Annotated in this window: 56 protein-coding genes (2 of these 56 only partly in view); 26 read left to right on the forward strand and 30 right to left on the reverse strand. The window is 61.9% G+C overall.

Annotated elements, in window-relative coordinates; all coding sequences use genetic code 11:
* Positions 1–287, reverse strand: partial view of a molybdopterin synthase catalytic subunit MoaE gene (gene moaE / locus AAIL67_RS13615; RefSeq protein WP_343484230.1) — the 5' portion only. Its footprint begins 172 nt before the window's first position; the window shows 287 of its 459 coding nt (coding positions 1–287); its start codon is at positions 285–287; its stop codon lies beyond the left edge, outside the window.
* A 53-nt stretch (positions 288–340) separates the two neighbouring features.
* Here moaE and AAIL67_RS13620 point away from each other — a divergent pair, with 53 nt between their 5' ends.
* Both AAIL67_RS13620 and AAIL67_RS13625 read left to right on the forward strand, forming a co-directional pair.
* Entirely contained in the window at positions 341–595 is a 255-nt protein-coding gene (locus tag AAIL67_RS13620) for a hypothetical protein (protein WP_003057869.1), read from the forward strand.
* A 3-nt stretch (positions 596–598) separates the two neighbouring features.
* Positions 599–925 (forward strand): hypothetical protein, encoded by a 327-nt coding sequence (locus AAIL67_RS13625; protein ID WP_343484231.1) that lies wholly within the window; start codon positions 599–601, stop codon positions 923–925.
* A gap of 84 nt (positions 926–1,009) precedes the next feature.
* Here AAIL67_RS13625 and AAIL67_RS13630 read toward each other — a convergent pair whose 3' ends face one another.
* The 3 genes from AAIL67_RS13630 to AAIL67_RS13640 form a co-directional block, all read right to left on the reverse strand.
* Entirely contained in the window at positions 1,010–1,597 is a 588-nt protein-coding gene (locus AAIL67_RS13630; protein WP_343484232.1) for a hypothetical protein, read from the reverse strand.
* Positions 1,594–1,944 carry a GIY-YIG nuclease family protein gene (locus AAIL67_RS13635; protein WP_034389381.1) on the reverse strand — a complete coding sequence of 117 codons (351 nt, stop codon included), beginning with the start codon at positions 1,942–1,944 and terminating at the stop codon, positions 1,594–1,596. Before AAIL67_RS13635 ends, AAIL67_RS13630 begins: the two co-directional genes overlap by 4 nt.
* Positions 1,945–2,115: 171 nt before the next feature.
* Positions 2,116–2,682 (reverse strand): TetR/AcrR family transcriptional regulator C-terminal ligand-binding domain-containing protein, encoded by a 567-nt coding sequence (locus tag AAIL67_RS13640; RefSeq protein ID WP_343484233.1) that lies wholly within the window; start codon positions 2,680–2,682, stop codon positions 2,116–2,118.
* Positions 2,683–2,777: 95 nt separating this feature from the next.
* On the opposite strand from AAIL67_RS13640, the gene AAIL67_RS13645 reads away from it, so the two are divergent.
* Positions 2,778–3,971: an MFS transporter gene (locus AAIL67_RS13645; protein WP_052088925.1), complete on the forward strand. Its 1,194-nt coding sequence runs from the start codon at positions 2,778–2,780 to the stop codon at positions 3,969–3,971.
* A gap of 108 nt (positions 3,972–4,079) precedes the next feature.
* On the opposite strand, the gene AAIL67_RS13650 is transcribed toward AAIL67_RS13645, so the two are convergent.
* The 9 genes from AAIL67_RS13650 to AAIL67_RS13690 form a co-directional block, all read right to left on the reverse strand.
* Complete coding sequence (locus tag AAIL67_RS13650; protein WP_343484234.1) at positions 4,080–4,433, reverse strand: recombinase family protein; 354 nt, start codon at positions 4,431–4,433, stop codon at positions 4,080–4,082.
* Positions 4,430–5,857, reverse strand: a complete 1,428-nt coding sequence (locus tag AAIL67_RS13655) for a TIGR00366 family protein (protein WP_343484235.1) — start codon at positions 5,855–5,857, stop codon at positions 4,430–4,432. The genes AAIL67_RS13650 and AAIL67_RS13655 overlap by 4 nt, the downstream gene beginning before the upstream one ends.
* Positions 5,858–6,091: 234 nt before the next feature.
* Positions 6,092–6,346 carry a molybdopterin converting factor subunit 1 gene (gene moaD / locus AAIL67_RS13660; RefSeq protein WP_003064318.1) on the reverse strand — a complete coding sequence of 85 codons (255 nt, stop codon included), beginning with the start codon at positions 6,344–6,346 and terminating at the stop codon, positions 6,092–6,094.
* A gap of 11 nt (positions 6,347–6,357) precedes the next feature.
* Positions 6,358–7,614, reverse strand: coding sequence for a gephyrin-like molybdotransferase Glp (gene glp, locus AAIL67_RS13665; RefSeq protein WP_343484236.1), 1,257 nt, complete (start codon positions 7,612–7,614; stop codon positions 6,358–6,360).
* A gap of 14 nt (positions 7,615–7,628) precedes the next feature.
* Positions 7,629–8,171, reverse strand: a complete 543-nt coding sequence (mobB, locus tag AAIL67_RS13670; RefSeq protein ID WP_343484237.1) for a molybdopterin-guanine dinucleotide biosynthesis protein B — start codon at positions 8,169–8,171, stop codon at positions 7,629–7,631.
* A 129-nt stretch (positions 8,172–8,300) separates the two neighbouring features.
* Entirely contained in the window at positions 8,301–9,725 is a 1,425-nt protein-coding gene (gene thrC, locus AAIL67_RS13675) for a threonine synthase (protein ID WP_343484238.1), read from the reverse strand.
* A 155-nt stretch (positions 9,726–9,880) separates the two neighbouring features.
* Positions 9,881–11,077, reverse strand: a complete 1,197-nt coding sequence (locus tag AAIL67_RS13680) for a hypothetical protein (RefSeq protein WP_343484239.1) — start codon at positions 11,075–11,077, stop codon at positions 9,881–9,883.
* A gap of 91 nt (positions 11,078–11,168) precedes the next feature.
* Positions 11,169–12,503: a homoserine dehydrogenase gene (locus tag AAIL67_RS13685; RefSeq protein WP_003064309.1), complete on the reverse strand. Its 1,335-nt coding sequence runs from the start codon at positions 12,501–12,503 to the stop codon at positions 11,169–11,171.
* 68 nt (positions 12,504–12,571) lie between these two features.
* Positions 12,572–13,861 (reverse strand): pyridoxal phosphate-dependent aminotransferase, encoded by a 1,290-nt coding sequence (locus tag AAIL67_RS13690; protein WP_034389376.1) that lies wholly within the window; start codon positions 13,859–13,861, stop codon positions 12,572–12,574.
* A 166-nt stretch (positions 13,862–14,027) separates the two neighbouring features.
* Here AAIL67_RS13690 and AAIL67_RS13695 point away from each other — a divergent pair, with 166 nt between their 5' ends.
* From AAIL67_RS13695 to AAIL67_RS13710, 4 genes are all read left to right on the forward strand, one after another.
* On the forward strand, positions 14,028–14,396 hold the full coding sequence (locus AAIL67_RS13695; protein WP_003064306.1) for an Mth938-like domain-containing protein: 369 nt from the start codon (positions 14,028–14,030) through the stop codon (positions 14,394–14,396).
* A gap of 139 nt (positions 14,397–14,535) precedes the next feature.
* On the forward strand, positions 14,536–15,024 hold the full coding sequence (locus AAIL67_RS13700; RefSeq protein WP_003057908.1) for a peroxiredoxin: 489 nt from the start codon (positions 14,536–14,538) through the stop codon (positions 15,022–15,024).
* 220 nt (positions 15,025–15,244) lie between these two features.
* Complete coding sequence (locus AAIL67_RS13705; RefSeq protein WP_343484240.1) at positions 15,245–16,957, forward strand: PhoH family protein; 1,713 nt, start codon at positions 15,245–15,247, stop codon at positions 16,955–16,957.
* The gene (locus AAIL67_RS13710; protein ID WP_003064300.1) at positions 16,958–17,362 is read left to right on the forward strand and encodes a hypothetical protein; all 405 of its coding nucleotides are present in this window, start codon (positions 16,958–16,960) and stop codon (positions 17,360–17,362) included.
* A gap of 156 nt (positions 17,363–17,518) precedes the next feature.
* Here AAIL67_RS13710 and dnaB read toward each other — a convergent pair whose 3' ends face one another.
* The 5 genes from dnaB to rpsF all read right to left on the reverse strand — a co-directional run bounded on the left by dnaB (position 17,519) and on the right by rpsF (position 20,540).
* Positions 17,519–18,952 (reverse strand): replicative DNA helicase, encoded by a 1,434-nt coding sequence (gene dnaB / locus AAIL67_RS13715; protein ID WP_034359740.1) that lies wholly within the window; start codon positions 18,950–18,952, stop codon positions 17,519–17,521.
* Between the two features lie 150 nt (positions 18,953–19,102).
* Entirely contained in the window at positions 19,103–19,555 is a 453-nt protein-coding gene (gene rplI / locus AAIL67_RS13720; protein ID WP_003064296.1) for a 50S ribosomal protein L9, read from the reverse strand.
* An 11-nt stretch (positions 19,556–19,566) separates the two neighbouring features.
* Positions 19,567–19,848, reverse strand: a complete 282-nt coding sequence (gene rpsR / locus AAIL67_RS13725) for a 30S ribosomal protein S18 (RefSeq protein WP_003057920.1) — start codon at positions 19,846–19,848, stop codon at positions 19,567–19,569.
* A gap of 18 nt (positions 19,849–19,866) precedes the next feature.
* The gene (gene priB / locus AAIL67_RS13730; protein ID WP_003064293.1) at positions 19,867–20,157 is read right to left on the reverse strand and encodes a primosomal replication protein N; all 291 of its coding nucleotides are present in this window, start codon (positions 20,155–20,157) and stop codon (positions 19,867–19,869) included.
* A 20-nt stretch (positions 20,158–20,177) separates the two neighbouring features.
* The gene (gene rpsF / locus AAIL67_RS13735; RefSeq protein WP_003064289.1) at positions 20,178–20,540 is read right to left on the reverse strand and encodes a 30S ribosomal protein S6; all 363 of its coding nucleotides are present in this window, start codon (positions 20,538–20,540) and stop codon (positions 20,178–20,180) included.
* A gap of 314 nt (positions 20,541–20,854) precedes the next feature.
* Here rpsF and grpE point away from each other — a divergent pair, with 314 nt between their 5' ends.
* The 3 genes from grpE (at position 20,855) to dnaJ (ending at position 24,700) form a co-directional block, all read left to right on the forward strand.
* Complete coding sequence (gene grpE / locus AAIL67_RS13740) at positions 20,855–21,400, forward strand: nucleotide exchange factor GrpE (RefSeq protein WP_045838327.1); 546 nt, start codon at positions 20,855–20,857, stop codon at positions 21,398–21,400.
* A 125-nt stretch (positions 21,401–21,525) separates the two neighbouring features.
* Positions 21,526–23,469: a molecular chaperone DnaK gene (gene dnaK, locus AAIL67_RS13745; protein ID WP_343484241.1), complete on the forward strand. Its 1,944-nt coding sequence runs from the start codon at positions 21,526–21,528 to the stop codon at positions 23,467–23,469.
* 100 nt (positions 23,470–23,569) lie between these two features.
* A complete protein-coding gene (gene dnaJ / locus AAIL67_RS13750) occupies positions 23,570–24,700 on the forward strand; it encodes a molecular chaperone DnaJ (RefSeq protein WP_003064279.1) in 1,131 nt (376 codons plus the stop codon).
* Between the two features lie 65 nt (positions 24,701–24,765).
* On the opposite strand, the gene AAIL67_RS13755 is transcribed toward dnaJ, so the two are convergent.
* A complete protein-coding gene (locus AAIL67_RS13755) occupies positions 24,766–26,049 on the reverse strand; it encodes a tetratricopeptide repeat protein (RefSeq protein WP_343484257.1) in 1,284 nt (427 codons plus the stop codon).
* Positions 26,050–26,420: 371 nt separating this feature from the next.
* Between AAIL67_RS13755 and AAIL67_RS13760 the strand changes: the two genes are divergently transcribed.
* The 11 genes from AAIL67_RS13760 to accD all read left to right on the forward strand — a co-directional run bounded on the left by AAIL67_RS13760 (position 26,421) and on the right by accD (position 40,570).
* Positions 26,421–27,389, forward strand: coding sequence for a LysR family transcriptional regulator (locus tag AAIL67_RS13760; RefSeq protein WP_063661587.1), 969 nt, complete (start codon positions 26,421–26,423; stop codon positions 27,387–27,389).
* Positions 27,390–27,446: 57 nt separating this feature from the next.
* Complete coding sequence (gene leuC, locus AAIL67_RS13765; RefSeq protein WP_343484242.1) at positions 27,447–28,868, forward strand: 3-isopropylmalate dehydratase large subunit; 1,422 nt, start codon at positions 27,447–27,449, stop codon at positions 28,866–28,868.
* Between the two features lie 124 nt (positions 28,869–28,992).
* Positions 28,993–29,649 carry a 3-isopropylmalate dehydratase small subunit gene (gene leuD, locus AAIL67_RS13770; protein WP_003057935.1) on the forward strand — a complete coding sequence of 219 codons (657 nt, stop codon included), beginning with the start codon at positions 28,993–28,995 and terminating at the stop codon, positions 29,647–29,649.
* Positions 29,650–29,939: 290 nt separating this feature from the next.
* Positions 29,940–31,016 (forward strand): 3-isopropylmalate dehydrogenase, encoded by a 1,077-nt coding sequence (gene leuB / locus AAIL67_RS13775; RefSeq protein WP_063661591.1) that lies wholly within the window; start codon positions 29,940–29,942, stop codon positions 31,014–31,016.
* A 375-nt stretch (positions 31,017–31,391) separates the two neighbouring features.
* A complete protein-coding gene (gene asd, locus AAIL67_RS13780) occupies positions 31,392–32,504 on the forward strand; it encodes an aspartate-semialdehyde dehydrogenase (RefSeq protein ID WP_034378706.1) in 1,113 nt (370 codons plus the stop codon).
* Positions 32,505–32,875: 371 nt separating this feature from the next.
* Positions 32,876–35,785, forward strand: coding sequence for a FimV/HubP family polar landmark protein (locus AAIL67_RS13785; protein WP_343484243.1), 2,910 nt, complete (start codon positions 32,876–32,878; stop codon positions 35,783–35,785).
* A 40-nt stretch (positions 35,786–35,825) separates the two neighbouring features.
* Positions 35,826–36,656, forward strand: coding sequence for a tRNA pseudouridine(38-40) synthase TruA (gene truA, locus AAIL67_RS13790; RefSeq protein ID WP_003064254.1), 831 nt, complete (start codon positions 35,826–35,828; stop codon positions 36,654–36,656).
* Positions 36,657–36,698: 42 nt separating this feature from the next.
* Positions 36,699–37,484, forward strand: a complete 786-nt coding sequence (locus AAIL67_RS13795) for a phosphoribosylanthranilate isomerase (protein WP_343484244.1) — start codon at positions 36,699–36,701, stop codon at positions 37,482–37,484.
* Positions 37,409–38,701 (forward strand): tryptophan synthase subunit beta, encoded by a 1,293-nt coding sequence (gene trpB, locus AAIL67_RS13800; protein ID WP_003064250.1) that lies wholly within the window; start codon positions 37,409–37,411, stop codon positions 38,699–38,701. The genes AAIL67_RS13795 and trpB overlap by 76 nt, the downstream gene beginning before the upstream one ends.
* Entirely contained in the window at positions 38,698–39,507 is an 810-nt protein-coding gene (gene trpA, locus AAIL67_RS13805) for a tryptophan synthase subunit alpha (RefSeq protein ID WP_003064247.1), read from the forward strand. The genes trpB and trpA overlap by 4 nt, the downstream gene beginning before the upstream one ends.
* 187 nt (positions 39,508–39,694) lie before the next feature.
* Positions 39,695–40,570, forward strand: coding sequence for an acetyl-CoA carboxylase, carboxyltransferase subunit beta (gene accD / locus AAIL67_RS13810; RefSeq protein ID WP_343484245.1), 876 nt, complete (start codon positions 39,695–39,697; stop codon positions 40,568–40,570).
* Positions 40,571–40,730: 160 nt separating this feature from the next.
* Here accD and AAIL67_RS13815 read toward each other — a convergent pair whose 3' ends face one another.
* Positions 40,731–41,297, reverse strand: coding sequence for a YggT family protein (locus AAIL67_RS13815; protein WP_063661599.1), 567 nt, complete (start codon positions 41,295–41,297; stop codon positions 40,731–40,733).
* 60 nt (positions 41,298–41,357) lie between these two features.
* On the opposite strand from AAIL67_RS13815, the gene AAIL67_RS13820 reads away from it, so the two are divergent.
* From AAIL67_RS13820 to AAIL67_RS13840, 5 genes are all read left to right on the forward strand, one after another.
* Positions 41,358–42,008, forward strand: coding sequence for an LON peptidase substrate-binding domain-containing protein (locus tag AAIL67_RS13820; protein ID WP_034353402.1), 651 nt, complete (start codon positions 41,358–41,360; stop codon positions 42,006–42,008).
* Positions 42,009–42,250: 242 nt separating this feature from the next.
* A complete protein-coding gene (lysS, locus tag AAIL67_RS13825; RefSeq protein ID WP_059439922.1) occupies positions 42,251–43,795 on the forward strand; it encodes a lysine--tRNA ligase in 1,545 nt (514 codons plus the stop codon).
* Between the two features lie 162 nt (positions 43,796–43,957).
* On the forward strand, positions 43,958–44,986 hold the full coding sequence (locus tag AAIL67_RS13830; protein WP_343484246.1) for a hypothetical protein: 1,029 nt from the start codon (positions 43,958–43,960) through the stop codon (positions 44,984–44,986).
* Between the two features lie 113 nt (positions 44,987–45,099).
* Positions 45,100–46,158 carry a diguanylate cyclase gene (locus AAIL67_RS13835; protein WP_012837272.1) on the forward strand — a complete coding sequence of 353 codons (1,059 nt, stop codon included), beginning with the start codon at positions 45,100–45,102 and terminating at the stop codon, positions 46,156–46,158.
* Between the two features lie 138 nt (positions 46,159–46,296).
* Positions 46,297–46,953 (forward strand): mechanosensitive ion channel family protein, encoded by a 657-nt coding sequence (locus tag AAIL67_RS13840; protein ID WP_003064226.1) that lies wholly within the window; start codon positions 46,297–46,299, stop codon positions 46,951–46,953.
* Between the two features lie 61 nt (positions 46,954–47,014).
* On the opposite strand, the gene purT is transcribed toward AAIL67_RS13840, so the two are convergent.
* The 10 genes from purT to era all read right to left on the reverse strand — a co-directional run.
* Entirely contained in the window at positions 47,015–48,232 is a 1,218-nt protein-coding gene (purT, locus tag AAIL67_RS13845; RefSeq protein ID WP_343484247.1) for a formate-dependent phosphoribosylglycinamide formyltransferase, read from the reverse strand.
* Positions 48,233–48,364: 132 nt separating this feature from the next.
* The gene (locus AAIL67_RS13850; protein WP_343484248.1) at positions 48,365–48,718 is read right to left on the reverse strand and encodes a hypothetical protein; all 354 of its coding nucleotides are present in this window, start codon (positions 48,716–48,718) and stop codon (positions 48,365–48,367) included.
* Positions 48,719–48,833: 115 nt separating this feature from the next.
* Positions 48,834–49,304, reverse strand: coding sequence for a hypothetical protein (locus AAIL67_RS13855; RefSeq protein ID WP_343484249.1), 471 nt, complete (start codon positions 49,302–49,304; stop codon positions 48,834–48,836).
* A gap of 54 nt (positions 49,305–49,358) precedes the next feature.
* A complete protein-coding gene (locus tag AAIL67_RS13860) occupies positions 49,359–50,414 on the reverse strand; it encodes an ATP-dependent 6-phosphofructokinase (protein ID WP_059439919.1) in 1,056 nt (351 codons plus the stop codon).
* 112 nt (positions 50,415–50,526) lie between these two features.
* Positions 50,527–52,308 (reverse strand): ABC transporter ATP-binding protein/permease, encoded by a 1,782-nt coding sequence (locus AAIL67_RS13865; protein WP_343484250.1) that lies wholly within the window; start codon positions 52,306–52,308, stop codon positions 50,527–50,529.
* Between the two features lie 193 nt (positions 52,309–52,501).
* A complete protein-coding gene (gene nagZ / locus AAIL67_RS13870) occupies positions 52,502–53,596 on the reverse strand; it encodes a beta-N-acetylhexosaminidase (protein ID WP_059439917.1) in 1,095 nt (364 codons plus the stop codon).
* Positions 53,597–53,652: 56 nt separating this feature from the next.
* Positions 53,653–54,048, reverse strand: a complete 396-nt coding sequence (gene acpS, locus AAIL67_RS13875; RefSeq protein ID WP_034378694.1) for a holo-ACP synthase — start codon at positions 54,046–54,048, stop codon at positions 53,653–53,655.
* Positions 54,049–54,112: 64 nt separating this feature from the next.
* Positions 54,113–54,886: a pyridoxine 5'-phosphate synthase gene (locus AAIL67_RS13880; protein ID WP_063661608.1), complete on the reverse strand. Its 774-nt coding sequence runs from the start codon at positions 54,884–54,886 to the stop codon at positions 54,113–54,115.
* Complete coding sequence (gene recO / locus AAIL67_RS13885; RefSeq protein WP_003064206.1) at positions 54,883–55,662, reverse strand: DNA repair protein RecO; 780 nt, start codon at positions 55,660–55,662, stop codon at positions 54,883–54,885. Before recO ends, AAIL67_RS13880 begins: the two co-directional genes overlap by 4 nt.
* 145 nt (positions 55,663–55,807) lie before the next feature.
* Positions 55,808–55,884, reverse strand: partial view of a GTPase Era gene (era, locus tag AAIL67_RS13890; protein WP_122974417.1) — the final stretch only. The gene runs 1,027 nt beyond the window's last position; the window shows 77 of its 1,104 coding nt (coding positions 1,028–1,104); its start codon lies off the right edge, out of view; the stop codon is at positions 55,808–55,810.

The raw sequence follows: 55,884 nt of genomic DNA on the forward strand, positions 1-55,884 counted from the left end.
ACGATCTGGTCCATGGGCTGCAGCAGGCCGATACGGTGAATCACGCGCGCGCCATAGATACCAAAGCGCGCCACGGCCTTGTCGATGATGGCCTCGATCGACTTCTCGGTCATACCGGGGTAATGCTCGAGCTCCATGCTGGAGACGGCATCGCCCTCGTTGCGGTCGCGCACCGTGCCGACAAAGCTGCAGACCGCGCCCACACGTGCATCGCCGGCGCGCAGAGCGGCAATCTCGGCCGAGAGGTCAAAGTCCTGGGTCTGAATGGATACACGTGCTTCAGTCATGCCTGCATTGTCGCAGGCCAGCATGGGCATGTCTGCCGCATTAGCATTGGGCCATGGCCACACAAACCATCAATCTGCCGGAGTACACGCTGTACCCCTCTCCGCGCAATGAGCACCGGATGATTTTCGAGTTCCAGCTCTTTGTGCCCTATCCCTATGAGCTGATCCACCTGCCCGACTACAACTTCAAGGGCAAGGCCACGCTGTTTGCCGCCCACCGCAAGCGCGACAACAAATCGGGCCAGCTCATTACCTGCGAGCTGGCCGTGGACATCGAGCGCTTCGAGCGCCTGTTCGAACCAAGCTAAGCCATGGACGACACCAGCCAGATTCAGCCGCCGACCAGCTTTGCCGAGCTGTTTCGCACGCGCAGCGGCAAGCTGTCCGTACCGATTGCCGAGGTCGTCGCACGCTATGAGCTATGCGAAGACCTGGCAAGCCATCTGACCGAGCAGGCACAGACGCTCTATCACTCGGGCAACTCCTCCGAAGAACAAGTGCTGCTGGGCATGCACGCGGGCCTGGCCGCGGAGGGCTCGGTCGTCACGGCGCCTGAGGCGGGCTGGATCGTGCAGCGCCTGGCCGAGCTGCTGGAATGGCGTGCACCGCAGTTCCCCGCTCCAGCAGACCCGGCCTGAAAACCCGGGCACAACGGATCTTCAGCGCTTTCAGACAGGCATTTTTCGCTCCAGTTTCAGGAGTTTCCTCCACGTCGAAGCAGATCAGAAGGCTCCGACAGGCGCACGCAGACGCTGCCAGGCCAAGGCCCGCCAGGCAGGCGTTCCATAGGCAGCGACCAGATCTCGCCCTATGGCAGCCCAGGCCGGATCGACCGGGTTCAAGCCCAAAGCCTCGATGAATGGCGCTTGCACGATGAAGCACTGGCGCCGATAAGGCAGCAAAAAACCATCCGCCAGTTGTGCGAGCACACTGCGCGCCTGCGCGTACTCGCTGAACCAGATGTGCAGAAGAATGCCGCTACGCGGCACATGCCAGAAGCTGCCCATGTCATCTCCCGGTGCCGCCAGCGCCCCCAGCACCCGACGCGCCTGCTCCCAGCCGGCAAAGCCGACCTCGCGCGCCGCCTGATGCAAATGGTCGCGCAATGAGGCCGAGCCCGCAGCACCCTTGCGCCGCGCACGGTTCAGGCGCACGCGGGCGCGTACCTTGAGTTCGTCGACCAGGGCCTGCGGCGAAACGAATCCGCAAACAGAACCTGCCCCCATGGCCGGACTCGACGGATCAATGGCTGCAGCACCACCGAGCAGCGCTTGGCCTGAACACATGGCATTCACGGTTTCACTGCTCATGGCTGTACCCCTTGCAGCTCTTGCTGCCACAGGGAAAGCAGGGCCTGAAGTTCGGCGTCATAGTCGAACAAGGGGTCGTCGCGCTCCTTGACTCGGTCCAGTACCTCAAAACGAAATGCCCGTGCGCCATGGCAAGCCCAGGCCTGGGCCAGTGCCGCATCGCGCCGGGAGCCATTGCTCAGCTCGAACCGCAGGCGGTTGAGCGTTGCGTCCACATTGCGGCTGGCACCCAGGCGCAACAAGTCAGCGGCATCGCAGCGCACCGCGTAGATGCCCATGGCGGGAAAAGCCTGTTTGTAGTCCCGCGTCAGCGCGCGCCGCGCCTGGGGGTGGAGAGATGAAGTCATGACAGTGCTCCAGGTTGCATCGGAGCCTCCCGCGCTGGGCCCCTAGAACAACCATGGTCTGACAGAACATCGAAATCGAGCGTGAACACGCTGTCGAAAGCAAGGGTGAGAGCCTCTTGTGCGGGCAGGCGTCCCTTGGCACCTGTGAGCCGCGATTCTAGGGCAAGAGCCTCAGACCTGCTCAGGCACCAGTTGTTCGACCAGCTTGCGTCCGAACGCCACATCGGGCTGCAAACCATAAAGAATGCGATAGACGATGGGTGCCACCAACTGGTCCAGCATGGCTTCCACATCGGGCGCCTCTTCGCCACGCGCACGGGCCCGGCCCAGCACGATGCCAAGCTGGTCGCGAATGATGTCCACGCAGGCGCAGGTCACCTGGTCTTCCTGGGTTGCCACCAAGGTATCGCGCAGCAAGGTGCGCCCCAGGGGAGAGCCCATTTCCTCGATGTATTGCTCGGTCCAGGCCTGCAGATCGCCATGCAGGCTGCCCGTGTCCACAGGCTCGGCAATGGGGCGGATGCGCTCCAGCGCCACATCGGCCAGCAACTGCGGCAGATCGCCCCAGCGGCGGTACAGCGTGGAAGGCGTCACGCCGGCTTCGGTGGCGATCAGGGGAAAGGTCAGTTCCTCGCGCGGCATGTGCTCCAGCAGTTTCCTCACCGCCTGATGCACGCTGGCCTGTACACGGGAGCTGCGCCCGCCCGGCCGGGATTGGACTGGGTCTTTTGCAATCATGGTCATTAAAGCTAAATATTCGCGTTAACAGCAAACTAACGCAGAATACGCAAACGCAAAAAATTTGCTTTTATGGTAGCGGAGCCTGCTTTTCCATGCCCACATCCTCTGTATCCCTGACTGCGGTGTCCAGCACTCGCAATATGGCTGCTGTCGCCCTGACCCTGGCCAGCTTTCTGGCGGCATCCAGCGCTCCCACGCCCTTGTATAGGCTCTACCAGCAGGCCTGGGGCTTTTCCTCGGGCATGCTGACCCTGATCTTCGCGGTCTATGCCTTCAGTCTGCTCGTCGCCCTGCTCACCATGGGCGCACTGTCCGATTACCTGGGCCGGCGCCCCGTCATTCTTGCCGCCCTGGGACTGGAGGCGGTCTCCATGCTGATGTTCGCCCATGCACAGGATGCGCAGGCTCTGCTCTGGTCGCGTGTGGTGCAGGGCTTTGCCACCGGTATGGCGAGTGCAGCCCTGGGCGCGGCCCTGCTCGATCTGGACCGTGAACGCGGTGCGCTGATCAATACGCTGTCCCCCATGCTGGGTATGGCAGCCGGCGTGTTCGGCGCCAACCAACTGGCCAGCCACGGTCATGACGGGCTGCACCAGGTCTACTGGTGGCTGCTGCTGGTATTTGCGGCATCGGCCTGGGCCATTGCCGTGATGCCTGAAACCGTCAGCCGCCGCAGCGGGGCTGTGGCCTCCATGCGCCCTCGCATCCGCCTTCCCGCGCATATCCGCCCGGCCTTCCTGCGCATGGCACCGCTGGACATCGCTGCCTGGGCGCTGGCGGGCTTTTATCTGTCGCTAGGCCCCACCCTGCTGCGCGTGATCACCGGCTCCACCCTGATGGCAGGCCTGGCCGTGTGCATCAACACCCTGAGCGCCGCAGCGGCCATCTGGCTGCTTCGCCACTGGACGGCCCAGCGCATGCTGCGCTTCGGTGGTTCGGTTCTGCCGCTGGGCATCGTGATTCTTCTGCTGGGCGTGGCCAGCCACAGCCTGACGCTGATGGTGGCAGCCTCCATCATTGCCGGTGCGGGCTTTGGCGTGGGCTTTCAAGGGGCGCTGCGCAGCGTGCTGCCGCTGGCCGAGCCGCATGAACGCGGCGGCCTGCTGTCCACCATCTATGTGCTGAGCTATCTGGCCTTCAGCCTGCCTGCCATCGCCGCAGGCCTGCTGACCCAGAGCCTGGGGCTGGTGCCCACCACCTATGGCTATGGTCTGATGCTGATTGTGCTTGGCTTGCTGGCACTGGCTGCCACAAGGCAGAAAGCGGTCACCCGGCATGGTGCATAAGCTGTGCGTTGCGGTCTTGCTCTACATTGCCTGACTCATTCGTCCCCGACCTCCATCAAAAAAGCCGTGCGGCAAACGCAGCACGGCTTTTTGATCGGCATGACGGCCTCAGGCCTGGATCGACTCGGCAGCCTTCCAGTCTGCGTAGCGGTTCAGAATGCGCTGCACTTGCCCATGGGTCCACTCACCGCCCTTGACGGCCGCAATGCCCCGCGCATTGAGTTCGGCCGCCATGGCGCGGTGGGTCAGACCTTGTTGCAGCAATTCGGCGAACAGCGCTTCGTGCTGCCTGGCAAAGGCATCGGCCGCCGATTTACGTTTTTCCACCGTGGCGCGGATATTGGCCGCGCCGGCCGTGCCCAGCTTGACTCCGCGCTCACGCGCTTCAGCCAGGGCCTTGCGGGTACGGGCGCTGATCTCTGGGTTCACTTCGGTAGATGGCAAATCGGCGGTTTCGGTCATGGCATTACAGGGGGGATATAGCTCAGGGTCTGACCCAGGAACCATAACAGGAACAGCACCACGGGCGCATGAACCAGCAACTGCACAAAGTTGAAGCCGATCAGATCACGCGCCTTGAGGCCCAGCACGCCCAAGAGCGGCAGCATGTAGAAGGGGTTGATCAGATTGGGCAGCGCCTCGGCCGCGTTGTAGATCTGCACGGCCCAACCCAGGTGGTACTGCAGATCATTGGCCACCTGCATCACATAGGGGGCCTCAACAATCCACTTGCCACCGCCAGAAGGCAGGAAGAAGCCCAGCACGGCCGAGTAGGTGCCCATCAGCAATGCATAGGTGTCATGCGTGGCAAAGCTGGTGAAGAAGGTGGAGATATGGTGGGCAATGCTGGCACCGCCGTCACCCTTGACGTCCGTCATGATGGCCGCAATCGCACCATACAGAGGGAACTGGATCAGCACGCCGGTCGTAGTGGGCACGGCACGTGCCACGGCATCGAGAAAGCTGCGGGGGCGCCAGTGCAACAGCGCACCAGCCATGAGAAACAGCAGGTTGTAGGTGTTCAGCCCAGAGATTGCCTGAATGAAAGGCTTGCTCGAGAACTCCTCCACCATCCAGCCCACGGTCAGCGCCACCAGCAAGATGATGAGGATGGGGCTGTATTCAAGCCATTCGCCGGGGCGGCTGGGCTTTTTGACTTCCTGCACGACTTCTATGCCCAGGTCGACCTGGCATTGGGCCGCATCACGCGCGGTCTTCTCACCGGGTGCCGTCATGTAAGCCACGACGATGGAGATCACCATCAGCACGCCCAGCATTACGCCGGACTGCCACAGAAAGATCGTCTGCGTGAACGGAATCACGCCGGTAATGGCCAGAATGCCGGGAGGCAGGCTTGCAGGGTTGGCCTGCAGCTGCGCCGCCGAAGACGAAATGCCCAGCGCCCACACGGCACCCAGACCCAGATAGACGGCGGCACCGGCGGCACGGTAGTCCATCTTGATGTCGGTGCGGCGTGCCAGTTCCTTGACCAGCAGACCGCCGAACACCAGGCTCAGCCCCCAGTTCAGCAGCGAGGCGCTCAGCGCCACAAACGCCACCCAGGCCACGGCGCCACGGCCGGTCTTGGGCACGCGGGCCAGCGCCTTGATGAGTGCAGATGCGGGCTTGGAGCTGGCCACCACATAACCGCCAATCACCACAAAAGCCATTTGCATGGTGAAGGGGATCAGACTCCAGAAGCCCTTGCCGAAGGCCTTGCTGGTTTCCTGCACCGGCGCACCAATGGCAAACGCTGCCAGCACCACGATGAAGATGCCGACCACGGCAAACACCCAGGAATCCGGGAACCACTTCTCCGCCCAGCTGGCGCAGCGCATGGCAAAGCGCGCAGAGCGGGTCTCCTCCATATTGACGTGAGTTGTCATGAGTAAGTGCTTTCTGTCTTTCTTGTAGAAAGCGCGGATTCTCCAAAATGAATCTCGTCAGATTCACGAAAATACGCCCAGGAAAACCCTAGTAAGCAATCTCACGATCAAGGCTGGCACCTGGAAACCGACAGACAGCAAAAAGGCCTGTGCAAGCGGTTTGCACAGGCCTTCTGTGGACTTCAGGCTTCTTCAGAAACCGTTTTTAGAGGCTCACAAGCGCTCAGAGACTCATCAGCCCCCCGTCACTGGCGGAAAAAATGCCACTTCGTCGCCATTGCTGAGCACGGCATCGGCATCGCAGATATCCTGGTTCAGCGCCATGCGCACAGCCTTGCTGGCAGCCAGCACCTGGGCAGCCGCATCGCTGCGGCTCATCAGTTGCTCGCGCAATGCTCCCACGGTGGCTGCCGGGGTCTGCAGGCTTTCGCTGCCCGTACCCAAGGCTTCCCGGATAGAGGCGAAATATCGAATCGTAACGGTCTTCATCTACAACTCCATCAGGCCATGAGCTCGGCAAACGGGATAAAGCGCACACTGTCGCCCATGGCAATCGTGGTGCCGGCAGGGTTGTCCACCACGCCGTCGCCCCAAGCCGTGGAAGTCAGCACGCCCGAGCTCTGGTTTCTGAACAGCTCCAGTCCGCCACGCTCGTTGTAGCGCACTCGCAAAAACTCTCTGCGCTTGTCGCCCTTTGGCCAGACGAAATCGGCGTGCGCCTCTATGGCTCGCGGCAGCACATGCTGCACGCCCTGCAGACGCAGCAGGAACGGGCGCACCAGCACCTGGAAGGTGACAAAGCTGGAGACCGGGTTGCCCGGCAGACCGATGAAATGCGCAAAGCCCGTGCCGGACTCGCGATTGACGCGGCCATAGGCAAAAGGCTTGCCAGGCTTGATGTTGATCTGCCAGAGGTCCAGCTGACCCAGCTCCTGCACGGCAGGCTTGATATGGTCTTCCTCGCCCACGGAGACGCCGCCGCTGGTGACGATCACGTCGTGGTCCATGGCGGCATCGGCCAGTGCGGCAATCGTGGCCTCGCGGTCATCGGGAACAATGCCCAGATCCGTCACCTCGCAGCCCATGCGCAGCAGCAATGCACGCAGGAAGAAGCGGTTGCTGTTGTAGATGCTGCCCGCTGGCATGTCCTGCGGTGCCACGGTACCGGGCATGACCAGTTCGTCGCCGGTGGAGAACAGGGCCACACGCGGCTTGCGTGCCACCTGCAGGCTGGCAAAGCCCATGCTGGCTGCAAGACCCAGATGGGCCGGAGTGAGGCGGGTACCGGCCTCGATCACGGTCGCTCCTTGCGTGATGTCCTCGCCCGCGCGGCGAATCCACTGCCCAGCCCTGGGCTGGGCCTTGATGCGCACGCGGCCGTCCTCAAGCAGTTCGCAGTCCTCCTGCATGACGATGGCATCGGCCCCGGCCGGCACGGGCGCACCCGTGAAGATCCGGGCGATGGAGCCAGCGGCCAGCGCCTCGGGCGAGGTGCCGGCAGGGACGCGCTGCGACACCGGCAGCACCGCAGCGCCGTCAGCACATTCGGCGATGCGCACCGCATAGCCGTCCATGGCCGAGTTGTCCTGAGGCGGCACTTGCAGCGGCGAGACGGCGGCCTGCAGCAGCACGCGGCCATCGGCATCAAAGGTGTCCACCATCTGTGCGCCGGCCTGGGGCTGGGCATGGGCCAGCAGCTCCTGCAGGGCTTCATCCAGAGGCTTGAGCGGCTTGCGAGGCGTCTGTGGTGCTTGCATTGCTGTGTCTTTCCTTAGTTCTTGTATTGCAGAGAGTCCGAATGAGCCAGCAGCCATTGCAGCACAAGCTGGGGCTGGTTCAGATCCAGCACGGGCTGGACGGGCGCTTGCGGCAGGTCATGGGCAGCGTCGGTAGCCACTGCCAGCACCCGAGGGTCATGCGCAAACAGCGGCTCCAGACTTTTGCCTTTATCCAGCCTGTCCCGCTGCCGCCGCCAGACCTCTATCTTGGGCAGCTCGCCATGCTTGAAGCCTTCGACCAGCACCCAGTCCACGCTGGGATCCAGCTGCGCCAGCATATGGTGCACGCTCAGCTGAGCAGGCTGCTCGTATTCGCGCATCAGCGCCATGCGTCTATCGGATGCGAGCAGCACTTCATAAGCGCCAGCCTTGCGGTGACGCCAGCTGTCCTTGCCCTCGCGATCCACATCAAAGTCATGGTGGGCATGCTTGATGACCGAGACCCTGAGTCCGCGCTGCTTCATCAGCATCACCAGCGCCTCGACCAGGGCGGTCTTGCCCGCGCCCGAATATCCGGCAAAGCCTATGACCTTCATCTTGATTTCAATATATTTTTGATAGCTACCAACACTCTATGGGTAAGCGAAAAATACCAATTTTATCCAAAGAAAAAAAGCACCTGTCGCCAAGCCACAGATGCTTTTCAAGCTTAACGCCGCAGGACTTTATCTGCAGTTTTCGGCGATAAAGGCCTTGACCTTGTCCACGTCGGAGGACATGACGACCACACGCTTGGGCAGGTCTTCGATGCCGTTGAACTTGGCGGGACGGTCGGGCTGGCGGCCCAACGCTTCTTCGATAGTCGCCGCAAACTTGATGGGCAGAGCGGTTTCCAGCACCAGCATGGGCTCGGCGCCCAGATGCTCTCGCGCCACCTTCACGCCGTCGGCGGTATGGGTGTCGATCATCTGATCAAAGCGCTCGAAGGTGTCCTTGATGGTGGCCAGACGGTCGGCGTGCGTGCTCTTGCCGCTCACAAAACCGTACTTGCCGGCCGCATCCTTGAAGGCGGGATCTGTGCTCAGATCGAACTTGCCGGCCTTGGCCACGCCTTCGGCGAACAGCTGCCTGGTGCGCACGCCGTCGCGTCCCACCAGGTCGAACACAAAGCGCTCGAAATTGCTGGCCTTGGAGATGTCCATCGAGGGGCTCGATGTCTCGTAGGTATTGGCCGAGCCTCGCACCTGGTAGACGCCGGTGCGGAAGAACTCGTCCAGCACATCGTTTTCGTTGGTGGCCACCACCAGCTTGGCAATGGGCAGACCCATCTGGCGCGCCACATGGCCTGCGCAAATATTGCCGAAGTTGCCCGAAGGCACGGTGAAGCTCACCTTCTGGTCATTGGAGCGGGTGGCCTGCAGATAGCCGGCAAAGTAGTAGACCACCTGGGCCAGCAGACGTGCCCAGTTGATGGAGTTGACAGTACCGATCTTGTACTGGGCCTTGAAGGCGTGGTCGCTGGAGACGGCCTTGACGATATCCTGGCAGTCGTCGAACACGCCTTCGATGGCGATGTTGTGGATGTTCTCGTCCTGCAGGCTGAACATCTGCGCCTGCTGGAAGGGGCTCATACGACCGTGGGGGCTGGTCATGAAGACGCGCACGCCCTTCTTGCCGCGCATGGCGTATTCGGCCGCGCTGCCGGTGTCCCCGCTGGTGGCGCCAAGGATATTCAACTCCTCGTTGCGGCGGGCCAGTTCGTACTCGAACAGATTGCCCAGCAGCTGCATGGCCATGTCCTTGAAGGCCAGCGTGGGGCCGTTGGACAGGGCTTCGATGTGCAGCACGCCGTCCAGTTGACGCACGGGCACGATGGCGTCGCTGCCAAAGGCTTCCCTGGTATAGGTCTTGGCACACAGGGCGCGCAGATCCTCGGCTGGAATGTCGTCGATATAGAGCGACAGAATCTCGAAGGCCAGGGCCGCATAGCCCTTGTTGGCCAGCGTCTCGCGCAGCTGGCTCAGCTTGGCATCGTCGATCTGGGGGTACTCGACGGGCAGGTACAGGCCGCCATCGGGAGCCAGGCCTTCGAGCAAAATGTCGCAAAAACGCTTGCGGTCAGCATGGCCGCGGGTGGACAGATACAGCATCTCAAACTCGCCAAAAACTAAAATTCGGAACGGACAGCCAAACGGACAGAAGTCATGCCGCCAAGTCGACCATTATCGGTCAGCAAGCCCGATTTGACTGTGCGCGAATGCAGAGACCGGCCAACGCCATTGCCTCATATCGCGCCGGGCGGGGCTCAGGGCTGGAAATAGCGTTGCGCCCCCGGCTTGATATAGGGCTTCAGCTCTTGGAACGGAACGCTGACGCCGCTGCCAAGGCACACACCCATGGCATGGCCTATGCCTGAAATCACAAAACTCATCTTGTCGGGCTTGTCGAACATCAGCGCCATGTACTGGGGCAGCAGTTCGGTGCACTCCTTGTCATCCTCGGAATACCGGTTCACGGCCCTGTTCAGAAAACGCGACAGCCGATCACCATACTCCAGCTTGTACTCGCCATATTTCACGTCCTTGAGCAGGCGGGTGAAGTCCATATAGCCGCCCCGCAGCAAGTCCAGCACAAAGGGGTCGTAATGATTGTTGGGGTGCGCGCCACCGCAACCGGTTGAACCGGACTCCACCACACTCATCAAGGCACTTGAGAGGTACGTCACCTTGATCGACTCGTTATTAAAGTCCCCCAGTGAGCCTGCCGCCGGGCCAGCGTTCTGGTAGATCGAGCCCACACAGGCCAGCGCCTCCAGACTCATGCCCCAGTGGCGCTGCTCCAGAACGGTATTGGTCTGCGCCAAAATTTTGCTATCCGGGTGACGCGTGAGACGCGGATACCAGAACTGGGTACGCGCATCGCGCACCGGCCTCCAGGCCAGCGTGGAGCTGACCACCACTTCCTTGCCCTGCTCCAGCTTTTGCTCGGCCACTTTCAGATAGTCGTAGGGCGTGGCCTGTGCCGAGATGGCAACGCCCGATGCAATACCGCTGCCCGCACCTTGCACAATCGCCAACGTCACGGCCTCCACACCGAATGGTGCTATCTTTTCAGGGTCGTACTGCGCAATATGGGTAAGGGCTAGGGGCAGTTTTTTGCCGTGAATATCATCCACCCACTCACCTGCCAAAGCACTGCCTTGCTGGCGCAGTTGCCAAACGATGCGGCGCTGTTGGGAGTCGGTCAACACGGGAGGCTCGCCACCGCTTTCACGCGCCCAGTCGTTATTCAAAGGACGTGCCTCAGACAGCGCATTCAGCGAGCCCCGGAGTGGAATATCCACTCCATGCCGCAGATAGAAATAGCGCCCCTGGCGTTCACCATCCTCACCCGGCTTGCCCAGCTCCATCACCACCGCCGAGCCGCCCAGCGTGCCACGATAGACATCGACGGGCGCCGCTTGCGCACCCGCTGCCACCAAAAACAAAAAGGCTGGCGCCATAGGGCGCCAGCCTTTGAAGGAGTTTGCAATACCGACACCGCACTGAACAGGGAATAAACCGGTTTGAGTGCGACGGTACATGCTCAAGTCCTTAGTTCAGCTCTTCCTTGCGGATGCGGGTGATGGGAGCCAGCACCGTGGGCAAGCCCTGGATTTCGGCCAGGGCCTTGTCCATATCCCCTTCGCGCGTGTCGTGCGTGAGAATGATCAGATCGGTCTGGGTCGAGCCTTCGCCGCCCACTTCGTCGGCCTCGCGCTGCAGCACGGCGTCGATGCTGATGCCGGCACCCGCCAGCAGGCCGGTGATCTTGGCCAGCACTCCGGCTTCGTCGGCCACGCGGATGCGCAGGTAGTAGCTGGTCACGACCTCGGCCATGGGCAGCACGGGCAGCTCGCTGCCAGCGGCAGCCAGGCTGCTGCTCTGGAAGGCCAGGGCTGGCACGCGGTGAGCAGGATCGGAGCCGTCCATGCGGGCGATATCCACCAGGTCGGCCACCACGGCGGAAGCGGTGGGCTCGGACCCGGCGCCCTTGCCGTAGTACAGCGTGGTGCCCACGGCATCGCCGTTCACCACCACGGCGTTCATCGCGCCTTCCACATTGGCGATCAGACGCTTGGAAGGCACCAGCGAGGGGTGCACGCGCAGCTCGATGCCCTTGTCCGTGCGCTTGGTGATGCCCAGCAGCTTGATGCGGTAGCCCAGTTGCTCGGCGTAGCGGATATCGGCACCGGCCAGCTTGGTGATGCCTTCCACATAGGCCTTGTCGAACTGCACGGGGATGCCGAAGGCAATCGCGCTCATCAGCGTGGCCTTGTGGGCAGCGTCCACACCCTCGATATCGAAGGTGGGGTCGGCTTCGGCGTAGCCCAGACGCTGCGCTTCCTTGAGCACCACGTCGAAGTCCAGGCCCTTGTCGCGCATTTCGGACAGGATGAAGTTGGTCGTGCCGTTGATGATGCCGGCCACCCACTGGATGGAGTTGGCGGTCAGGCCTTCGCGCAAGGCCTTGATGATGGGAATGCCACCGGCCACGGCAGCTTCATAGGCCACCATCACGCCCTTCTCGGCTGCGGCCTTGAAGATTTCCGTACCGTGCACGGCCAGCAGAGCCTTGTTGGCGGTCACCACATGCTTGCCGGCCGCGATGGCTTCCAGCACCAGGGCCTTGGCAATGCCGTAGCCGCCGATCAGCTCGACCACCACATCAATATCGGGGTTGGCGATGACTTCACGTGCATCGCCGACCACCTTGACCTTGTCACCCACCACGCTCTTGGCGCGTTCGGTATCCAAGTCGGCGACCATGGTAATTTCAATGCCACGACCCGCACGACGGCGAATCTCGTCTTGGTTGCGTTCCAGCACATTGAAAGTACCGCTGCCTACGGTGCCAATGCCCAACAGGCCTACTTGGATGGGTTTCATAAGTTCTAAGGTCAAAAAAGCGCTGAAGCGCTCGAAAATCAAGCGCCACCAGCTATCAAAAAGATGTGTTACGCGGCTTTCTCAGCCTTGGCAGGCTTGAGTGCCTTTTCTGCCGGCACTGCCTTGGGCTTGTCCGTGCCATGGCGCTTGCGGTACTTCTCGAGGAAGGCTGCCAGCCGGTTGATGGCCTCGCGCAGATCTGCCTCATGCGGCAGGAACACGATGCGGAAGTGATCAGGCTCGGGCCAGTTGAAACCCGTGCCCTGCACCAGCATGACCTTGGTTTCCTGCAGCACTTCGAGGAAGAATTCCTGGTCGTCCTGGATAGGGTAGACGGCGGGATCGAGGCGCGGGAACATGTATAGCGCGCCCTGAGGCTTGACGCAGCTCACGCCGGGAATGGCGTTGATCAGCTCCCAGGCCAGATCGCGCTGCACACGCAGGCGACCGCCCTCCTGCACCAGGGCGTCGATGCTCTGGTGGCCGCCAAGCGCCGTCTGCACGGCCCACTGGCCGGGCACATTGGCGCACAGGCGCATGTTGGAGAGCATGTTCAGGCCCTCGATGTAATCCTTGGCGGGCTTTTTGTCGCCCGAAATCACCATCCAGCCGGCACGGTAGCCGCAGGAGCGGTAGGCCTTGGAGAGGGAATTGAAGGTGATGGTCAGCACATCGATGGACAGGCTGCCCAGCGGCGTGTGCTTGGCATCCTCGTACAGCACCTTGTCGTAGACCTCGTCCGCGAAGATGACCAGGCCATGCTCGCGCGCCAGCTCCACAATCTGCAGCAGCAGCTCCTTGGAGTACAGCGCACCCGTGGGATTGTTGGGGTTGATGACGACGATGCCCTTGGTGCGCGGCGTGATCTTGGCGCGGATGTCGTCCATATTGGGCATCCAGCCATTGGACTCATCGCACATGTAATGCACGGGCGTGCCGCCGGACAGGCTGGTGGCAGCCGTCCACAACGGATAGTCGGGCGCAGGCAGCAGCATCTCGTCGCCATTGTCCAGCAGCGCGTTGGTGGCCAGGCTGATCAGTTCCGAAGCACCGTTGCCCAGATAGATGTCGTCCAGCGTCACGCCCTTGATGCCCTGGCGCTGGGTTTCATGCATCACGGCCTTGCGCGCCGCGAAGATGCCCTTGCTGTCGGAGTAGCCTGCCGAGTTGGGCAGGTTGCGGATCATGTCCTGCTGCACTTCCTCGGGAGCATCGAAGCCAAACACGGCCAGATTGCCGATATTGAGCTTGATGATCTTCTGGCCGTCGTCCTCCATCTTCTTCGCCGCGTCCATGATCGGCCCGCGGATGTCGTAACAGACGTTTGCTAACTTGGCGGATTTTTGAACGGTTTTCATGCGAATCAATGCAAAAGGATTTCAGGCACGCCAGGGCGCATTAAACGCCATGGTGAAACCTATAATTTAAGCACAGTTCCGCGCTGCAGCAATGTCCCCACCCTCTCTGTATGGAGACAGCAGCCATCGCACCCGTCCAGCGCGCCGATTGCGCACACTCTCCATCATGAAATTTCAGGCAGACAAATCCGATGCGCAAACCATCACCGGCTATGGCCCGGGCTGGATCGCGGTTGACAAGCAAAACCACGAAACCAGTCTGCTGGTCGGGGCCCGCGGCCTGCTGACCGAGTGGAACTGCGCCCGTTTCGAAGACCTGACGGCCGAGCATTTCGAGGAACTCGCCAAGCTGGATGCGGAAGTCGTCCTCTTTGGCAGCGGCAGCAAGAACCGCTTTCCACCCGTGGCCTGGCTCAAGCCGCTGATCGCCAAACGCATTGGCCTGGAGAGCATGGACACCGCCTCGGCCTGCCGTACCTATAACGTTCTGGCCAGCGAAGGCCGCAACGTAGTCGCAGCCCTGCTGCTAGCATAGACTTCTGAGCTTACATTGAGAGAAATACGTATTTCAGGGTAAAATCGCAGGTTGCGGTTGGGGGCGATCGATTGATAAAAACAAAAATACCACCGACGCCCTCGGCATTTCAACGAACACACCCGAGAGATACAAGCGCATGGCGATCGTTGTCAACAAACCACTCCCAGAATTTGAAGCCAACGCCACCGGCGGCGTCAAGGTGTCCAACACCTCGCACAACGGCCAGATTCTGATCCTGTATTTCTACCCCAAGGACAACACGCCGGGTTGTACCACGGAAGCAATGCAATTCCGCGATAAGTACAAGGATTTCGTGAAGGCTGGCGCCACCGTGTTCGGCGTGTCGCGCGACAACATGAACTCGCACAACGACTTCAAGGAAAAGCTGGAACTGCCGTTCGAGCTGATTGCCGACACCGAAGAAAAGATGTGCCACATGTTTGGCGTGGTCAAGAACAAGATCATGTACGGCAAGAAGGTCAAGGGCATCGAGCGCTCCACCTTCCTGATCGGCGCCGACGGCATCCTGATGCAGGAATGGCGCGGCCTGAAGGTCCCCGGCCACGTGGACGAAGTACTCAAGGCCGTCAAAAGCCTGAAGACTCAAGACAAGAAGGTGGCCTGAGCCTCGCCCGAGACTGAAACCTTGCAATCATCTACACGCAAAGTATTTCAAAGTCTTTAAACAAGGCAAAACAGGAAATACTGCTTCAGGCCCTCGGAGCCTATGCATAATGGGGCATGCCTCAGTGCTACGCAGTATTCTCTGTTCACCCCACCAAAGCCGCCTCGGTTTCCAGGCGGCTTTGTGCTTTTTGAATCTTGTTGAGAACGGTTCGTCCACTATGCCCCTGCCCCCCGCACCCGGCCACCGCGCCGCAAAGCTCTCCGCAGAAGCCTTTTCGTCCATCCGCAAGACTGCCAGGCAGACTGCAGAACTTGACGAGGATCTGAACCCCTCCAACGGAGCCGCCCTGAGTGCGGCTTCTGAGCCCGTCCCTGCGGTCACCAAGTCCCGTCGCAGCGCCAGCAAGCCCACTGTCGCTGCAACTGCTGCAGCCAAGGCACCGCGCAAGACCGCTGCCACAACCGCCGCTGCAGCACCTGCCAAACCCGCCGACGCGGCTGCCAAGCCTGCTCGCCGCGCCCGCAATACGCGCACCGGCCCGACCACGCTGTTCGTGCTGGACACCAATGTGCTGCTGCATGACCCCAGCAGCCTGTTCCGCTTTGAAGAGCACGACATCTTCCTGCCCATGGTGGTGCTGGAAGAACTGGACAACCACAAAAAGGGCATGACCGAAGTGGCGCGCAACGGCCGCCAGGTCAGCCGCACCCTGGACTCCCTGGTTGCCTCCCAGCCCGCCGACGGTCTGGAAAAAGGCCTGCCGCTCAATGCCACGGGTCAGCGCAGCGCCACCGGCACGCTGTACTTCCAGACCAACCCTCTGGATGCATCCCTGCCCGAGAGCCTGCCACAGGGCAAGGCCGACAACCAGATTCTGGGCGTGGTCGCAGCCCTGCGCGAGCAGCACAAGGATCGCGAAGTCGTGCTGGTGTCCAAGGACATCAATATGCGCGTCAAGGCGCGCGCCCTGGGCCTGGCCGCCGAGGACTACCAGAACGACAAGGTGCTGGAAGACGGCGATCTGCTGTATTCGGGCGCACTGGCCCTGCCCCACGACTTCTGGGCCAAGGCCGGCAAGAATGTGGAGAGCTGGCAGGAAGGTGCCATCACCTACTACCGCGTCAGCGGCGCCATCGTCGACCAGTTGATGATCAACCAGTTCGTCTACTACGAAGCACCGGGCGAGCCCAGCCTCTATATGCGCGTGACCGAAATCCGCGACAAGACGGCCGTGCTCAAGACGCTGCGCGACTTCGGCAATCCCAAGAATGCCGTCTGGGGCGTGTCCACACGCAATCGCGAGCAGAACTTCGCCATGAACCTGCTGGTCAACCCCGAAGTGGACTTTGTCACACTGACAGGCACGGCAGGTACCGGCAAGACCCTGCTGGCCCTGGCCGCCGGCCTGGCCCAGGTGCTGGACGAGCGCCGCTACACCGAGATCATCATGACCCGCGCCACGGTGAGCGTGGGCGAGGACATCGGCTTCCTGCCCGGCACGGAAGAGGAAAAAATGGGCCCCTGGATGGGCGCCCTGGATGACAACCTGGAGTTCCTGGCCAAGGGCGACGGCGGCAATGCCGGCGAGTGGGGGCGCGCCGCCACCAACGAGCTGATCCGCAGCCGCATCAAGATCAAGAGCATGAACTTCATGCGCGGTCGCACGTTTCTGAACAAATACGTCATCATCGACGAGGCCCAGAACCTGACCCCCAAGCAGATGAAGACCTTGATCACACGTGCCGGCCCCGGCACCAAGATCATCTGCATGGGCAATCTGGCCCAGATCGACACGCCCTACCTGACAGAAGGCAGCTCGGGCCTGACCTATGTGGTGGACCGTTTCAAGGGCTGGCCCCATAGCGGCCATATCACGCTGGCGCGCGGCGAACGCTCGCGCCTGGCAGACTTCGCCAGCGAGGTGCTGTAAGTGGCGAGCTGGATCGCGGCACTCAAGCTCGTGCCCTGGGGCGAGGTCATCAAGGCCACGCCTCAGGTGGTGAAGGCCGCCCAGGGCATGCTCAAGAAGAAAGAAGCCCAGGCCGAGGCGCGCGAGCAGGACGCCAGCGCACAAAGTGCTGCGCAGCGCATTTCGCCACCGGCTTCCGCCGGCGAGCAGGCGCTGCTGCTGATCCAGCAGCAGGAGGAGCGCATCGCCCAGCTCGAGCAATCGCAGCGCCAGTCGCTGGAGATCATCGAGAAGCTGGCCCAGCAAAATGCCCAGATCGTCGCAACCGTGGGCGCGCTGCGCATAGGTGCACAGCGCCTGGCCTGGGCCTGCGGAGTGCTGGGACTGTGCGTGATCGGTCTTGGCGTCTACCTGTTCAGCCGCTAGCGCCGCAATCACTCAAAAACAAAGCCCGCAAGGTCTGTGCCTTGCGGGCTTTTCTTATGTCCTTCAATTTGATAGCTGGTAGCGCTTGATATTCATAGCTTTCATATTCATAGAGTTATGAAATCCACACCCAACAATCGCTAACAGCTATGATTTTTAGTATTCGTCCGTACCGTAGCCCTGCGCCAGGTTCTCGAAACGCGTCTGGTTCTTCTGGAAAAAGAGCTTCACCGTCCCCGTCGGCCCGTTACGCTGCTTGCCGATGATGACCTCAGCAATATTGGGCTCCTTGCTCTCTTTGTTGTAGTAATCGTCGCGGTAGATGAACATGATGATGTCCGCGTCCTGCTCGATTGCGCCCGATTCACGCAGGTCGGACATCATGGGGCGCTTGTCGGTACGCTGCTCCACCGAGCGGTTGAGCTGGGACAGCGCGATCACCGGGCATTGCAGCTCCTTGGCCAGCATCTTCAAACCCCGCGAGATTTCGCCCAGCTCGGTCGCGCGGTTGTCGGAACTGGCGGCAGATCCCGATCCGCTCATCAGTTGCAGGTAGTCAACCACGATCAGGCCCAGCTTGCCGCACTGGCGCGCCAGACGACGCGCATTGGCACGCAGCTCGGTCGGGGACAGGCCCGGCGTTTCGTCGATATGCAGCGACACGGTGCGCAGGCGCTCGATGGCCTCGGTCAGACGCGGCCACTCGTCGTCGCTGAGCTTGCCGGTACGCAGATTGCCCTGATTGACGCGGCCGATGGAGCCGACGATACGAACCGCCAGCTGGGCCGCGCCCATTTCCATGGAGAAGATGGCGACCGGCAAGCCCTCATTAAGCGCCACATGCTCGGCAATATTCACGGCAAACGAGGTCTTGCCCATGGAGGGACGCGCCGCCAGCACCACCATGTCGCCGGCCTGCAGGCCCGAGGTCATGCGATCCAGATCGACAAAGCCCGTGGGCACGCCGGTCACATCCATGGGGTTGTCGGCCATCTCCTGGACCCGGTCCAGCAGGTCCACCACCAGCGAATCCAGCGACTGGAAACCCTGCTTGTTGCGCGCACCCTCCTCGCCGATCGCCATGATCTTCTGCTCGGCTTCGTCGAGGATGCGCTCCACGGTCTTGCCCTGCGGATTGAAGGCATTGGTCGCGATGTCGTCGCTGGCCGTGACCAGCTTGCGCAAGATGGCGCGCTCGCGCACGATTTCCGCATAGCGGCGGATATTGCTGGCACTGGGCACATACTGCGCCAGCTGGTTCAGGTACATCAGGCCGCCGATTTCCTCGGCCTTGCCCATGCCCTGCAGATGCTCATAAACCGTGATCACGTCGGCCGGCTTGCTTGCATTGATCAGCTTGCCGATGGCTTCGTAGATCAGCTTGTGCTCGTGCCGGTAGAAGTCGCCGTCGCCAAGCAGATCACCAACGCGCTCCCAGGCATTGTTGTCCAGCAGCAGACCGCCGAGCACCGAAGATTCCGACTCCATGGAGTGCGGCGGCACACGCAGTTGCGCCACCTGCTGATCGGCAGTGGGAACCGGGGCGAATGCATCATCTTGCAGATCAAGCGGGGGCATTACTGACGACATGAGACTCCTAGAGACAAGTCCTCCATCGTAGCGGGAGGCGGTGGCGACGTCACGGCGGGTGACGATAAAAACGCTGGCGAGACAAACAATTACCAGAAAACAAAAAACCGCCCGAAGGCGGCTTTTTGCCAATTCAGAACAGAGCCTGAATTAGGAGTGGTCGCCGTACACGGAGACGGCCACTTCTGCAGCCACGTCGGTGTGCAGAGCCACCACCACAGTGGCATCGCCAACGGTCTTGATGGGGCCGTTGGGCATGCGCACTTGCGACTTGTTCACTGCGAAACCGGCCTTGACCAGTTCTTCAGCGATGTCGGCGTTGGTGATGGAACCAAACAGACGACCGTCAACGCCAGCCTTCTGAGTGATCTTCACGTTCACGCCGTTGAGCTTTTCGCTCAGTTCTTGAGCGGCAGCCAGCTTCTCGGCGGCAGCCTTTTCCAGCTCAGCGCGCTTGGCTTCGAATTCAGCCTTGGCAGCAGCTGTTGCACGACGTGCAGCGCCGGAGGGGATCAGGAAGTTACGAGCGTAACCGTCCTTGACCTTGACGATATCGCCCAGATTACCCAGGTTCACAACCTTTTCGAGCAGAATGATTTGCATAGTCGTGCTCCTTAGATCTTGTGCTGGTCAGAGTAGGGCAGCATAGCCAGGAAGCGAGCGCGCTTGATGGCTGTGTTCAGCTGACGCTGGTAGATGGCGCGCGTGCCGGTCAGGCGTGCGGGCACAATCTTGCCGTTTTCGGCGATGAAGTCACGCAGGGTGTCGACATCCTTGTAGTCGATTTCTTCGACGCCGGCGACTGTGAAGCGGCAGAAACGCTTGCGCTTGAACAGCAGCGACTGGGTGTTGCGCTTAGGACGCTTGTCCTTGTTGAATTTCTTGAACGTGGCCATTGCTGGACCTCTTGAAAATTAATTTTGTTGAATATCCTGAATGTGTAAAACCAGCATCTTGCTATTGCGCGGCGTGGCCAGAAAACCTTGAAAGGTCCATTGGCTACCGGGTGCTTGGCGGGCCAGCTTTTCAGCCAGGGCGCCAAAGGCAACAGCCTTGACAGATGCATTCACGTTGCGCGCACTGCCCAGCTCTTGTTGCTGCGAACTGTGTTCAATTCGCAAATCCAGGGCCGGCAATCCGGCGGGCGTGTAGCGCAAAGCAGCTTGCTCTACGAGAAGGCCCGTCAATACAACGCGGTTTTCCACTCCTTCAGTGTCTGATGCTATTAAGCGTGCTCAGCCTGGTTGGCCTTGCGGGCTTCTTCGCGCTCAACGCTCTTCATCATGGCGGAAGCAGCTGTTTCAGCCTTCTTCTTCTGCACAGTCAGGTGACGCAGCACGGCATCGTTGAACTTGAAGGCGTGTTCCAGTTCAGCCATCACAGCCTGGTCGGCTTCGATGTTCAGGCACAGGTAGTGAGCCTTAGCGAGCTTGTTGATCATGTAAGCCAGCTGACGACGGCCCCAATCTTCTTCGCGATGCACCTTGCCGCCACCAGCGGCAATCATGCCCTTGTAGCGCTCCAGCATCGCGGGAACTTGTTCGCTTTGATCCGGATGGATCAACAAAATGATTTCGTAATGACGCATAACGACTCCTTTTGGGTAAACGCCGCCCACTGCGTCTGTAGCGGTGCGGCAAGGCAAAACGTGAGATTCTAGCCGAGTGGCAGACTATCTGTACACTCTGGGGCCTATAAACCTGCGATTAGCATTGGTCAATCAAGGCGAGATGTCTTGAAATCACAAGTACTTACTCCCCTGGAATATCCCGCAAATGCTGCAGACTCACCCCAGCCGCTGCGCCCGCCGCCCTTTGTTGGGCGGCACGGGTCTTGAAATAGACCTGGCGGAGCGCATCTGGCAGACAGATTGTCTTAAGTTTTGAGAAACCTTCACCAACTATGACCGAGAACCACAACCCCAACACCATCAACGACGCCAGCCCCGAGGAACTGGAAGCGGCCCTGGCAGCCAATGCGTCGGACGAACTGGGACGTCTGCAGGCCGAGCTGGAAGAACTCAAGGCCAAGAGCGCCGATCTGGCCGACCAATACCTGCGTGCCAAGGCCGACGCCGAAAACATGCGCCGTCGCGCCGAAGAAGAGGTCGCCAAGGCACGCAAGTTCGGCATCGAGAGCTTTGCAGAAAGCCTGCTGCCCGTGATCGACAGCCTGGACGCGGCCCTGTCCATCCAGAACGCCACGCCCGAACAACTGCGCGAAGGCTCGGACGCCACGCTGCGCCAGCTGAATTCGGCCCTGGAGCGCAACAAGGTGCTCGCCATCAATCCCGCTGCGGGCGAGAAGTTCGACCCTCACCACCACCAGGCCATCTCCATGGTTCCCGCCGACCAGCCCGCCAACACCGTGGTTGCCGTGCTGCAAAAGGGCTATGTGATCGCCGACCGCATCCTGCGCCCCGCGCTGGTGACCGTGGCCCAGGGCTGAGCCAGCTAGACACCCCAAAAAAACAACCGTCAGGGCAAAAAATAGTAAGTGACGGCTCTTGAAGCCGGCCACTACGCCCACAAGTGACGAATCAAGCAAACATTCAACAGATTACGGAGAGAATTATGGGAAAAATCATCGGTATTGACCTGGGTACCACCAACAGCTGCGTTGCCATCATGGAGGGTAACAACACCCGCGTGATCGAGAACAGCGAAGGTGCCCGCACCACCCCCTCCATCGTTGCCTATCAAGAAGACGGCGAAATCCTGGTCGGTGCATCCGCCAAGCGCCAGGCCGTCACCAACCCCAAGAACACCATTTACGCTGCCAAGCGCCTGATCGGCCGCAAGTTCGCCGAAGCCGAGGTGCAAAAGGACATCGACCTGATGCCCTTCCAGATCGTCAAGGCCGACAACGGCGACGCCTGGGTGCAAGTGCGCGACCAGAAGCTGGCTCCTCCCCAGATCAGCGCCGAAGTGCTGCGCAAGATGAAGAAGACCGCCGAGGACTTCCTGGGCGAAGCCGTGACCGAAGCCGTCATCACCGTGCCCGCCTACTTCAACGACGCACAGCGCCAGGCCACCAAGGACGCCGGCCGCATCGCGGGTCTGGAAGTCAAGCGCATCATCAACGAACCTACCGCTGCTGCCCTGGCCTTCGGCCTGGACAAGGTGGGCAAGGGCGACCGCAAGGTGGCCGTGTATGACCTGGGCGGCGGCACGTTCGACGTCTCCATCATCGAAATCGCCGACGTGGACGGCGAAAAGCAGTTCGAAGTGCTGTCGACTAACGGCGACACCTTCCTGGGCGGCGAAGATTTCGACCAGCGCATCATCAACTACATCATCGACGAGTTCAAGAAGGAACAAGGCGTTGACCTGTCCAAGGACGTGCTGGCCCTGCAGCGCCTGAAGGAAGCTGCCGAAAAGGCCAAGATCGAGCTGTCGAACTCCGCACAGACCGACATCAACCTGCCCTACATCACCGCCGATGCCACAGGTCCCAAGCACCTGAACATCAAGCTGACCCGCGCCAAGCTGGAAAGCCTTGTGGACGATCTGATCGAGCGCACGATTGCGCCTTGCCGCACCGCCATCAAGGATGCCGGCATCTCGGTCTCCGACATCCACGACGTGATCCTGGTCGGCGGCATGAGCCGCATGCCCAAGGTGCAGGAAAAGGTCAAGGAATTCTTCGGCAAGGATCCCCGCAAGGATGTGAACCCCGACGAAGCCGTGGCCGTGGGCGCTGCCGTGCAGGGCCAGGTGCTGGGTGGCGAGCGTTCCGACGTGCTGCTGCTGGACGTGACTCCCCTGTCTCTGGGTATCGAAACCCTGGGCGGCGTCATGACCAAGATGATCAGCAAGAACACGACCATCCCCACCAAGTTCGCGCAGACTTTCTCCACGGCTGAAGACAACCAGCCTGCCGTGACCATCAAGGTGTTCCAGGGCGAACGCGAGATTGCCAGCGCCAACAAGATGCTGGGCGAGTTCAACCTGGAAGGCATTCCGCCCGCAGGTCGTGGCGTGCCCCAGATCGAAGTGACCTTCGACATCGACGCCAACGGCATCCTGAACGTGTCGGCCAAGGACAAGGCTTCCGGCAAGGAAAACAAGATCACCATCAAGGCGAACTCGGGCCTGTCGGAAGAAGAAATCCAGAACATGGTCAAGGATGCGGAACTGAACGCCGCCGACGACAAGAAAAAGCTGGAACTGGTGACTGCCAAGAACCAGGGCGAAGCCGCTGTTCACAGCGTCAACAAGAGCCTGGCCGAACATGGCGACAAGCTGGATGCTGCCGAAAAGGGCGCCATCGAAACCGCCGTCAAGGAACTGGAAGAAGCGCTCAAGGGCGAGGACAAGGACGCCATCGACGCCAAGACCACGGCCCTGATGACGGCCAGCCAGAAACTGGGCGAAAAGATGTACGCCGACGCACAGGCCGCTGGCGGTGCCGAAGCCACTGCTGCCGCAGCAGCAGCCTCCGCTGGCGCCAGCGCATCGGCTGCCGCTGACGACAACGTGGTTGACGCCGAAGTCAAGGAAGTCAAGAAGGACTAAGCGCGGGCAGGTCCTGGCCTCAAACCATTGACCGCTTGCCGCCGCGCCGGGCTCTCAGGAGCTGGCGCGGCGTTCCTGTTCCATCCGACCGAAAACTCACATGTCCAAACGTGACTACTATGAAGTTCTGGGCGTTGCCAAAAGCGCCTCGGACGATGACATCAAGAAGGCCTATCGCAAGCTGGCGATGAAGTTCCACCCTGACCGCAATCAGGGCGAGAAGGCCAAGGAAGCCGAGGAAAAGTTCAAGGAGGTCAAAGAGGCCTACGAGATGCTTTCCGACAGCCAGAAGCGCGCGGCCTACGACCAGTACGGCCATGCCGGCGTGGATCCCAATCGCGGCATGGGCGGCGGCGAGGGCTTTGGCGGCTTTGCCGAGGCCTTTGGCGACATCTTTGGCGATATGTTCAACGGTGGCGGCCGCGGCGGTCGCGGCGGCCGTCAGGTCTACCGTGGCAACGACCTCAGCTATTCCATGGAAATCACCCTGGAAGAGGCTGCCAAGGGCAAGGATGCCCAGATCCGCATTCCAAGCTGGGACAGCTGCGACACCTGCAGCGGCAGCGGCGCCAAGCCCGGCACCAGCACCAAGACCTGCACCACCTGCAACGGCATGGGCACGGTACAGATGCGCCAGGGCTTTTTCAGCGTGCAGCAGACCTGCCCGCACTGCCGCGGCACAGGCAAGATCATTCCCGAGCCCTGCACGTCCTGCGGCGGCCAGGGCAAGGTCAAGCGCCAGAAGACGCTGGAAGTGAAGATTCCCGCCGGCATCGACGACGGCATGCGCATCCGCTCGGCCGGCAACGGCGAGCCCGGCACCAATGGCGGCCCGGCAGGCGACCTCTATATCGAGATTCGCGTCAAGGACCACGACATCTTCGAGCGCGACGGTGACGATCTACACTGCAATGTGCCCGTGAGCTTCATCACCGCCGCTCTGGGCGGCGAGATCGAAGTGCCCACGCTGCAAGGCAAGGCGGCGATCGACATCCCTGAAGGTACGCAAGCCGGCAAGCAGTTCCGCCTGCGCGGCAAGGGCATCAAGGGCATTCGCTCCAGCTACCCCGGTGATCTGTACTGCCACATCGTGGTGGAGACTCCGGTCAAGCTCACCGAGTACCAGCGCAAGCTGCTCAAGGACCTGGACGAATCGCTCAAGAAGGGTGGCTCCAAGCATTCGCCCAGCGGCGAGAGCTGGACGGACCGCCTGAAGAGCTTCTTCAGCTAAACCCTGACGCTCACCCCCAAAGCCCATCGGCCATGCCTGATGGGCTTTTTTTCATGGGGTGGAAATCATTCCTTGCCCGGCTTCCAGTTACGCACCTCGCGCTGCACCTTCAGCCGCTCTGCGGGGCCCAATGCCTGCTCGGCTGTCTGCATGCGGCTTTGCAGCGAGGGATCCTTGGCATGAGCGATAGTCAGCCAGAAATAGGCCTTGCCCATGTCTTTCTGCACGCCCTGACCGCTGACATACATGGCTGCCAGATTCGACTGTGCCAGGGTGTAGCCCTGCTTGGCGGCGCGATCGAACCAACGCGCCGCCTGGCCTGCATCCTGCGGCACGCCCTGGCCGTTGGCATAGAGAAAACCCAGAGAGGACTGAGCCGCCGCATTGCCCTGACCGGCGGACTTCTCCAGCCACCGCGCCGCACGCGTCAGATCCTGCGGCACCAGCGCGCCTACGGCATAGATCATGCCGGTGTTGTACTGGGCGTCGGCATGGCCTTTCTCGGCAGCCTGTTCAAACCACTGCAGGGCGGCCCGGCCATCCTCCTTGACGCCCCGGCCGCTTGAGAGCATCACTCCCAGGCTGTACTGGCCTGCAGCCTCGCCACTTTTGGCCGAACGCTCGAACCATTGCACGGCCTGCGCATCATCGGCCGCCACGCCGCGGCCCTCGGCATACATCAGACCCAGATTGTTCTGCGCAATGCCGTCGCCCTGCTCTGCCGCCTTACGATACCAGCTCACGGCCTGCACTTCGTCCAGAGTCACACCCCGCCCGTTGGCGTAGAGCACTCCCAGGTCGGATTGCGCAGGTGCATAGCCCTGGTCGGCCGACTGGCGATACCAGTGCACGGCCTGTGCCAGGTCCTGATTCACACCTTTGCCAAAGCGGTAGCGCGAGCCCAGCAGATACTGGGCCTTGGCGTCGCCCGTCTGTGCTGCTGCACGCATGGCGGCCAGTTCCTTGGCATCTTCGGCCTGATTGTTCCTGGCCTCCGGCGTCCAATGCTCACGACCCAGCGGAGCTGCCGCTGCCGCACCTGCTGCCGCAGCACCAGCGACCGCTGCATTGCGGCCGGTGCGCCCTTTTTTACCGGCCTTGCCGGCGGACTTGGCCGATGAAGATTTGGCGGCACCTGCAGTCGTGCTCTTGGTGGACTTGGACGATTTGGCTGGCGCGGCCGCACTGGATTTGGCCGGGGTCTTGCCTTTGGCCACAGCTGGCAAGGCAGTGCCGCCCAGAGCCAGCGCAGCTGTCAGCAGGCAGACCTGACCCCAGCAACGGCTGCGGTGCAAGAGGAGCGACCCCGAAGCCATAGCTGGCAACTCGGAAGGCTCACTGTCGGACATCGGATGTTTGGGAACTCTCATAACTCACATTTTTGCAGCGAATAGCGTCGATTCCTGGCTGCTTTACTGACGATTTACTTTGTAAAAAGATGCCGGAACTCAGGCACCTGAAAAACTTCTGTTCCTCAGACCTGATCAGGCTTGAACGATTCTGGCATCTAGAGTCTTCGCTATGAAAATGCAAGTACACAAGACTGACAAATGCAACACAGCCTTCCCAGGTCTTGCCAAGTCATCGCAAAGCAAGAAATCACCCATCTCCAAAATTTACCCATCGCCAAGCAAGACATCTCATTCAAAGATGGATGCAGCTTAATTAATCGGTAAAAATGCTGAAAACTTCTCGAAACGAGAAGACTTGAGCCTACCCCATGAAGAATTCAGAGCGCAGTTTTGCGCGCCGCATCGATCTCACCTCGCTTCAGCTGTTCGTCGCCGTGTGCGAACTGGGCAGCATTGGCCGCGCCGCTGAACGCGAGTTCATTGCAGCCTCGGCCGTCAGCAAGCGGCTGTCCGACCTGGAAGCGACGGTGGACACCGCCCTGCTCTATCGCCACAGCCGCGGCGTGACGCTGACGCCGGCCGGCGAGAGCCTGCTGCACCATGCCCGCAATGTGCTCTACGGGCTGGAGCGCATGCAGGGCGAGCTCTCCGAATACGCCGACGGCGTGCGCGGCCATGTGCGCATGCACGCCAATATGTCGGCCATCGTGCAGTTTCTGCCCGAAGACCTGGGGGCCTTTGCACGCGAACACAGCCAGATCAAGATCGACCTGCAAGAGCACCTGAGCCCCGACGTGCTGAGCGCCGTGGCCGAGGGCACGGCCGATATCGGCATCTGCACACTGGGAAATATCAAGAGCAGCGAAGGCAATCAGGCCACCGTTCAGCTGACCCAGGGCAATGTGCCGCTGCAGTACCGCCGCTATCGCAAAGACCGACTGGTCGTCGTCGTGCCCGAGCGCCATGCCCTGGCCGACCGCGAGAGCGTCGCCTTCACGGAAGTGCTGGAATGGGACATCGTCAGCCTGCATGCGGGCTCCTCGATCAGCCTGGCCATGCGTGCTGCCGCAGCCCAGGCCGGCCACCCGCTGCACCAGCGCATCCAGGTCACCAGCCTGGACGCCATGTGCCGCATGATCGACAACGGCCTTGGACTGGGCCTGCTGCCCGACCGTGCATTCGAGCTGATGCATGGCGTGGGCCATCTGCGCGCCGTGCAACTCACCGACGACTGGGCGCACCGCGAACTCTGCGTGGTAGCCCGCGACTTCGAAGCGCTGCCGGTGACCACCCGCCTGCTAGTCGATCACCTCTGCCCCGCCAGCGCCAAGGCTTGAAACATCGCATCAAGCCACAACAGAATCCTCCCAACAAACCAACCTCACGAGACCACCATGGGACGCACCCTCTACGACAAGATTTTTGACGAGCACGTCGTTCACACCGAGGAAGACGGCACCTCCGTCCTCTATATCGACCGCCATCTGGTGCACGAAGTCACCAGCCCCCAGGCCTTCGAAGGTCTGCGCATGGCCGGCCGCAAGCTGTGGCGCGTCAGCTCGGTCGTGGCCACGGCCGACCACAACACCCCCACCGACGGCTGGGAGCGCGGCTATGACGGCATTGCCGACCCCATCAGCAAGGAACAGATCACCACGCTGAACAGCAATATCGCCGAGTTCGGCTCGGCCGCCTTCTTCCCCTTCATGGACAAGGGCCAGGGCATTGTCCACGTCATGGGCCCCGAGCAAGGTGCAACCCTGCCCGGCATGACCGTGGTCTGCGGTGACAGCCACACCTCCACCCATGGCGCTTTCGGCGCGCTGGCCCACGGCATCGGCACCTCCGAGGTCGAACATGTGATGGCCACCCAGACCCTGCTGGCCAAGAAGGCCAAGAACATGCTGGTGCAGGTCAACGGCAAGGTCGCGCCCGGCATCACCGCCAAGGACATCGTGCTGGCCATCATCGGCAAGATCGGCACCGCCGGCGGCACGGGCTACACCATCGAGTTTGCCGGCGAAGCCATCCGCGACCTGAGCGTGGAAGGCCGCATGACGGTCTGCAACATGGCCATCGAAGGCGGCGCTCGCGCAGGTCTCGTGGCCGTGGACGACAAGACCATCAACTACATCAAGGGCCGCCCCCTGGCGCCCACGGGTGGCGAATGGGATACCGCCGTCAGCTACTGGAAGACGCTGCATTCCGACGCCGATGCGAAGTTCGACCGTGTGGTCGAGCTCAATGCCGCCGACATCGTGCCGCAGGTGACCTGGGGCACCAGCCCCGAGATGGTGCTGGGCATCGATGCCGCCGTCCCCGATCCCGACAAGGAAAAAGACTCGAACAAGCGTGGCGCCATCGAACGTGCGCTGACCTATATGGCACTGGAACCCGGCAAGCCCATCAACGACATCTTTGTCGACAAGGTGTTCATCGGCTCCTGCACCAACAGCCGCATCGAGGACATGCGCGAAGCCGCGGCCGTGGTCAAGAAGCTGGGCCAGAAGGTCGCCAAGAACATCAAGCTGGCCATGGTTGTGCCCGGCTCCGGCTTGGTCAAGGAACAGGCCGAGCGCGAAGGCCTGGACCAGATCTTCAAGGCCGCCGGCTTTGAATGGCGCGAACCCGGCTGCTCCATGTGCCTGGCCATGAACGCCGACCGCCTGGAGCCCGGCGAGCGCTGCGCATCGACCTCGAACCGAAACTTCGAAGGCCGTCAGGGCGCCGGCGGCCGCACTCATCTGGTCAGCCCCGCCATGGCCGCTGCGGCAGCCATCCACGGCCACTTTGTCGATATCCGTAAATTTGCGTAACCCCCTGAGTCGCTGCGCGTCTTCCCCCAGGGGGGACGACGGCCTTTGCTGGGGGCGGCCCTTGCTGGCCGTCTCTGATGCAAGACGCGAACGTCGCCAAGACTAAAGATTCTGGAATCACACCATGCAAAAATTCACCGTGCACAAGGGCCTTGTCGCCCCCATGGACCGCGAGAACGTCGACACCGACGCCATCATCCCCAAGCAGTTCCTCAAGTCCATCAAGAAGACCGGCTTCGGCCCCAATCTGTTCGACGAGTGGCGCTATCTGGACCAGCCCGGCCAGCCCGGCGTACCCGAAGCCGACCGCAAGCCCAATCCCGACTTCGTGCTCAACCAGCCCCGCTTCAAGGGCGCCAGCATCCTGATCGCGCGCAAGAACTTCGGCTGCGGCTCCAGCCGCGAGCACGCGCCCTGGGCCCTGGACCAGTACGGCTTCCGCGCCATCCTGGCCCCCAGCTTTGCCGACATCTTCTTCAACAACAGCTTCAAGAACGGCCTGCTGCCCATCGTGCTGCCCGAGGCCACGATCGACCAGCTGTTCAACGACGTCGCGGCCTTCCCCGGCTACGAGCTGACCATCGACCTGGAGCGCCAGGTGATCCTGAGGCCCCAGGGCGAAGAGATCGCCTTCGACGTCATCGCCTTTCGCAAATACTGCCTGCTCAACGGCTTCGACGATATCGGCCTGACCATGCGCCATGCCGACAAGATCAAGGCCTTCGAGGCCGAGCGTCTGGCGCAAAAGCCCTGGCTGGCGCATACCTTGATTCAGAAGTAACCCCCTGAGCCGCGTTGCCTAGGCGGCCCCGCGGCTTCCCCCAGAGGGGGACGACGGCCTTTGCCGCGAGGCGGCTCTTGCTGGCCGTCTCTCACTTTGGCCATGTTGGAGGTAAGGCTCTCTGCTGTGCCGGTCTCACTCAGTTGAGGGATGCCCGCCTCTTGAGCCCGAAGTAAAACTATCAATAAATGAGCTGCTTACGATTGTCATCAATAGACTTCGATAAATATTCAATCTGAAATCTATGAATATCAAGCGCAAGCAGCTATCAAATTAATCAAAGGAACATCATGAAGATTGCAGTTTTGCCCGGTGATGGCATCGGTCCCGAAATCGTCGCGGAAGCCGTCAAGGTGCTTGAGGCCCTGAATCTGGGCCTGGAGATGGAAACCGCTCCCGTGGGCGGCGCCGGCTATGAAGTTGCCGGTCACCCCCTGCCTCCTGCCACGCTGAAGCTGGCACAGGAAGCCGATGCGATCCTGTTCGGTGCCGTGGGCGACTGGAAGTACGACACGCTGGACCGCCCCCTGCGTCCCGAGCAGGCCATCCTCGGCCTGCGCAAGGCCCTGGGCCTGTTCGCCAACTTCCGCCCTGCCATCTGCTACAAGGAGCTGACCCATGCTTCCAGCCTCAAGCCCGAACTGGTGGCAGGCCTGGACATCCTCATCATCCGCGAGCTGACCGGCGACATCTACTTCGGCCAGCCGCGCGGCCGCCGTGTGGCTCCCGACGGCCATTTCCCCGGTGCCGAGGAAGCCTTCGACACCATGCGCTACACCCGTCCCGAGATCGAGCGCATCGCCCATGTCGCCTTCCAGGCCGCCCAGAAGCGCAGCAAGCGCGTGACCAGCGTGGACAAGGCCAATGTGCTGGAAACCTTCCAGCTCTGGAAGGACGTGGTCAGCGAAGTCGCCAAGCAGTACCCCGACGTGGCCCTGGACCATATGTATGTGGACAACGCCGCCATGCAGCTGGTCAAGGAACCCAAGCGCTTCGACGTGGTGGTGACCGGCAATATGTTCGGCGACATCCTCTCCGACGAAGCCTCGATGCTGACCGGCTCCATCGGCATGCTGCCCAGCGCCAGTCTCAACGACAAGAAGCAAGGCCTGTACGAACCCAGCCACGGCTCGGCTCCCGACATCGCCGGCAAGGGCATTGCCAATCCTCTGGCCACCATTCTGTCGGCCGCCATGATGCTGCGCTTCAGCCTGGGCCAGGAAGCCGCCGCCCAGAAGATCGAAGCTGCCGTGCAAAAGGTGCTGGCCGACGGCCTGCGCACCGCCGACATCTACAGCGAAGGCACGACCAAGGTCAGCACCCGTGAAATGGGTGATGCCGTGGTCAAGGCACTGGCAGGAGTCTGAGGCCCGGAAACGGCTGATGCCAGGCCACCGCCGCAAAGCGGTGGCTTTTTTGTTCGACGCAATTTTCGGCGCCAAACAAAACAAAACGTCAAAAATAAATCATTTATTTCGACGTTTTGACTAGAGTTTCAAGCACTTTTAATTCTTCAAGCTTTGGCTCTAGTCGCTAGAATGACAACTCTTATGTTTGCCGCACGCACCTTCGCTCCCGAGACCCTCACACCCGCAAAGCTTGCCGGTGTGAATGCGCGCGCAATCACCATTAAGACGATTACAGGCTGACCCAGCCCGGTTCGTCGCGCGCCCCTTCCGGCCCTGACGAGCCGGACGAAGCAGTCTCAAGCTACTGTTTTCAAAACTGAAAAGGCGTTTCAAATGAGCAAGCAATTGGTAGGTTTGGTGGGCTGGCGCGGCATGGTCGGCTCCGTGCTGATGGATCGTATGCAGGCCGAAGGCGACTTCGCGCTGATCGAGCCCGTGTTCTTCTCCACCTCCAATGCCGGCGGCAAGGCCCCGGCCATGGCCACGGTGCACACCGAGCTGAAGGACGCCAACGACATCGCCGAGCTGTCCAAGTGCGACATCATCATCACCTGCCAGGGCGGCGACTACACCAAGGAAGTCTTCCCCAAGATCCGCGCCGCTGGCTGGAACGGCCACTGGATTGACGCGGCTTCTTCGCTGCGCATGGAGGGCGACGCCGTCATCGTGCTCGACCCCGTCAACGACGACCTGATCCAGCAAAAGCTGGCTGCCGGCGGCAAGAACTGGATTGGCGGCAACTGCACCAACTCCATCCTGCTGATGGGTCTGGGCGGTCTGTTCAAGGCCGGTCTGGTGGAATGGGTCTCCTCCATGACCTACCAGGCCGCATCGGGCGGTGGCGCCAACCACATGCGCGAGCTGCTCAAGGGCATGGGCGTGGTGCACGCTGCCGTGGCCGACGAGCTGGCGACTCCTGCTTCCGCGATTCTCGAAATCGACCGCAAGGTGGCCCAGACCATCCGCGAAGATGTGCCCACCGAATTCTTCGGCGCGCCTCTGGCCGGCGGCCTGATCCCCTGGATCGATGTGCAGCTGCCCAACGGCCAGTCCAAGGAAGAATGGAAGGGCCAGGCTGAGGTCAACAAGATTCTCGGCACCGAGGCCGCCATCCCCGTGGACGGCCTGTGCGTGCGCATCGGCGCCATGCGCTGCCACTCCCTGGCCCTGACCCTGAAGCTCAAGAAGGACCTGCCCCTGGAAGAGATCGAGGCCCTGATCAAGGGCGGCAATCCCTGGGTCAAGTTCGTGGCCAACGACCGCGCACTGACCGTCAAGGAGCTGACTCCTGCTGCCACCACCGGCGGTCTGGAAGTGGCCGTCGGTCGTGTGCGCAAGCTCAACATGGGCCCCGAATATGTCTCGGCCTTCGTGATCGGCGACCAGCTGCTGTGGGGCGCTGCCGAGCCGCTGCGTCGCATGCTGCGCATCCTGCTGGCAGCCTGATCCCGTCCACCATCAAGCCTGCGAATGGCTTGATCCAGCACAGCAAAGCGCCAGTCATCCTCGTGATGGCCGGCGCTTTTTTCATGTCCAAGCTCCAGGCTTGGGCGACAATTGCCCGCTTATTCGGGCGAATGCAAACCGTCAGCAAACCTACATTAGGTTTCATCTCGTTGCCAATCGACAACAATTGAGAGCCTTGCCAGCCATGCTTTTGCTCACATTGCAATAGCGTCGTTGACAATGCAAACTGTGTCCGCCGGGCCGAGAGACCTTTGCCGCCTGCTGGAATTTCCAATTTTTATGTGCACCGCAGCCACAAACCCGATCAAGAACAAGAGGGCTGTAGGCTGCACGAATCAAGTCTGAGCCCTATGCAACGCTGGAAACTATCTGCGCTCGCCGCAGCCACCCTCGCACTGTCAAGCCTCCCGGCCACCGATGCATGGGCATTGGCACTGGGTCGCATCACGGTGCAGTCGGCTCTGGGCGAGCCCTTGCGTGCCGAGGTCGAGATCCCTCAACTCAGCGCTGCCGAGGCCGACAGCCTGCAGGCCGCTATCGCATCGCCAGCTGCATTCCGTGCCCAGGGCATGGAATTCACGGGCACGGCCAACTCGGTACGCGTGCAGGTGCAAAAACGCGCCAACGGCTCGGCCGTGCTCAAGCTCAGCAGTTTTCAGCCGGTCAATGATCCCTTTGTCGACCTGGTGATCGATGCCAACTGGGCATCGGGCAAGCTGCAGCGCAACTACACCTTGCTGCTCGACCCTCCTGCAACGCGCCGCCCTGCTCCTGCGCCCACCACCGCTGCCCAGGCCACGCCTGCCGTGGTGCTTGCGCCTGCGCGTCCCGCTGTGACTGCACGCCCGGCGTCCAGCCCTGTCAACACGGCCGGCCGGGACCTGCGCAATGACCGCGATCAGGACGAAGCTGCAACCAAGCCTCTGCGAAAACGCCAGGCCGGCACTGCAGCACCGGCTGGCAGCAGCGATGAAGTTCGCGTCAGGACAGGCGACACCGCAGGTCGCATTGCTGCAGCGCACAAGCCAGCAGGCGTCTCGCTTGATCAGATGCTGGTCGCCATGCTGCGCAGCAACCCTCAGGCCTTTGTCAATGGCAATATCAACCGCATGCGCAGTGGCGCGGTGATTCAGTTGCCCGATCAGGCGGCCGCTCAGGCCACCTCGGCCAAGGAAGCCCGCCAGATCATGGCGGCCCAGTCTCAGGATTTCAACCAGTTCCGCCGTCAACTGGCTGGCGTGGCACCTGTGGCTCCTGTGGAAGCAGCATCGCGCAGCGCTTCGGGCCAGGTTCAGGCCCATGTCGCCGATGCCAAGGCCAACACCGCAGCCCCCGACAAGCTGACCCTGTCCAAGGGCTCCGTCAAGGGCGTGGCCGCAGATGAGCAAGTGGCTCAGCAAAAACAGGCCGCAGACCAATCTGCGCGCGCCGATGAGCTCAAACGCAATATGGCCGAGCTGAGCCAGATTGCGGCAGCCACCAAACCTGCAGGTACGGCTGCAGCTCCCGCAGCAGGCACACCGGCAGCAGCTGCACCAGCGGCAAGCCCTGCAGTCACCGTACCTGCGGCCAGCGCCGCCAATGCTGCAGCGCCTGCCCCCGCTCCGGCTGCTGATGCGGCTGCAACGTCTGCTCCCCCAGCCACACCCGAGGCGGCTGCAGCCGATGCTGGCAAGCCAGGCGACACCGCGCCTGCACCAGCTCCGGCCGAAGGCGAACCGGCACAAGCCGCAGCCGAGCCTGCAGCACCCGCACCGGCACCGGTTGCACCTCCCAAGCCTGTTGCAGCACCGGCCCCCATTCCCGAAGAGCCCAGCTTTATCGACAGCCTGATGGAAGACCCGACCATCCCGCTGGCTGGCGCAGCACTGCTGGCCCTGCTTCTGGGCTATGGCGGCTACCGTGTTTCTCAGCGTCGCAAAGCCGCAGCGGCAGGCGCGGACAGCACGCTGGGCGACAGCCAGCTTTCAGCGGACTCCTTCTTCGGCGCCAGCGGCGGCCAGCGCGTGGACACCACGACCAGCAGCAGCCAGATGTCGGGCCAGTCCATGCAGTACTCTCCCAGCCAGCTCGACGCCGGCGATGTGGACCCGCTGGCCGAAGCCGATGTGTACCTGGCTTACGGCCGCGACCTGCAGGCCGAGGAAATCCTCAAGGAAGCGCTGCGCAGCGACCCCAACCGCCTGGTGCTGCACCAGAAGCTGGCTGAAATCTATGCCAAGCGCCATGACCGCATGGCCTACGCATCTGTAGCCAACAACGTCTTTGCCCTGACCCAGGGCAAGGGGCCCGAATGGCAGCGGCTGGCCGATCAGGGCCGTATCCTGGATCCGGAAAATCTGACTTACCAGCTGGGCGGAGCTCCCCAGGCTCATGCAGCGGCAGCTGCGACCCCAAGCGCCTTCAGCCCCACCGATCCATCGACCGCCCTGCAAGGCGGCGTGGCCGCTGCCGTGGGCTTTGGCTCGGCCTTGGCTGCTGCACAGGCTGCCGAAGCCGCTGCCAGCCACGAAGGCCCTCCCACAGAGCCCGCCGGCATGGACTTCGACATGGATCTGGAGCTGCCGGCGGACCTGCCTGACACCGCAGCCAGCGCAGCGCCTGTGGCCTCCGAACCCGTCTCCTTGCCCAACGAGCAGGATTTCGCGGCACTGGCTCAGTGGGACACCCCTGTCACCGCATCCGAGCCAGCACCCGCAGCAGACAATGGCCTGAACCTGAACCTCGACGATCTGGCCTCGTTCAGCCTGCCCGCCACGGCATCTCAAGCCCCGGCCCCTGTCGCAGCTCCCGCGCCCGCCGAGCAAAGCTCCCTGAATGCGCTCGAGTTCGACCTCGACAGCTTCACACTGCCTTCGCAGGCACAGCCCGAGGCCGAGAGCGGACAGGAAACTGCGCCGCTGGAACTATCTTCCAGCCAGGAGCGCCTGGACACAGAGCAGGACATCGAAGCCCTGACCTTGCAGCAGCCGGGTGAAGAGGCCGCCAGCCCTGCCGCCGCCCCTGCGCAAGCCGATGTGACTTTCGACCTCAGCGGCCTGTCGCTGGATCTGGGCACATCCGATATCGCTGCGCCAATCGATGCCGTGCCAGCGCCCTCCGAACCCGAAGACCCGCTAGCCACCAAGCTAGCCCTGGCCGAGGAGTTCAATGCCATAGGCGACAGCGACGGAGCGCGTACACTGATCGAGGAAGTGATCGCCGAAGCCCATGGCGATCTCAAGGCCAAGGCTCACAGCCTTCTCTCTCAGATTGGTTGATTGATTTGATACATTCAGACCCCGCGCCGGGAGCCATGCCATGCGCATAGCTCTCGGCGTCAGTTACAACGGTCAGGCCTATCGCGGCTGGCAAAGCCAGCCCGATGGCAACACCGTACAAGACAAACTCGAAGCGGCCCTGGGCCGCTTTGCTGCTCAAGAAGTCTCCACCATCTGCGCCGGTCGCACCGATTCCGGTGTGCACGGCCTGATGCAGGTCGTGCACTTTGACACCGAGTTGCAGCGCGCGCCCAACTCCTGGGTGCGCGGCACCAACACTTTCCTGCCCAAGGACATCGCCGTGCAATGGGCAGCCGAGGTCGCCGACGGCCCGAATGGCTTCCATTCCCGCGCCTGTGCTACTGCACGCCGCTATGCCTATGTGCTGCTGCAGTCGCCCGTGCGCCCCAGCGTCGACCATGGCCGCGTGGGCTGGGTGTTTCAGGCCCTGGATGCGCAGCGCATGCGTGCAGCCGCCGACCTGCTGCTGGGCGAGCATGATTTTTCGTCCTTTCGCGCGGCAGGCTGCCAGGCCAAGAGCCCGGTCAAGACCCTGCGCCGCATCGACATCCACTACCGCCCCGCAGGCCAGGCACCCATGCGCGACGGACAGATGGAATGTGGCTACTGGCGTTTCGAGTTCGAGGGCAGCGCTTTTCTGCACCACATGATCCGCAACATCATGGGCTGCCTGATCTACGTGGGCCAGGGCTCCAAGCCCGTGGAATGGATGCAGCAAGTGCTGGAGGCACGCTCGCGCGAGGTGGCCGCCCCCACCTTCTCCCCTGACGGTCTGTACTTTCTCGGCCCCATTTACGATACGCGCTGGGGCCTGCCTGTAGACACCCCCCCGTTTGCCTGGCTGCCCTGAGCGGCCAGCGGCCAACGATTGCTGCAACGCCAGAGATTTGCCATGTCTTCCATTGCCCCCCGCACCCGCATCAAGATCTGCGGCCTGACCCGCGAGCAGGATGTCGACGCTGCAGTGGCCGCCGGTGCCGATGCCGTCGGCTTTGTGCTCTATGCGCCAAGCCCGCGCGCCGTGACGCTGCAACGCGCGGCCGAGCTGGCCCGGCGACTGCCGCCCTTTGTCACACCTGTTTTGCTCTTTGTGAATGAAACAGCTACCAATGTGATAGCTGCTTGCAACCTAATACCCAACGCCTGCGTGCAATTTCATGGTGATGAATCGGCTGCGGATTGCGAGGCCGCCACCCGTGGCGTGCAGCCCTGGTTGCGCGCCGCGCGCATACCCCTTGGAGACGATGCGGCGCGATTTGACCTCGTAGAATATGCCCAACGTTATTCAAAGGCCCAAGCCATCCTGCTCGACGCCCATGTCGATGGTTATGGTGGCGGCGGCAAGGCATTCAATTGGTCACTTCTGCCAACAAGCGTCGACTCTCACCTCGTTTTGTCTGGTGGACTCACGCCTGCAAACGTGACCGATGGCATCTTGCAAGTGCGCCCTCGCGGGTTGTCTCTGGCCGTTGATGTGAGCTCTGGAGTCGAGGCCGAAGGCCCCGACGGCAAGCCCCTCAAAGGCATCAAGGATGCCCACAAGATTCATCGCTTCATTGCTGCCGTACGCGCAGCTGATGCCCAAATTTTGCAGACTGACACATGTTTGAATACCAGTATCCCGACGTCCACGGCCATTTCGGCCGCTACGGCGGCAGCTTCGCCAGCGAAACCCTGACCCACGCGCTCACCGAGCTGCGTGAGGCCTACGCAAAGTATCAGAACGACCCCGAATTCATCGCCGAATTCCAGTCCGAGCTGGCACACTATGTAGGCCGTCCCTCGCCCGTCTATCACGCCTCGCGCATGAGCCGTGAAATGGGCGGCGCGCAGATCTATCTGAAGCGCGAGGACCTCAACCACACGGGCGCACACAAGATTAACAATGTGATCGGCCAGGCCATGCTCGCCAAGCGCATGGGCAAGCCGCGCATCATTGCCGAGACAGGTGCCGGCCAGCACGGCGTGGCCACGGCCACCATCTGCGCTCGTTACGGCCTCGAATGCATCGTCTACATGGGCGCCGAGGACGTGAAGCGTCAAAGCCCCAATGTCTACCGCATGAAGCTGCTGGGCGCCACCGTGGTGCCCGTGGAATCGGGCTCCAGAACGCTCAAGGATGCGCTCAACGAAGCCATGCGCGACTGGGTGGCCAATGTGGACAACACCTTCTACATCATCGGCACCGTGGCCGGCCCCCATCCCTATCCCATGATGGTGCGCGATTTCCAGAAAGTCATCGGCGACGAGTGCCTGACGCAGATGCCCGAGTTCCTGGGCGCCGACAAGCAGCCCGACGCGGTAGTCGCCTGCGTGGGCGGCGGCAGCAATGCCATGGGCATCTTCTACCCCTATATCCCCTACGAGAACACCCAGCTATTCGGCGTGGAAGCGGCGGGCGAAGGCCTGGAGTCCGGCAAGCACTCAGCCTCGCTGCAAAAAGGCAGCTCGGGCGTGCTGCACGGCAACCGCACCTTCATCCTGCAGGACGAAAACGGCCAGATCACCGAGACCCACTCGGTGAGCGCCGGCCTGGATTACCCCGGTGTGGGCCCTGAACATGCATGGCTGCAGGAAATCGGCCGTGCCCAGTATGTGGGCATCACCGATCAGGAGGCGCTGGACGCCTTCCACTATCTGTGCCGCGCCGAAGGCATCATCCCGGCTCTCGAGTCCAGCCACGCCGTAGCCTATGCCATGAAGCTGGCCAAGACCATGCGCGCCGACCAGTCGATTCTCGTCAGCCTATCGGGCCGTGGCGACAAGGACATCGGCACCGTGGCCGACCTCTCGGGTGCCGAATATTTCGACCGTCCCTCCATGCGCGGTCTCACCGTCAAGGGCGCTCCCGGACATGATGCAGCCAAGGCTGCTGCAGGGGGCAACAAGTTATGAGCCGAATTACCGCCACTTTCAGCAAGCTCAAGGAAGAAGGCCGCAAGGCCCTGATTCCCTATGTGACTGCAGGCTTTCCATTTGCCGCCATCACCCCCTCCCTCATGCACGGCATGGTGGAAGCCGGTGCCGACGTGATCGAGCTGGGCGTGCCCTTCTCGGACCCCATGGCCGACGGCCCCACCATCCAGCGCGCGGGCGACAAGGCCATCGCCAACGGCGTGGGCCTGAGCCAGGTACTGGCCTATGTGGCCGAGTTCCGCAAAAAGGACCAGACCACGCCCGTGGTGCTGATGGGCTATGCCAACCCCGTGGAACGCTACGACCAGATCCATGGCGAGGATGCCTTCGTCAACCATGCGGCCGCTGCCGGCGTCGACGGCGTGCTGATCGTGGACTATCCACCCGAGGAATGCGAAGAGTTTGCAGCCAAGCTCAAGGCCCGCGACATGGATCTGATCTTCCTGCTGGCTCCCACCAGCACCGAGGAGCGCATGCAGCAGGTGGCGCGCGTGGCCAGCGGCTATGTCTACTATGTCTCGCTCAAGGGCGTGACCGGTTCGGGCGCTCTGGACACTTCGGCCGTGGAGGCCATGCTGCCGCGCATTCGCCAGCATGTCAGCGTGCCCGTGGGCGTGGGTTTCGGCATTCGCGATGCCCAGACCGCACAGACCGTGGGCCAGGTGGCCGACGCCGTCATCATCGGCAGCCGCATCATTGACCTGCTCGACAACCAGCCCCACGAGAAGATCGTGCCTCTGGCAATAGACTTTCTGCGTGGTGTGCGAAAGGCTCTCGACGCATAATGCAGCCCTGAAATCAGCCACCCCCTGAGCGGCTTCGCTGCTTCCCCCTTGAAGGGGGACGACAGCCTCGCAGCGGGGCGGCCCTTGCTCGCTGTCCCTGACCGGGATTGCGCCAGTGCCTGCGCCGCGCCGCCCTCATGGGTTGCGGGTGGCGCGCAGTGCAGTGGAAACTGAAAAGGAAATAACCATGTCCTGGCTTGAAAAACTTCTGCCTGCAAAAATCCAGCAGACCAATCCGACGGAACGCCACCAGCAGATTCCCGAAGGTCTGTGGATCAAGTGCCCCTGCTGCGAAACCGTTCTGTACAAGACCGATCTGGAAAAGAACCAGAACGTCTGCCCGACCTGCGGCCACCACCACCGCATCGGTGCGCGCGCGCGTCTGAATCATTTCCTCGACGCCGAAGGCCGCTATGAAATCGCTCAGGAAGTCATTCCTGTCGACCCGCTGAAATTCAAGGACAGCCGCAAGTACCCCGAGCGTCTGAAGGAAGCGCTGGAGAACACCGGCGAGACCGATGCACTGATCGTCATGGGCGGCTCCGTCAAGAGCATCAATGTGGTCGTGGCCTGCTTCGAGTTCGACTTCATGGGCGGCTCCATGGGTTCCGTGGTCGGTGAACGCTTTGTGCGCGGCGTGGAAACCGCCATCGAGCAGAAAGTGCCTTTCATCTGCTTCACCGCCACCGGTGGTGCCCGCATGCAGGAAGGTCTGCTGTCGCTGATGCAAATGGCCAAGACCAATGCTGCGCTGACACGTCTGGCCAAGAAGGGTCTGCCCTATATCTCCGTGCTGACCGACCCGACCATGGGCGGTGTGTCCGCCGGCTTCGCCTTCGTGGGCGATATCGTGATCGCCGAGCCCAAGGCCCTGATCGGCTTTGCCGGCCCCCGCGTGATCGAAACCACCGTGCGTGTGAAGCTTCCTGAGGGCTTCCAGCGCGCCGAGTTCCTGCAGGAAAAGGGCGCCGTGGACATGATCGTCGACCGCCGCGAGCTGCGTGATCGCGTCTCCAGCTCTCTGGCCATGCTGCAACGCCTGCCTGCGGACGCCGTGGAATAAGCACCGGCCGACCAAAAGCAAAAAGGCTGACGCAGCATTCATCTGCGTCAGCCTTTTTTGTCAGTTTTAGCACCTCGGAACATCCAAAACACACCACACAGCAGGCTTTGGAATTGACGAGGCTCCGGGCAATACGGCTTTCCCGGCCCGGGCAGCCCCCCTAGCGCACCCCGGCAATCATGGATAGGCCGCCAGCCTGCACATAGTTGAGCACCATCAGCAGCACTTGCAGGCCAATCAGGGCAATCAGCGCCGAAAAGTCCACATTGCCTATCAGGGGCACCACCTTGCGGATAGGTGCCACCAGCGGATCGGCCAGACGCTGCAGCACGCCGTAGATGGGCGAATAGGGCTGCACCCAGGACAGGATGGCGTAGATCAGCAAGATGCCCATCATGCCGGACAGAATGACCTTGATCAGCCCGCACAGCGCCAGCCATGGCAGCGCCAGAACCGAGCCCTTGGCACCCAGCAGCAGCCAGATCAGCAGCACCTGCACCAGTTGCAGCAGCAAGGCAGCAATAAGACTGGATTTGTCCCAGCGGCCCTTGGCGGGAACGACTTTGCGCAACGGCATGACAATCCAGTCGCTCAGCGCAAAGACCAGTTGTCCCACGGGATTGCCGAACGGCACACGCTGCACCTGCATGTACATGCGCAGCAGGCAAGCCCCGCTGATCAACCCGACGACGACATCCAGCAGAAACAAAACGATTTCAAACAGCATGTGACCCAATTCAGAAAACAGTGAGCAACTCACCCATTCGTGGGATGATAGCCGGGCACCATGACTGATACACAAAGTCTGCATTCCCTGCCCCTGTTCCCGCTGAACACGGTGCTGTTTCCTGAAGGCCTGCTGAGCCTGCAGGTCTTCGAGGTGCGTTATCTGGACATGATCCGCAAATGCCAGCATGCCGACGCCCCTTTCGGCGTGGTTGCGCTGCAGTCGGGACAGGAGGTGCGCAAGGCCGGCGCCCAGACCGAGCGCCTGCACTCGGAGGGCGTGCTGGCCCATATCGCCCGGCTCGACTCTCCCCAGCCCGGGCTGCTGCACCTGCAATGCAAGGGCGTCCAGCGCTTTCACATCCAGCGCTGCTGGCAACTGCCGCATGGCCTGTGGGTAGCCGATGTCGCCATGCTGCCCGACGACCCCAAGGTCACTGTCCCCAAGCATTTGATCAGCACCTCCCATGCACTGGCTCAGGCCTTGCTGAACCTGCACAGCCACGACCCCGACCACGCGCAACTGCCCACCCCTACGCAGATGCACGACTGCGCCTGGGTTGCCAATCGCTGGGCCGAGATGCTGCCCCTGCCGGTGCGGGTCAAGCAGCAGCTCATGACACTGGATGCCCCGCTGCTGCGACTGGAGCTGATTGCCGATGTGCTGGAGCAAAGCGGCATTACCGGATCAGGCCCGCAGGAGGAAGCCTGAATTTGGCACCTCCCTTTAACGGCGGTGTAAAAACACTACTTTTTCGACAGCATTCAGCTGGCTTTCTCGGCTGCAGTCTGGGCCATGGAGGCGACATTCCGCAGTTCCTGCGAGCGCTTTGCCCGGTCGCTTACCGCTGACTCGGCAAAAAACTTAAAATCACCGGTTTCGGGCAGCGGCTATCCTTGCCGCGCCCCCATTCCTGGCCTCCAACCGGCGCTTGTCGCTGGCGCTCTCTTTTCATGACTGAACAAAACATCTCTTCTGCGGCAGAAAACACCGCCCCTCAGGACGAAAACAAACTCATCGCCGAGCGCCGCGAAAAACTCAAAGCCCTGCGCGAGTCTTCCAGGGCCAATGGCGGCGTTGCCTTTCCCAACGACTTCAAGCCCGAGCACCGCGCCGCAGCCCTGATCGCCGAGCACAGCGACAAGGATGCCGAAGCCCTGGACGCTGCAGCCGTCGCCGTCAGCGTGGCTGGTCGCATGATGCTCAAGCGTGTGATGGGCAAGGCCAGCTTTGCCACCGTGCAGGACGCCACGGGTCGTATCCAGGCCTATGTCACCCGCGATGCCGTGGGTGAAGAGGTCTACGCCGACTTCAAGAAATGGGATCTGGGCGACATCATCTCCGTCGAAGGTCAGCTGATGAAGACCAAGACCGGCGAGCTGTCGATCAAGGCCACGAAGATCCGCCTGCTCACCAAGAGCCTGCGCCCCATGCCCGACAAGTTCCACGGCATGGCCGACCTGGAGCAGAAGGTGCGCCAACGCTATGTGGACCTGATGACCGACGAAGAAGCCCGCAAGCGCTTCGTGGCCCGCAGCAAGGCTGTGGCCGGCATCCGCGACTTCATGGTCGAACACGGCTTCCTGGAAGTCGAGACACCCATGCTGCACCCCATCCCCGGCGGTGCCAATGCCAAGCCCTTCATCACCCACCACAATGCGCTGGACCAGGAGATGTACCTGCGCATCGCGCCCGAGCTCTACCTCAAGCGCCTGATTGTCGGTGGCTTCGAGCGCGTGTTCGAGATCAACCGCAACTTCCGTAACGAAGGTATCTCGGTGCGCCACAACCCCGAGTTCACCATGATGGAGTTCTACGCGGCCTACTGGAACTACCAGGATCTGATGGACTACACCGAAAAGCTGATCCGCGACGCGGCCATGAAGGCCGTTGGCACGCTGGAGCTGAGCTATGGCGGCAAGCCCGTGGACCTGGCCAAGCCCTTTGAACGCCTGACCATCCCCGAAGCCATCGTCAAATACACCGAAGCCGGCGACAACGTGGGCAACCGCGAATGGCTGACCAATGCCCTGAAGAAGCTGGGCATGAAGGAAGACAAGGACAAGCTGTCCACCCGCACCCTGGCCAGCCTGCAGGTGCTGTACTTCGAAGAGGTGGTGGAAGAGAAGCTGTGGAACCCCACCTTCATCATGGAACACCCCACCGAGATCTCGCCGCTGGCGCGCGCCAACGACGAGCGCCCCGAAGTGACCGAGCGCTTCGAGCTCTACATCACGGGCCGCGAATTCGGCAACGGCTTCTCCGAGCTCAATGACGCCGAAGACCAGGCTGCCCGCTTCAATGCCCAGGTGGAAGCCAAGGACGGAGGCGACGACGAAGCCATGTACTTCGACCACGACTTTGTGCGCGCCCTGGAATACGGCATGCCCCCCACCGGCGGCTGCGGCATCGGTATTGACCGCTTCATGATGCTGCTGACCGACAGCGCCAGCATCCGTGACGTGATTCTGTTCCCGGCATTGCGCCGCGAGGTCTGAGAAGCGGCTGTGCGCCCGGCTCGGGCGTTGCGGAACAACATGGCCTGACGGGCCTCTGACGATCCGTGACTGAGACACCAATAGCCACCGGCACAGCCAGATTGCGCACCGGCCACTATTCAAAATAGGCTGTCGCAATACTGGCTGGCTATACTGCTTGACATGCAGATTCCCCAATACTGGGCTCAGGCAAGACTACGTCATCAGACCGGCGTACGCCATGGCGTCACCGTTCAACGCTGGGGCTGGTCCGACAACAGCGAGTCAGATGCCCAGGCTCATGCTCAGCAAAGAGCACAGCAGGCACTGGAGGCAGCTCTCGCTGCCGCAGCCAAGCGCAACCTGCCCGAAGACTTCGAGCGCATGGAATGGCGCACCGAATACGGGCTGGACGGCGGCACACCCATTCGCGAAGAGGTGCTGGAGCGGCGTGATGAAGCCGTCATGACGCGCAATAGCTATGGCGCACACTGCCTGAATACAGAGAACGTGGCCATTGCCGATATCGACTTTCCACATCAGAAAAAGCCTGCCCGCTTCCCAGTCATTTCGTCGCTGCTGCTGGCTCTGGCCCTGCCCTGGCTGTGGCTGACCCCGCTGACCTGGAGTCTCGGTGCGGCGATGCTGATGCTGCTGGTGGCCAGCATCGGCCTGGTCTTCTGGTCAGGCCTGAAGCAATGGCTGCATGCCCGCCAGACGCAGCGCAACAATGCCCACCTGCCACCGCCTGTGGATATTGCACTGGCAAAAGTTCGGGCGTTCTCAGCCAGGCACCCGGACTGGGGCTTGCGCGTCTACGAAACGCCCAAAGGACTGCGCGTCATTGTCACCCACACCGCACTCGCCCCCTCCTCGCCCGAGGTCCAGGGGCTGTTCCAGCAACTGGAGGTTGACCCGCTCTACGCCATGCTGTGTAACCAGCAGCAGTGCTTTCGCGCCCGAGTCAGCGGCAAACCATGGCGCATGGGGCTGAACGGTCTGTCGAGCCAGGAAAGGCGCTGGCCCCTGCCTGCCGCCTCTCAGACTGCACGCCAGCAGTGGGTGTCGGTTTATGAAACAAGATCGACGCAGTTCGCGGCCTGCCGCTTTATCGCTCAACTGGGCACGACGACGCTGTGTTCAGCGGCACAGACTTTCGTCATCTGGCACGATGAACGCAGCAAAGCGCACTCCTCTCTGGCATTGGCCTGAGCATGTCCGTGACCATTCACAAAGCCTGTTGCTTAAAACCGGCGTATAAAGTAACAATATATTTCCCAGACCATGCCTGAACTACCGATGAGTCTGACCCTGACCTTCCTCTCATGACAGCTCTGCCATCTTCTGCATCAGCTTTGTCTGCCATCGAATCCAGCGGGGCACGGTTCTCGTCACCCGATTCTGCGACGCCGTTCTCCGTACTGGTCGTCGAGGATCAAGCAGTCATGCGAGCTGCTCTGGTGACGGAACTTCGCCAGGCCGGTGTGACACAGGTGCTGGAAGCCGAAAACGGCCGCACCGCGCTGGCACTGTTTCGCAGCGAAAGACCCGATCTGGTGCTGCTGGACATCCGCCTTCCCGGCGAAGACGGCTATTGGGTCGCGCGTCAGCTGCGCGAGGCCGAGCCCGGCGAGTGGACACCCATCATCTTTCTCTCCGGCCTGGACAACGATCTGGACGTCTGGCGCGGTATTGAGGCGGGCGGCGACGATTACCTGGTCAAACCCGTCAAACCCATTGTGCTGGTCGCCAAGCTGCGCGCCATGCGCCGCCTGCTGGACATGCGCCGTCGCCTGGTCACGGTCTCTGCAGAGCTGCATCTGGCGAATCAAAAGCTCAACGAAATGGTGGAGCTCGATGCGCTCACGGGTCTGGTCAATCGTCGAGGCCTCGATCGCATGCTGCATGCCGAAATTGCTGCGGCAAGGCGCGAGAGCAGGCCGCTGACGCTGATGCTTTGCGACCTCGATCACTTCAAGCACTTCAACGATACCTACGGCCATGTCCAGGGTGACGAATGCCTCAAGCAGGTCGGGCGTCTGCTGCGCGAAGTCTGCGTGCGCCCACGCGACATCGCCGCACGTTATGGCGGTGAAGAGTTTGCCATGATCCTGCCCAATACCCCGCGCTCCGGTTCGATGACGTTCGCACGTGCTCTCGGCCAAATGCTCAAGTTCCTCAAGATTCGCCCGCCAGGAGCCGCCGAGGATATTCCGCTGACCCTCTCCGGCGGGATTACCACCTGCATTCCCGACGAGCACACCAGCGCCGAATCCATGCTGATGCGAGCCGACGAAGCCCTGTATGCCGCCAAGTCTCAAGGGCGCAACCGCTTCTTCAGCTTCGAGATGCAGATGGACACCATAGAGCAGAGACAGATCTAGCAGTCCGCCAAGCAGCGTTGCGGCACTGCCTGCCCAATCGACACTTATCAGCTCCGCTCTCAAGAGACGCTAGGATTGGCGCATTGTCCTGTCAGCCCTTCGGGGCTGACCTCTGCCGTTTTTCTCGAGTGACTGGTTATGCGTCGTCTTCAAATGCACCTGCCCGATTGGATGCAGGACTGGCTTGAAATCCTGATTCCCGGGGTTCAGATCTTTCTCATCATCCTGGTGGCCTGGCTGATCAACTGGCTCATCAAACGCATCATCTCGCGTGCAGGCAAGGCCTATGACCTGCCTCATGAGCTGCTCATGCCGCTGCGCGGCGTGTTTCGCTGGATCATCATCGCCGCCGCCATACTGGCGATTCTGGAGCGCCTGGGCATGTCGGCTACCGTGCTCTGGACGGCTTTCACCGGCTTTGCCACCGTGGGTGCCGTTGCCTTCTTCGCAGCCTGGAGCGTGCTCTCCAATCTGTTTTGCGCGCTGCTGATCGTCACCGTCGGCCCCTTCCGTCTGGGCGACTATATCGAGGTGCTCGACACTGCCGAGAAGCCTGGAGCCAAGGGCCGCGTGATCGACCTCAATATGCTCTACATCACCTTGCAGGATGACAGCGCACCGGCAGGCATGCCCAATCTGCTGCAGATTCCCAACTCACTGATCTTCCAGCGCGTCATTCGCCGCTGGAAAGGTGGCATGCCGGTGGTGACGGAGAACACGCCGGCCACCAGCCAGGAGGAAGCCTGCGCGGTGGCCATCACGACTCCTGGCGGCAGCGCCGCTGCCTCGGGCTGAGACCGACCGATACCCGGTCTTCATTCAAAAGGGCTTCCTGAGAAGCCCTTTTTTGATTCCATCAAGGCAGACGCGGCCTGACCTTGCTGGCAGCCAGCTTGGCATTCATGCGGGCTTGCTCCACATCGCTGGCGCGCGCCAGGGCCACGCCCATGCGACGCTTGACAAAGCTCTCGGGCTTGCCAAAAAGGCGCAAATCGGTGCCGTGCACTGCCAGGGCCTGGTCCACTCCATCAAACACCAGGCCTTCTGCATCCTGACCACCGTAAATCACGGCACTGGCACCAGGGTTGCGCAGGCTGGCATCCACGGGCAGACCCAGAATCGCGCGGGCATGTAGTTCGAACTCGCTTTGCCACTGCGTGCACAGCGTCACCAGACCTGTGTCATGGGGACGCGGCGAGACTTCGCTGAACCAGACCTGCTCGCCCTTCACAAACAGTTCCACGCCAAACAGGCCCAGGCCGCCGAGGTCATCGGTAACGGCCTTGGCAATCTGGCGCGATTTCTCGAGTGCAGCTGGGTGCATGGGATGAGGCTGCCAGCTCTCCACATAGTCGCCGGCCTGCTGGATATGGCCCACGGGACCGCAGAAATGGGTTTCGATCTGACCATCCGCACCCTTGGCGCGCACGGTCAGCTGGGTGATTTCGTAATCGAAGTCGATAAAGCCTTCGACGATCACGCGGCCCTTGGCCACACGGCCGCCGGCCATGGCGTAATCCCAGGCCTTGGCCACATCGGCAGGGCCGTCGATCTTGCTCTGGCCCTTGCCCGAGCTGCTCATCACGGGCTTGACCACACAGGGGTAGCCGATGGCGGGCTGGCCGTCGCTGCCGTCGATCGCGGCTTGCAACTCGACCAAGGAGTCGCAGAAACGATAAGGGCTGGTGGGCAGGCCCAGGGTTTCAGCGGCCAGACGGCGAATACCTTCACGGTCCATGGTCAGACGCGCGGCTCGGGCCGTGGGAATGCAGGTGATGATGCCTGCGGCCTCCAGCTCTTCCAGCATGGGCGTGGCAATGGCTTCTATCTCGGGCACGACCAGATCGGGCTTGACTTCTTCGATCAGTGCCTTGAGCTGGGCCGGATCGCTCATGGTGATGGTGCGCGCATGATGGGCCACCTGCTGGCCAGGCGCGTTTTCATAGCGGTCCACGGCAATGGTTTCCACGCCCAGGCGCTGCAGGGCAATCAGCACTTCCTTGCCCAGCTCGCCGCTGCCCAGCAGCATGACTTTGGTGGCATTGGGGGAGAGAGGGGTTCCTAGGGTGGTCATGGTTGCATCCTGCATATATGGGGCCGAGCCCCCGATCATAGGCGAGCAGGCAAGCCTCTCGTGACTGCAGCCTGGCAATTCGGCCGCTTTCAGCGCCGAGCTATGAAGCGCATGGCACGGCTGATTGAAGATTCAGTGCGGCATCGGCGAGTAATGCTCGATGCGGCAGGCGCCGCGATTCTTGCATTGCCCGTCCAGATAGCGAAAGCGTACCGTCACGGCAGCACCGGGACTGGGCCACTGCCTGCGCGGCAGCTCGCTTTGATAGTCCGCCGTTTCAGGCCTAAAGCTCAGCGCCGTGCCCGGCTGCGGACATTCGGCATCGCCGCTGGCTTTGGCTTCGAGCACGCGGGTCTGCAGCGCGCGGCCACCGCTTTGCTTTTCTCGCACCTGCACCTTGAGATCGCAGATCTGCCAGTCTGCAGCCTGGGCGGCAGCGGCGCAGGCGGTCAAAGCCGCCGCGATCAGAATTCGGAAAAGAGTCATCTGCCTACCTGCGAGTGAGTGATGTTCATGGCCCAGCATCTCTACCAAATAGATAGCTTCAATCGCTCCAAGACAAAGGGAGTGAGGCCAATATCATGGATTTTTTCGGTGGGTATCAGTGCGTCAGACCGACAGCCTTGCCGCCACGCTGCGGAATGCTTCCCGCGTCGAATCGCATCTCGGAAGTCCAGACCGCATCGTCCCAGACCCAGGGGCTGCTGGCCTGCTCCAGACCCAGCACATGCACGCCGCTCAGGTCCTTGACGCGTTCCTTGAGCCAGTCGATCTGATCGCTGCGCACAAACACCAGGCAGGCAATCTCCCAGTCGGGCTGCGTGATGCCCAGGCCGTGCAGCTGCGACAGCAGCGGGGCATACCATTTCTCGACCCGCTCGTTGAGACGGTGGACCAGCGCCAGCGGATAGCCGGAAGCCGATACCTCGACCACATAGACCTGGCGACGCGCCGGGCGCAATGCCACGAAAGCCGGGCATTGCCAGCCATCGGCCACCTCGTACTTGGGGGCCACAAAAGTCTCACCGTTGGCCGTGAGCAGCTGCATCACGGCTTCTTCATGTCGGTCCATGCTGAATTTCTCCGGCGCGCCGAAAGTGCGCGCAGGCTCACACCTTAGCGCAGCTCAGGCCTCGCCGAAGCAAATACCGATATCACGCGCCATGGTCAGCAGCGGGCTGTCCAGCGGCACGGTGCGCTGGGTGTTGGCCACATCGGCAATCGCCACACTGCCGATGCGGCCGTTCTGCAGCGTGACCATATGGCCCAGCTGGCCGCCCAGCACCAGTTGCGCCGCATGGTGGCCGAACTGCGTGGCCAGCACCCGGTCAAACGGCGTCGGATCGCCGCCGCGCTGCACATGCCCCAGCACCGTGGTGCGCACCTCGCTCTGGAGATGGGGTTGCAGGCGCTCGCGCAGCACATGGCCGACGCCGCCCAGACGCACGGGGTCGGGACTGTGCGCAATCCGCTCGCGCACCGTCAGGCTCTGGCCGCTTTCCTTGGCCCCCTCGCCGATGCAGATGATGGTGTAGCGCTGACGCCGCTCGCGCTCCTGACAGACCTTGATGATGGACTGCAGGTCGTAATCTATCTCGGGCAGCAAAATGATGTCGGCAGCACCGGCGATGCCGGACTCCAGCGCCAGCCAGCCTGCGTGGCGCCCCATCGTCTCCACGATCATCACCCGGTGGTGGCTCATGGCCGTGCTCTCGATGCGGCGCAGGCTTTCGGTCACCGTGGCCACGGCCGTATCGAAGCCGAAGCTGCGCTCGCAGTTGGCAATGTCGTTATCGATGGTCTTGGGCACGCCCACGCATTGCAGTCCCACCTGCGCCAGGCCATGGGCCAGGCTCATGGTGCCGTCGCCGCCGATGGCAACCACCACATCCAGTGCCAGCGCCTGGACATTCCGCCCCACCTGGGCCAGCGTGGCCGCATCGCGCAATGGATTGGCGCTGTTGCTGGTGCCCAGGATCGTGCCGCCGATATGCAGAATGCCGCTGACCTCGTCCCAGCTCAGCGCTCTGACGCGCGGACTGGCATCCATCAGCCCTTCAAAGCCGTCGGCAATGCCCAGTACCTCGCACTGGCCATGGTTGATCAGGGACTTGGTGACCGCACGGATCACCGCATTGAGGCCGGGGCAATCGCCGCCACCGGTCAGCACACCAACGCGCATGGGCTCGCTCTCCAAAGATTCTCGAATGCACATCATCCCACGAGAAAGTCGCTGCCAAAGCTTCCCTGGCCTGCACTGCGGTTGAGACTGCTTGTCCCCGAACCTGCCTGCCTCAGCGGCTCCCGGGCAAGTCGGCCTCCCGGATCCCTTGCTGCGGCTGCAGCAGCCAGCGGGCCGTGTGGAACTCCGTCACGCTGTCGCGGTGGGCCACCGAAACCAGTGCCCCGCCTCTGCCCTGCACCAGTTGCACCAGCCGGCTGTAGATCTGCGCTTCGGCGGCATTGTCCAGCGCGCTCGTGGCCTCGTCCGCAAACACCCAGGCCGGACGCTTGAGCAGGACCCGCGCCACGGACAGCCGCTGCTGCTCGCCTCCCGACAGGCTGCTGTTCCAGGCCGCCTGGCTGTCCAGCCGCTCCTGCAGCTGCGGCAATTGCGCTTCGCGCAAGACCTGTTTGAGCTCAGCGTCGCTGTAGCTTGCCGCCGACTCCGGATAGGCCAGGGCATCGCGCAGGCTGCCGTCGGGAAAATAAGGGCGCTGAGGAATGAACATGGCGTCCATAGGCCGCTCCACCCGACCTCGCGCATAGGGCCAGATACCAGCAAACGCTCGCAGCAAGGTGGACTTGCCGCTGCCCGAAGGCCCGCTGATCAGCAACCTCTGGCCAGGGCGTATCTGCAGCCCGGCGTCCGCCACGATGGGGCTTCCTGCGGGCAGGGATACATCGAGATTCCGGGTCTGCAACTGGTTCGAAGCTTCAAGCTGCACGCCGACCGGATGCTCCTCCTGCTCGCGCAGGCTCTCGTCGAAACCGGCCAGGCGCGCAGTCGTGGCCCGCCAGGCAGCGATATCGGAGTAGTTGTTGACGATCCAGCTCAGCGAGTCCTGCACCTGATTGAAGGCCGAGCCTATCTGCATCAGCTGACCCAGCTGGATGGCGCCGCTGAAAAAACGCGGTGCCGCAATGATGAAGGGAAAGACCACGGCCGCCTGGCCGAAGAAATTGGTAAACCAGCCCAGACTCTTCTGCTTCTTGATCAGATTCAGATAGTTGCCCAGGGCGTCGCCGAAACGCAGGCCGATCTGGGCACCCTCCACGCGCTCGCCACCGTCCAGGGCGATCGCCTCGGCATGCTCGCGCACGCGGATCAGGTGATGGCGGAAGTTGGCCTCCAGTTGCTGCTGGCGGTTGTTGAGTCGGACCTGGGGTTTGCCGATCCAGAAGGTGATCGCACTGCCGACCAGACAGTACAGCACGGCCATCCAGACCATGAAACCGGAAACCTGCAGCTGCCCGCCACCGAGCAGTGCCGGCAGACCGATATCGACGACGGAACTCAGGCTCCACAGAATGCCGACGAAGCTCACAAAGGTGACGGCCGCATTCAGCAGCCCCATGGACAGCGACACGGTATAGGTGGTGAACAGATTCAGGTCCTCCTGAATTCGCTGATCGGGGTTGTCGGGGGCCTTGGCATTGCCGTCCACGCCATAGCGCCCCAGCTCCAGCCGGTAGAACGCCTTGGCCGACAGCCAGCGCTGCAACATGTGCTCGGTCAGCCAGCGCCGCCAGTTGAGCTGCAGCAACTGCGTCAGATAGAACTTGTAGACCGCGATGACGATATACACCAGGGCCAGCCAGAGAAAGCGCCATAGCTGCTGCCAGAACACCTCGGCCTGCTTGTTCTGCAATGCGTCATAGAACACCCGGTTCCATTCATTGATCTGCACCAGCATGAACACCGCGGCGAGATTGAGGCCCACGATGGCGGCCAGCAGCCCCCAGGCCCGCCATTTCTCCTTGGACTGGAAATAGGGCCGGGTCAGGGTAAAGGCCTGGCGCAGCACGCCCGGCTGGTGTTTGCGGGACTCAGGTCCCAGGCTCTTGGAATTCATGCAGGCTTTCGGTGATTCATGAACCGCTGGCGCCGCGGCGATGCCGCTGCCAGGCTCCTGAGCTCACGCTAAGCCGGTTAACTGAGGCCAGACTTAAATGCCGGTAGCCGCCCTGCCCGGCCTTCGAAAGGCATAAAAAAATCCGCTGCCCTTGCGTCAAAGGCAGCGGATGACGGGGTCGGCCCAGTGCCGCCTAGGGCAACAGATCCAGCGCCTGCAGATAGGCTGGCTGGCGCATCAGATCGTCCCAGGTCTGGGGTTCGGTATCGGGCAGCAGCGAGACACGGCGCGATTCGGAGTCGATATCAGGCACCCAGCGGCCGTCGCGCAGCGCGGCATCCATGCCGTCCAGCAACTCGTCCACATGCTCGCCCAGACCCAGGCTCTGGTTGCACAGCAGCACCATGTCGCAGCCCGCATTCAGGGCCGTCAACGCGGCATCGGTGTAGCTGATGAGTGCGCCGTCGATGCGGCGCGCGCCCTCCATGCTGAGGTCGTCGCTGAAGATGGCTCCGTCATAGCGCAGACGGGCGCGCAGGATGTCCTTGAGCCATTTCTCGCTGAAGCCTGCCGGGCGCTTGTCCACCTTGGGATAGATCACATGGGCCGGCATGACGGCCGTGAGCACGCTGGACAGCCAGGGATAGGGGGCAGCGTCTTCGTCGAGGATGGCCGTCAGGCTGCGCTTGTCGACGGGAATATCCACGTGCGAGTCGGCCTTCACAAAGCCATGGCCGGGAAAATGCTTGCCGCAATTGCCCATGCCGGCCTGCAGCAGACCCTGCATCAGGCTCCTGGCCAGTGTGGCCACCACGCGCGGGTCGCGGTGAAAGCTGCGATCGCCGATGACCGAGGATTCGCCATAGTCCAGGTCCAGCACGGGCGTGAAGCTGAAGTCCACGCCGCAGGCGCGCAGCTCCGTGCCCAGCACATAGCCGGCGGCCGTGGCGGCGTTCATGGCCCGCATGGCACCGCTGCCTTCGCGGTATTTCCGGCCCTTGCCACCGTCATCCATCCACATCTCGCCAAAGGCGCGCATGGGCGGCAGATGCGTGAAGCCATCGGTGCGAAAGCGCTGCACGCGACCGCCCTCGTGGTCCACGCTGATCAGCAGATCGGGCTTGACGGCCTTGATATCGGCACACAGCTGAACCAATGCGCTACGGTCCTGCCAGTTGCGCTTGAAGAGAATGATGCCGCCCACCAGCGGATGGGCCAGGCGCGCGCGGTCCACATCAGTCAGCGATGTGCCGGCAATATCAATGATCAGAGGTGCATGCATGCTCATGATTTATATATTTCTATAGCTTCCAGCGCTTATATATCAAGCACCAGAGGCTAATTTCACTCTTTTCTTTCGACGACACAAAAGCTGGCCGCGTAGTCGGACTCGTCGGTGACGGACAGGTGCGCCGTCAGATTGTTTTTCTCGAACCATTCCTTGAGTTCGCCATGCAGACGAATCGCAGGCTGGCCGCTGGGCAGTTTGATGACTTCGCAATGACGCCAGGTCATGGGCATGACCATGCCCATTCCCACGGCCTTGCTGAACGCCTCCTTGGCCGAGAAGCGCGTGGCCATATAGCGGATGCCGCGTTCGGGCCAGCGCTCGCTGCGTGCCTTCCAGGTCGCCAGCTCGCCATCGGCCAGAATCTTGCGGGCAAAGCGCTCGCCATGCTTTTCCAGGCTGGCGCGTATGCGGCGCACATCGCAGATATCGGTGCCGATGCCGTAAATCATCCATGGTTCCTTTAGAGAGAAAAAGACCTTAAACGCTTACCTACAAAGCGCTAGCAGCTATCTTTCAGGAATTTTTACCTGCCATGCCGGCGTCGATACAGGCCTGATAGGCCTTGACGGTCTCGGCATAGCCCAGCTCCAGCGCATCGGCAATCAGCGCATGGCCGATGGAGACTTCGGCCAGACCGGGCACCCGGGCCACAAAGGCGGCCAGATTGTCGCGATTGAGGTCATGGCCGGCATTGATGCCCAGGCCCGCATCCAGCGCGGCCTGCGCGGCCCTGGCATAGGTTTGCAGCTGCTGCTCCTGCTCGGACTTGCCCCAGTTGGCAGCAAAAGGCTCGGTGTAGAGCTCCACGCGGTCGGCACCTACGGCCTTGGCCGCCGCCATCTGCTCGGGGATGGGGTCCATGAACAGGCTCACGCGCACGCCCAGGGCCTTGCACTCGGCAATCAACGGCTGAAGGCGTTCGGCATCCAGGGGAAAGCTCCAGCCATGGTCACTGGTGAACTGGTCTTCGCTGTCGGGTACGAACGTGGCCTGATGCGGGCGCGTCTGGCGGATGAAGTCCATCAGGTTCTGCGTGGGATTGCCCTCGATATTGAACTCGGCGCCAGGCCAGCTCTTGAGCAGCTCGTGCAGCTCGAAGACATCCTGAGCGCGGATATGACGCTCGTCGGGACGCGGGTGGATGGTGATGCCCTGCGCTCCGGCCTCCAGGCAGATCTGCGCCGCACGCGTCACCGAGGGAATGCCCAGATGGCGGGTATTGCGCAGCAGCGCCACCTTGTTGACATTGACCGAAAGCGCGGTGCGAGGGGAGGCAGGGGTATTCATAGCGATTGCAGATCCATCATCAGCTGGCGGGTGCGCAGCATGGTTGAGCCGCAATGGTATTGCAGAAGATGGCGCAATTGCGGCTTCAGGGCCTGGGCCACCTCCGGCTCGGCCAGCGCGTTCAGGGTTCTCGGAAATGGCTGCTCGGCCTGCAGCGCCAGCTCTATGGCCTGCCACTGCTGGCCGCTCAACGCCGCGCGCTCGTAGCCGGCGGCCTGGCGCAGGCCGCCGTCGGCCACCAGGGTGTAACGCAAAACACTGTTGAGCTGGCTGAGCGTTGCGCTTTCCTGCCTCAGATCGGGCAGATGACCGAGTTCGCGCAGCAGCACCAGCTCGAAGGCGCGCAGCACGGGCTCGATGGCCTCGGTCGTGCCGCCATGCTGGCCAGCCAGCACACGCACCACACCGGCATAGATATCGAACAGCGCCGTATAAGGGTCATCGCGCGCCAGCAGGCGCAGCAGCAGCTCGTTCAGATACATGCCCGACCACAGCGCATCGCCCTGGGGCATGACATGGCCGCCCACCCATTCCGCCCCCTTCAGGCTATGAATCTCGGCATTGCCCTCTGCTCCCAGCGTGTAGCTGAGCTTGAGCGGCTGCAGCGGCAGCAGCACGGGGCGAAAGTTGGAGGTATGGCGCTTGACACCCTTGGCCGCAAGCGCCACGCGCCCGCGATGGCGTGTAAACACCTCCAGAATCAGGCTGGATTCGCTCCAGTCGTACTGGTGCAGGATGTATGCGGGTTCGTCGCCGACGCGTTTGGCGCTAGCCATGACTTGCTCCGTACCACAACAAAAATGTGAATGGGGCGGTTTTGCCGCCGGGCCGCCCCAAGGCAAAACCCGGCCTAAGCCGGGTCAGGGCCCCCTCGGGGGGCAGCGGGCACACGCAGTGAACGAGCGTGGGGGTCAAAAAGTTTTACTCGTAGCCGAAGGATTTGACCCGGGCCTCATCGTCGGCCCAGCCGGACTTGACCTTGACCCAGACTTCGAGGA

Origin of the sequence: Comamonas sp. A7-5 (assembly GCF_039581385.1) — a bacterium.
In the GTDB taxonomy this organism is placed as follows: Bacteria; Pseudomonadota; Gammaproteobacteria; order Burkholderiales; family Burkholderiaceae_C; genus Comamonas; species Comamonas thiooxydans.

What these genes read in the sequence shown, in the direction of transcription:
- AAIL67_RS13620 (WP_003057869.1), top strand. Translation starts at nt 341, where the DNA reads ATGGCCACACAAACCATCAATCTGCCGGAGTACACGCTGTACCCCTCT.
- AAIL67_RS13625 (WP_343484231.1), top strand. Translation starts at nt 599, where the DNA reads ATGGACGACACCAGCCAGATTCAGCCGCCGACCAGCTTTGCCGAGCTG.
- AAIL67_RS13630 (WP_343484232.1), bottom strand. Translation starts at nt 1,597, where the DNA reads ATGAGCAGTGAAACCGTGAATGCCATGTGTTCAGGCCAAGCGCTGCTC.
- AAIL67_RS13635 (WP_034389381.1), bottom strand. Translation starts at nt 1,944, where the DNA reads ATGACTTCATCTCTCCACCCCCAGGCGCGGCGCGCGCTGACGCGGGAC.
- AAIL67_RS13640 (WP_343484233.1), bottom strand. Translation starts at nt 2,682, where the DNA reads ATGATTGCAAAAGACCCAGTCCAATCCCGGCCGGGCGGGCGCAGCTCC.
- AAIL67_RS13645 (WP_052088925.1), top strand. Translation starts at nt 2,778, where the DNA reads ATGCCCACATCCTCTGTATCCCTGACTGCGGTGTCCAGCACTCGCAAT.
- AAIL67_RS13650 (WP_343484234.1), bottom strand. Translation starts at nt 4,433, where the DNA reads ATGACCGAAACCGCCGATTTGCCATCTACCGAAGTGAACCCAGAGATC.
- AAIL67_RS13655 (WP_343484235.1), bottom strand. Translation starts at nt 5,857, where the DNA reads ATGACAACTCACGTCAATATGGAGGAGACCCGCTCTGCGCGCTTTGCC.
- moaD (WP_003064318.1), bottom strand. Translation starts at nt 6,346, where the DNA reads ATGAAGACCGTTACGATTCGATATTTCGCCTCTATCCGGGAAGCCTTG.
- glp (WP_343484236.1), bottom strand. Translation starts at nt 7,614, where the DNA reads ATGCAAGCACCACAGACGCCTCGCAAGCCGCTCAAGCCTCTGGATGAA.
- mobB (WP_343484237.1), bottom strand. Translation starts at nt 8,171, where the DNA reads ATGAAGGTCATAGGCTTTGCCGGATATTCGGGCGCGGGCAAGACCGCC.
- thrC (WP_343484238.1), bottom strand. Translation starts at nt 9,725, where the DNA reads ATGCTGTATCTGTCCACCCGCGGCCATGCTGACCGCAAGCGTTTTTGC.
- AAIL67_RS13680 (WP_343484239.1), bottom strand. Translation starts at nt 11,077, where the DNA reads ATGGCGCCAGCCTTTTTGTTTTTGGTGGCAGCGGGTGCGCAAGCGGCG.
- AAIL67_RS13685 (WP_003064309.1), bottom strand. Translation starts at nt 12,503, where the DNA reads ATGAAACCCATCCAAGTAGGCCTGTTGGGCATTGGCACCGTAGGCAGC.
- AAIL67_RS13690 (WP_034389376.1), bottom strand. Translation starts at nt 13,861, where the DNA reads ATGAAAACCGTTCAAAAATCCGCCAAGTTAGCAAACGTCTGTTACGAC.
- AAIL67_RS13695 (WP_003064306.1), top strand. Translation starts at nt 14,028, where the DNA reads ATGAAATTTCAGGCAGACAAATCCGATGCGCAAACCATCACCGGCTAT.
- AAIL67_RS13700 (WP_003057908.1), top strand. Translation starts at nt 14,536, where the DNA reads ATGGCGATCGTTGTCAACAAACCACTCCCAGAATTTGAAGCCAACGCC.
- AAIL67_RS13705 (WP_343484240.1), top strand. Translation starts at nt 15,245, where the DNA reads ATGCCCCTGCCCCCCGCACCCGGCCACCGCGCCGCAAAGCTCTCCGCA.
- dnaB (WP_034359740.1), bottom strand. Translation starts at nt 18,952, where the DNA reads ATGTCGTCAGTAATGCCCCCGCTTGATCTGCAAGATGATGCATTCGCC.
- rplI (WP_003064296.1), bottom strand. Translation starts at nt 19,555, where the DNA reads ATGCAAATCATTCTGCTCGAAAAGGTTGTGAACCTGGGTAATCTGGGC.
- rpsR (WP_003057920.1), bottom strand. Translation starts at nt 19,848, where the DNA reads ATGGCCACGTTCAAGAAATTCAACAAGGACAAGCGTCCTAAGCGCAAC.
- rpsF (WP_003064289.1), bottom strand. Translation starts at nt 20,540, where the DNA reads ATGCGTCATTACGAAATCATTTTGTTGATCCATCCGGATCAAAGCGAA.
- grpE (WP_045838327.1), top strand. Translation starts at nt 20,855, where the DNA reads ATGACCGAGAACCACAACCCCAACACCATCAACGACGCCAGCCCCGAG.
- dnaK (WP_343484241.1), top strand. Translation starts at nt 21,526, where the DNA reads ATGGGAAAAATCATCGGTATTGACCTGGGTACCACCAACAGCTGCGTT.
- dnaJ (WP_003064279.1), top strand. Translation starts at nt 23,570, where the DNA reads ATGTCCAAACGTGACTACTATGAAGTTCTGGGCGTTGCCAAAAGCGCC.
- AAIL67_RS13755 (WP_343484257.1), bottom strand. Translation starts at nt 26,049, where the DNA reads ATGTCCGACAGTGAGCCTTCCGAGTTGCCAGCTATGGCTTCGGGGTCG.
- AAIL67_RS13760 (WP_063661587.1), top strand. Translation starts at nt 26,421, where the DNA reads ATGAAGAATTCAGAGCGCAGTTTTGCGCGCCGCATCGATCTCACCTCG.
- leuC (WP_343484242.1), top strand. Translation starts at nt 27,447, where the DNA reads ATGGGACGCACCCTCTACGACAAGATTTTTGACGAGCACGTCGTTCAC.
- leuD (WP_003057935.1), top strand. Translation starts at nt 28,993, where the DNA reads ATGCAAAAATTCACCGTGCACAAGGGCCTTGTCGCCCCCATGGACCGC.
- leuB (WP_063661591.1), top strand. Translation starts at nt 29,940, where the DNA reads ATGAAGATTGCAGTTTTGCCCGGTGATGGCATCGGTCCCGAAATCGTC.
- asd (WP_034378706.1), top strand. Translation starts at nt 31,392, where the DNA reads ATGAGCAAGCAATTGGTAGGTTTGGTGGGCTGGCGCGGCATGGTCGGC.
- AAIL67_RS13785 (WP_343484243.1), top strand. Translation starts at nt 32,876, where the DNA reads ATGCAACGCTGGAAACTATCTGCGCTCGCCGCAGCCACCCTCGCACTG.
- truA (WP_003064254.1), top strand. Translation starts at nt 35,826, where the DNA reads ATGCGCATAGCTCTCGGCGTCAGTTACAACGGTCAGGCCTATCGCGGC.
- AAIL67_RS13795 (WP_343484244.1), top strand. Translation starts at nt 36,699, where the DNA reads ATGTCTTCCATTGCCCCCCGCACCCGCATCAAGATCTGCGGCCTGACC.
- trpB (WP_003064250.1), top strand. Translation starts at nt 37,409, where the DNA reads ATGTTTGAATACCAGTATCCCGACGTCCACGGCCATTTCGGCCGCTAC.
- trpA (WP_003064247.1), top strand. Translation starts at nt 38,698, where the DNA reads ATGAGCCGAATTACCGCCACTTTCAGCAAGCTCAAGGAAGAAGGCCGC.
- accD (WP_343484245.1), top strand. Translation starts at nt 39,695, where the DNA reads ATGTCCTGGCTTGAAAAACTTCTGCCTGCAAAAATCCAGCAGACCAAT.
- AAIL67_RS13815 (WP_063661599.1), bottom strand. Translation starts at nt 41,297, where the DNA reads ATGCTGTTTGAAATCGTTTTGTTTCTGCTGGATGTCGTCGTCGGGTTG.
- AAIL67_RS13820 (WP_034353402.1), top strand. Translation starts at nt 41,358, where the DNA reads ATGACTGATACACAAAGTCTGCATTCCCTGCCCCTGTTCCCGCTGAAC.
- lysS (WP_059439922.1), top strand. Translation starts at nt 42,251, where the DNA reads ATGACTGAACAAAACATCTCTTCTGCGGCAGAAAACACCGCCCCTCAG.
- AAIL67_RS13830 (WP_343484246.1), top strand. Translation starts at nt 43,958, where the DNA reads ATGCAGATTCCCCAATACTGGGCTCAGGCAAGACTACGTCATCAGACC.
- AAIL67_RS13835 (WP_012837272.1), top strand. Translation starts at nt 45,100, where the DNA reads ATGACAGCTCTGCCATCTTCTGCATCAGCTTTGTCTGCCATCGAATCC.
- AAIL67_RS13840 (WP_003064226.1), top strand. Translation starts at nt 46,297, where the DNA reads ATGCGTCGTCTTCAAATGCACCTGCCCGATTGGATGCAGGACTGGCTT.
- purT (WP_343484247.1), bottom strand. Translation starts at nt 48,232, where the DNA reads ATGACCACCCTAGGAACCCCTCTCTCCCCCAATGCCACCAAAGTCATG.
- AAIL67_RS13850 (WP_343484248.1), bottom strand. Translation starts at nt 48,718, where the DNA reads ATGACTCTTTTCCGAATTCTGATCGCGGCGGCTTTGACCGCCTGCGCC.
- AAIL67_RS13855 (WP_343484249.1), bottom strand. Translation starts at nt 49,304, where the DNA reads ATGGACCGACATGAAGAAGCCGTGATGCAGCTGCTCACGGCCAACGGT.
- AAIL67_RS13860 (WP_059439919.1), bottom strand. Translation starts at nt 50,414, where the DNA reads ATGCGCGTTGGTGTGCTGACCGGTGGCGGCGATTGCCCCGGCCTCAAT.
- AAIL67_RS13865 (WP_343484250.1), bottom strand. Translation starts at nt 52,308, where the DNA reads ATGAATTCCAAGAGCCTGGGACCTGAGTCCCGCAAACACCAGCCGGGC.
- nagZ (WP_059439917.1), bottom strand. Translation starts at nt 53,596, where the DNA reads ATGAGCATGCATGCACCTCTGATCATTGATATTGCCGGCACATCGCTG.
- acpS (WP_034378694.1), bottom strand. Translation starts at nt 54,048, where the DNA reads ATGATTTACGGCATCGGCACCGATATCTGCGATGTGCGCCGCATACGC.
- AAIL67_RS13880 (WP_063661608.1), bottom strand. Translation starts at nt 54,886, where the DNA reads ATGAATACCCCTGCCTCCCCTCGCACCGCGCTTTCGGTCAATGTCAAC.
- recO (WP_003064206.1), bottom strand. Translation starts at nt 55,662, where the DNA reads ATGGCTAGCGCCAAACGCGTCGGCGACGAACCCGCATACATCCTGCAC.